The following is a 57,671-nucleotide window of genomic DNA, read 5'->3' on the forward strand; positions in this document are numbered from 1 at the left end:
CCATCGAGCACGTCGATGCTGTGCGCGACGCCGGCCACGGCATGCAACTTGGCCGGTTCCGGTTCGTCCTTCAGCCGGGCGTTGTGCTTCTGCGCGGTTTCGGCCCAGGTCGTGTGCAGGTCCAGGCTTTGGCCCAGCTGGGCTTGGGCTTCGCGCGCGTCCAGCTGCTGGCCGCTGGCGCCATTGCGGACGTCGGTGGACAGCAGCAAACCCTGGCCGGCGCGCAGGGCGGCGCCGTGGGCGGTTTTCAGCTCGGCGCCGAAGCCGGCCGCTTGCAGGCGCTGGTTGTCGGCCTGGTGTCGCAGGTGGCCCAGGTTCAGTTCGTCCGCGCCGTCGTGGGCCGTGGCATGGCGTTGCACGGCGATGCGCGCTTCGGCCGGGGTGTCGTCGAAGACGAGCTGGCTGTAGGCACCCGTGCCGCTCCGGCTCGCCTGCAGGGCCTGCGACTTCAGGCCGGACAGGCTGGCCGGGTGGGCATGGGCGCCGGCCTCGCCCGGGAACCAGGCCGGCGCATTGCCCGTGGCGGGGCCGGCGCCACCGGCCACCTGGTTGTGCTGGGCGTCGGGAGCGCCGGCGCCGTTGTACAGGCTGCCGATGACGACGGGGCGGTCGATGTCGCCGTCGAGGAAATCGACCAGCACTTCGCTGCCCACGCGGGGGATGGCGACGGCACCCCAGTTGCTGCCGGCCACGGGCGCCATCGGCGTGGCCAGGCGCACCCAGGTGCCGGCCTGGTCGTCGCCGGGGGCACCGCTGCCGGCCGCGGCCGGATGGTCCAGGCGGCTGTGGCTGTGCTCGCCCCGTTGCCAGTGGAACTGCACCTTGATGCGGTGATCGCGGTCGGTGTGGACGACGGCGCCCGGCGGGCCGACGACGATGGCCGTCTGCTGGCCCCGCACGGTGGGTTTCGGATGCAGCAGCACGCCGTGGTCGTCTGTCGTGCTGCTGCGGTAGGGCACCTTGGCGCGGATGGCGTCGATGCGGTTGCGGTAGACGGGCCGCTCGCCCTTGCCGGGGCCGACGGCGTGCAGGCTGCTGCCCTGTTCCTTGTCGATCCGCTCGGCCAGCGCGCTGGCGCCCAGGGCCCGTTCGATGCTGCTGCGCACGTCCGCCGCCAGGTTGTTGTGCGCCAGGTGCAGCACGCGGGTGACGACGAAGCTGCTGTCGCTGCCGGCCAGCACGGCATGATCCTGCAAGGTGAAGGTGGTGCCGGGACTGAGCGTGCGCACCGTGCCGGCGCCCGTGAACACCTCGCGGCCCGCTTCCAGCGCCTCGAGCTGGCGGTCCGCGATGCGCTGGCCGTGCGCGCGCGAGGTGTAGGCATAAGTACCGGGAGCATCCCTGTGCAGCATGGACGTATCGGCCACGGTGCTGGCCGCGCCGACGGGGCGGCTGCCCTTGCTGCGGTAGTCCCAACTGCCCAGTTCGATACCGCCGGCTGTCCAGCGCAGCGCGCTGCGCCAGCGGTCCATGCTGTCCTCCCGCATCACCGCACCCGGCTGGGTGAAGCGCACGGTTGACTGCTGGTTCGGCTGGAAGCTGCCATTATGGTCGGCAATCACGAGCGTATGGCCGTCGGCCGCGTGTTCGAAGTAATAGAACAGGCCTTCCGCATGCATCAGCCGTTCGGCGAAGGCCCAGTTCGATTCCTGGTACTGGCAGGTCAGCGAACGCTTCGGGTAGAGCGCGGGGTCGGCGATGTCGTAGCGCCACTGCGGCTTCAGGGTGCCAGGGTCCTGCCAGTCCCCGAACAGCGCATCGAGGATGTCGAACACGCCCTGGTCCTGGAACACGCGGCTGTCGCGGCCGGCGGCAAGGAAGGCTGTCCAGGGGCCGACCGTCAGTTCATAACGGGCCAGGCCGCCGTCGGCGCCCAGCATACGCGCCGCCGTCACATGACCGTGAAACGGACGCGGGGTGGTGCTCACGTTCGTCATCAGTTGCAGCAGCACGGGCTGGCCCAGCAGCGACTTCAATGCAATGCCCGGGTTGTTCGACAAGGCCGTGACGGTCAATTCGTAAGGCTGGCTGAGGCCTTCCTCGCCACGCAGGCATTCCGGTACAAGGATGTCCGGGCCGAGCGGGGTGGTCAGTTGAAGGATGCGGGTATCCTGCTTCAGCAGGTCGGTCAGCACGAACATGGACGGAACCCCGGGAGGTGTTAGCAATTTGCTATGTCGGACCCGACATTACACCCCAGAAGTGCTTTTAAGACAAGTACGATCCAGCTGACCCGGCGCAGAAATCCCGTCAGCCTGCCGCAGCGGCAGCGCGTTGCCCCAGCAGCAGCGCATCGAACTGTTCGGCCGGCATGGGCCTTGCAAAAAGATAGCCTTGGCCATAGTCGCAGCCGGCCGCCGCCAGCAGGTCGCGCTGCTCGGCCGTTTCGACGCCCTCGGCAATAACGTCCAGCCCCAGCTTGTGTGCCATGACGATAATGGCTTCGGACAAGGCCATGTCGCTCGAGTCCGGCGCCAGGTTGCGGGTGAAGCTGCGGTCGATCTTCAGGTAGTCGATATCGAACTTGTTCAGGTACGACAGCGACGAATAGCCCGTGCCGAAGTCGTCCAGCGCCACCTGGATGCCGGCATCGCGCAACTGCAGCAGCTTGTCCGTCACCATCGTGCTGGCGTCGAGCAGCAGGCCTTCCGTGATTTCGACGACGATGGCCTGGCCCGGCACGCCGAGCTGGCGCAAGGCGCGCAGCCAGACGTCGTAGCTGCCGCCTTCGCGCTGGAACTCCACCGGCGACTGGTTCAGGCTGACCTGGAATTGCGCATGCACATCGCGGCGCCACCGCTGCACCCAGCGCAGCGATTCGTTGAAGACCCACTGGCCGATATCGACGATCAGGCCGCTCGATTCGGCCAGCGGAATGAATTCGAGGGGGCTGACGAGACCCCGCTGCGGGTGCTCCCACCGCAGCAGAGCTTCAGCCTTGTGGATCGCGCCCGTGCCCAGGTGCACGATAGGCTGGAAGTACAGCTTCAGCTGCTCGCCCTTGATGGCGCTGCGCAAGTCATTGGTCAGGCGCATCCGGTGCAGCGCGGCCACCTGCAAGGCGGGCGTGAAATAGCTGAAGCGGTTGCGCCCGGCGCCCTTGGCGGCGTACATGGCCTGGTCCGCATGCTTCAGCAGGTCCTCGACACTGCCGGCGTCGTCCGGATACAGGGTGATGCCGATGCTGGCGGAAATGAAGGCCTGCTCGCCCTCCAGGGGGAACGGCGCCAGCAGGCTGTCGAGGATATTCTGGGCAATGGTTTCCACCCGCTCCGCATCGTGCAATTGCGGCAGGATGACGGTGAACTCGTCGCCGCCCAGGCGCGCCACCGTGTCCGACTCGCGCACGCAGGCGCCGATGCGCCGTGCCGCGTCGACCAGCAGCACGTCGCCCTGGTGGTGGCCCAAGGTGTCGTTGACTTCCTTGAAGTGGTCCAGGTCGATGAACAGGATGGCGATGCGGCTGCCGTCGCGCCGGCACTTGACGATGCCCTGCTGCAGCCGGTCGAGGAACATGCGCCGGTTCGGCAACTGGGTCAGCGGATCGAAGTTGGCCTGCTGCCAGATCAGCGCTTCCGTTTCCTTCTGGTCCGTCACGTCTTCGATCATGCACAGCTTCACGCGCGGGCCCGGCTTGTCCGCGTCCAGCGGCACGACCGAGGCCTCGACCCAGACGATGGAGCCGTCGCCCCGTATCAGCCGGTTGGTATTGCGAAAGCCCGGGATCTCGCGCTCCTGCAGCCGCTGCATCTGGACGGCGCAGGCGGCCAGGTCGTCCGGGTGGACGATATCGCGCCACGAGCATTGCGCCAGCTGCGCCGCGGTTCGGCCCGTGATGTCCAGCCAGCGGGGATTGGCGTCGGAAAACGTGCCGGATTTGGGGTCGATCAGGGCAATGCCCATCGGCACCGCCTCGAACATCGTGCGGAAGCGTTCCTCGCCCGTGCGGATGGCTTCGGCGGCGCGCCCCCGTTCGCGTGCCAGCAGCGCCACGTGCACGCCGGCACCCAGCAGCAGCAGCGTCGCGGCCACGCCCAGGATGCGGTACAGCCAGACCAGGTTGGGCCCGCTGTCCGTGTTGTACAGGAACCCGTTGAACGAGGCGCCGCGCGGCACCTGGCCCAGCGCCGTATAGACGTCGGCGATATGCTGCCACCGGTCCGGGTTCATGTAGCCTACTTCCACCAGCACGGGTTGCACCAGCGGCACCATCTGGCGCGCTTCGTACAGCAGGTGCTGGCGGTCATGCTTGCGGGTGTATTTGGCCAGGATCAGGTCGACCATTTCCTCCTGGTGGCTCATCGCATACTGCCAGCCGCGCATGCTGGCGGCGCGGAAGGCCTTGACCCGGTCCGGATTGGCGCTGAGCTCCTGTTCGCTGGTAAACAGGTTGTCGCCGTAGAAGTCGATGCCGGCGGCGCGCGGCGAGTAGATATCGTAGGGGAAGCGGGCGCGGTCCAGGTAGTCCGGCTCGTTGGTGGTGTAGATCGACATGGCGTCGACCCGGCCGCTGATCAGGTCGTTCGGATTGTAACTGTGCTCGACCCGTTCGAGCCGCTCGGGCGCGATGCCTTCCTTCTTCAGGTAGGCCACCAGCTCGTCGGCCATGTTCAGACGGTCGGCGCGCGGCCCCAGCATGATGCGCTTGCCGATCAGGGCGCGCAAATCCGGCGCGGCGCCCTGCTGGCGCATCGCCAGCGCATAGGGCGAATGCTGGAATACGACGGCCAGCACCACCAGGGGCCGGCCTGCGAGACGCGACAGCAACAGGGTGCTGCTGCCCGTGCCGAACTGGGCCTCGCCGGACAGCACGGCCCGCTCAGGTGCATCGCCGTCGCTGCCTTCGCGGATCGTCACGTCCAGCCCCGCCTCGCGGTAGAAGCCCTTTTCCACGGCGGCGTAGTAGCCGGCAAACTGGAACTGGTGCGTGTGCTTCAGTTGCAGCACGACGGGGTCGCTTTGCGGGGTTGCCACCGCGCTGCCGCACAGCAGGAATACCCCTGCCGCCGCCAGCAGCAGCCTGCGGCCCTGCAGGAATGCGACCAGGATGGCTTGCACGTCGTTTATGGGAGAGGGGGGTGGGCGAAGGCGGGCATGATCCGATTGTACTGCCTTCCAAGGCCGGGCAGCGGTGCTTGTGGCTTGCGAGCATCATGCACGCCACCGGCAGCGCCGGCGGTGTGCAGAGGGTGTATCAAGAACCCGCTATTTGCGGCCGGCCCTGGCCGGCTTGCCGGCGCTCTTGGCCGGGGCCGCTTTCGGCTTGACCTTGATGGTATCGAGGATCGATGGGCGCACCTTCGTCTCGATGGTCTCGCGCGCCGTCAGGGAACCGGTCAGCGCGTTGGGACGGGCACCGCGCGGTGCGGCCACGGGACGGCCGGCCGTGGCGCCGGCCGCGGCGCGGGGCCGTGCACCCGGTGCCAGGGTCGGCATGGCACGCTTGCCTTCGGGCGCCGCCTTCATATGTTCCTCGCCCGCGCTCCAGGCCGGGATCAGGTGCTTCTCGCCATTGCCGATCAGGTCGCCCCGGCCCATGCGCTGCAAGGTTTCGCGCAGGATCGGCCAGTTTTCCGGATCGTAGTAACGCAGGAAGGCCTTGTGGGCCTTGCGGATCTTGCCGCTGCGGGGCGTTTCAACCGCTTCGGAGTCGGCCGTCACCTTCTTCAGGGGGTTCTTGCGCGAGTGGTACATCGTCGTCGCCATCGCCATCGGCGTGGGCATGAAGGTCTGCACCTGGTCCAGGCGGAAGTTGTTCTTCTTCAGCCACAGGGCCAGGTTCAGCATGTCCTCGTCCGTCGTACCGGGATGGGCTGCGATGAAATACGGAATCAGGTACTGCTTCTTGCCTGCTTCCAGCGAGAACTTCTCGAACATGGCCTTGAACTCGTCGTAGGCGCCGATGCCGGGCTTCATCATCTTGTTCAGCACGTTCGCTTCCGTGTGCTCCGGCGCGATCTTCAAGAGGCCACCCACGTGGTGCGTGACGAGCTCCTTCACGTACTCGGGCGAACGCACGGCCAGGTCGTAGCGCAGGCCGGAGCTGATCAGGATCTTCTTCACGCCGGGAATGGCGCGTGCCTTGCGGTACAGCGAGATCAGCTTGCTGTGGTCCGTGCCCAGGTTGACGCAGATGGACGGATAGACGCAGGACAGGCGGCGGCACGATTCCTCGATGCCCTTGTCCTTGCAGGCCAGCCGGTACATGTTCGCCGTCGGGCCGCCCAGGTCGGAAATGGTGCCCGTGAAGCCCTTGGTCTTGTCGCGGATATGCTCGATCTCGCGCAGGATCGACGGCTCCGAGCGGCTCTGGATGATGCGGCCTTCGTGCTCCGTGATCGAGCAGAAGGTGCAGCCGCCGAAGCAGCCGCGCATGATGTTGACGGAGAAGCGGATCATTTCCCACGCGGGAATGCGCGCGTTGCCGTAGCTGGGGTGCGGCGCGCGGGCATAGTTCATGTCGTAGACGCCGTCCATCTCGTCCATCGCCAGCGGCAGCGGCGGCGGGTTGATCCACACGTCGCGCTCACCGTGCTGCTGCACCATGGCGCGCGCATTGCCGGGATTCGATTCCAGGTGGAACACGCGCGAGGCGTGGGCATACATCACCGGATCGGCGCTGACGGTTTCGTACGACGGCAGGCGCACCACGGTCTTGCTGTGCTTTTCGCGCGCCATGGCCTGGCGTTCCTCGCGCGTCATGATGCGGATCGGCTTGATCACTTCCGGCGCGCTCTTGGCGTTGTCCGTGGCGCAGGCCGACTTGTCTTCCTGGGCCATCGCATACGGGTCCGGGTGGGCGTCGATCTTGCCCGGCACGTCGACGCGGGTGGAGTTGTGCACGCCCCAGTCGTCCGACGGCAGCCAGCCCTGCGGCACCATGAAGGCCGTGCCGCGCAGGTCGCGGATGGCCTTGATGTCCTCGCCCGCGTTCATGCGGTGGGTCAGGTCGACCAGCGCCCGCTCGGCGTTGCCGAAGATCAGCAGGTCGGCCTTCGAATCGGTCAGCACGGACTTGCGCACCTTGTCCGACCAGTAATCATAGTGGGCGATGCGGCGCAGCGAGGCCTCGATACTACCGATGACGATCGGCGTGCCGGGGAAGGCTTCACGGGCGCGCTGGGCATACACCGTGACGGCGCGGTCGGGCCGCTTGTTCGGCTCGCCATTGGCCGTGTAGGCATCATCCGAGCGGATCTTGCGGTCCGACGTGTAGCGGTTCACCATCGAGTCCATATTGCCCGCCGTGACGCCGAAATACAGGCGCGGCTTGCCCAGCGCGCGGAACGGCTCGGCCGATTGCCAGTCCGGCTGGCTGATGATGCCCACGCGGTAGCCCTGCGCTTCCAGCAGCCGGCCCACCAGGGCCATGCCGAAGCTGGGGTGGTCGATATAGGCGTCGCCGGTGATCAGGATGACGTCGCACTCGTCCCAGCCCAGCTTGTCCATTTCGGCACGGGTCATGGGCAGGAAGGGCGCAACGGCAGCGCGGGCAGACCGCTTGGGGACGGTCGCAAAGAGGTTTGCTGGGGAGTTCATCGGCAGGATTGTACCAAAATTGGCCCTGCTCCGCGCACCCCGGCTCGCAATTTCTCCCGAAAACCTTTTATTTTTCAATAACTTGTATTGCAACTGGCAACTTGCAAGAAATAAGGTCCTGTCCAGATTGCATTACAGCCGGAACGGACTATAACGAAACATGCAAGCCAATTTCTGACGCCAGGGGAGGTCATATGCGACGTCGTCTGTACTACCTGCTGCCGGACATTCCTTCCGCGCGAACCATGCTCGACGAGCTGCTGCTGGCGCGCATCGAGGAACGGCATATTCACTTCATGGCCCGCGAGGGCAGCTTGCCGGACGATATGCCCGGCTGCAGTTTTGCAATGAAAACGGACCTGGTGCACGGCGCCCAGGTGGGCATCGTGATGGGGGCCACCATCGGCTTCCTGGTCGGCTTCGTGCTGGCCCTGTCCCAGCCTTACGGGCTGGACGTGCCGACGGGGATGATCCTCCTGATGGCACTGGGCGGCGCCCTGTTCGGCGCCTGGGCATCCGGCATGAACGGCTGCGCGATTCCGAACAAGAAGCTGGAGCAGTACACGGACCGCATCGAGCAGGGCCAGGTGCTGATGATGGTGGACGTGCCCGTGCGCCGCATCGTCGAGATCGAAGACATGATCGCCCGGCGCCATCCGAACTTCAATTTCGCCGGCGTGGAACCGCCGATGCTGGCGTTCCCCTGACAACAGGCCTTGCCGGCGGGGCGGTCGCGCCGCCGGCACTACCCGTTCAGATCCCCATATTTCCCAGAATCCGCGTCAATTCCCGCAACGTCGGCTCCAGGGCCGGGTGCTTGGCCGCGAACTGGGCCGAGATTTCCTGCGTGCGCTCGGCCAGGCCGTAAGTCGTGCTGCCGGATTCGTCGACGCTGCCGTCCGCCGCACGCTGCTCCAGCAGCTGGTGGATGTCCCCGTCCAGCTGGCGCAGCAGGTCCTGCAGCTCCTCGTCGACCGGGCCGGCATTCGACAGCGCGCCATGCAGGTTGCGCAGCGAGTCCTTCAGTTGATTCTCCATGGCCTTCTCCTGGCGTAGTTCAATACACAACTTATACACCGAAATTCCCCGTTCCGGCCACACCTGCCGGGCAGGGCAGCCCAGTCATGCGTGGGGACGGGGGGCCCTATAAGCAGGGGATATATCTTTCCACACGGAATCTCAACAATATCGCCCAGATATCATTATGGTGAATCGCGTCCATCCGAACACGAAATTGGATTTATATCTGGCACGGCCGTATTCTGACTCCATCGACTACTGCTTCCCACAAAGGAAAACGCCATGAACACCACGACCTACGCTCCCGTCTCCCCCTCGCCACTGCGCGCCTGGCTGAAGGCTGTCGGCGCCGAGTTCCGCAATGCCATGGAACTGCTGGGCCGCCCTTACGTGAACGGCCAGCTGCCTTCGTACTAAGCTTTCTTTCCCCGGCGATTCGCCGCCGCGAGGATGCGGCGAAACGTCGGACACTCCAGGTGACTGGGTGCCGGACAGCCGGCGGCATGCCGCAAGCCGTCGCGCAAGGCCGACAGCCGCCGGATGGTCCGGTCCAGCTCATCGGCCCGTCCCACCAGCATGGCGCGGTCCAGCGCCAGCTTGCCATCCCCGGCGAACATCGCGCCGATCTCGTCCAGCGTAAAACCGGCCGCCCGCCCCAGCGCGATCAGCGCCAGCCGTTCCAGCACGGCGCCGTCGAACAGGCGCCGCAGCCCGCGCCGCCCGCTGGATGCAATCAACCCCTTCGCTTCATAAAACCGCAAGGTGGACGGCGCCACGCCCGCCTGCCGCGCCACCTCGCCGATATCGAGTATCGCCATGCTTGACCTCAAGTCCACTTGAAGTGCCAAGATAGCACTTCGACACGCATGGAGGAAAGCACGATGACCACCGATACTTCGCAACCGGCCCTGTGGGGCGGCACGGCCGGCAATGCCTGGGCCGAGCTGCAGGACCTGCTCGATCGCATATTCCACCCGTTCGAGGCCCTGCTGGCGGCCGGCCTGGCGCCACGCCAGCGGGTGCTCGACATCGGCTGCGGCACGGGTAGCACCACGCTGGCGGCGGCGCGGCGGGTAGGCCTGGGTGGCCACTGCACCGGCATCGACATTTCGGCGCCGATGCTGGCCGTGGCGGCGCGCCGCGCGCAGGAAGAAAGCCTGGCAATCGACTTCGTGCAGGCCGACGCGCAGCGCCACGCCTTCGCGCCGGCCGCCTTCGACGCCCTGATCTCCCGTTTCGGCGTGATGTTCTTCGACGACCCCGTGGCGGCCTTCGCCAGATTGCACCAGGCCGCGCGCCACGGCGCACCGCTGCACGTTTTCGCCTGGCGGGCCGCGGCCGACAATCCGTTCATGACGGCCGCCGAGCGGGCCGCCGCGCCGCTCATCGCCTTGCCGGCTTCGGTACCCGGCCAGCCGGGCCAGTTCGCCTTTGCCGACGCTGCCCGCGTGCGCGCCATCCTCGACGCGAGCGGCTGGAGCGACGTCGCCGTCGTCCCGGCCGACGTGCCCTGCGCCTTCCCGGCGGCGGCACTGGAGCGCTACATCACGCGCATGGGCATCGTCGGTCGCGTGCTGCCCACGCTGGACGCCGCCACCCGCCAAGCCGTGCTGGCGGCAATGCGGCCGGCGTTCGAGCCCTTCATCGACGGCGACCAGGTGCGCTTCACGGCCGCTTGCTGGCAGATCACGGCAAGGGCCGCGCACACGGTGCGGTGATGTCATCAGAGGGTCACAGACGCCTTTTAAGATGCGGCGTCTTTCACTCCTGCCAACGGCCCTGTAATGACCCAAACGAATTCGCGTCGCAAGTTCCTGCGTAACTTTTCCCTCGGTACCGTCGCCGTCTCCGCCATGCCCCTCACGGCCTGCGGTGGCGACGGTCCCAACACGACCGTCCAGGTCAGCTTCGCGCACGGCGTCGCCAGCGGCGATCCGCTGTCGGACCGCGTGATCCTGTGGACCCGTGTCACGAGCAGCAGCAGCGACGACGTGGAAGTGGGCTGGTCGATCGCCGAAGACAGCGCCTTCACCCGCACCGTCGCCTCCGGCACCGTCGTCACGGGCGCGGCAAAAGACTACACCGTCAAGGTCGATGCCACCGGCCTGGCGCCGAACCGCAACTACTACTACCGCTTCCGCGCCCACGAGGTGTCGTCGCCGACGGGCCGCACGAAAACGCTGCCCACCGGCAGCGTCGCGCAGGCCCGCCTGGCCGTGTTCAGCTGCTCGAACTACCCGACCGGCTACTTCAACGTCTATGCGGACTGCGCCAAGTTCGACGATATCGACGCGGCCCTGCACCTGGGCGACTACATCTACGAATACGCCGCCAACGGCTACGCGTCGAGCGACGCCGCTGCCCTCGGCCGCGTGTCGCAGCCGGCCAACGAGATCATCACGCTGAGCGACTACCGCCGCCGCTACCAGCAGTACCGCACCGACCCGGACCTGCAGGCCGTGCATGCGCGCCTGCCCTTCATCGCCGTGTGGGACGACCATGAACTGACCAACGACACGTGGCGCGAGGGCGCGCAGAACCACGACCCGGCCACGGAAGGACTGTTCCTGGCGCGCCGCCAGATGGCGATCCAGGCCTACCACGAATGGATGCCAATCCGCGTGCCCGACGCCGCCAAGCCGGACCGCATCTACCGCTCCTTCGACTTCGGCAACCTGCTGTCGCTGCACATGCTGGACACGCGCGTGATCGGGCGGGACAAGCAGCTGGCCTACGCCAGCTACGCGACCGCTGGCGGCTTCAACACCGCGGCCTTCGCCGCCGACGTCTCCAGCCCGACGCGCCAGCTGATGGGCGCCGAGCAGGTGACGTGGCTGCAGGGTCAGTTGAGCAAATCGACGGCGACGTGGCAGCTGCTCGGCCAGCAGGTGCTGATGGCGCGCATGCAGCTGCCGGCACCGATGGTGCTGACAGGCGGCTACCCGGCCTACCTGGCGCTGGCCATCAAGGCGCGCAACAACCCGGGCCAGCTGACCGACGCAGAGCGGGCCCAGCTGGCCGGCCCCACGGTGCCATACAACCTCGATGCATGGGACGGCTACCCGGTCGCGCGCGAGACGGTACTGACGATGGCGAAAACGCTGAACAAGAACCTGGTGGTGCTGGCCGGCGACACGCACAATGCATGGGCCAGCGACCTGCAGGACGCGGCCGGCAACGCCGTCGGCGTGGAAATCGGCGTGCCGTCGGTCTCCTCGCCCGGCTTCGAGGAATACTTCCCGAAAGAAGACCCGCTGCTCGTCGCCGGCGGCATGGAGCAGCTGATCGGCCCCCTGCAATACGCCGAAACGGCCACGCGCGGCTTCGTCGTGCTGACCGTGACGCCGACCGAGACGCGCGCCGAATACCGCTACGTCAACACGGTGAAATCGAAGACCTACTCGGCTGCCGTCGGCAAGGTCCTGCGCACCCTGCCCGGCGCGGGCAACCGCAAGCTGCTGATGGCGTAAGCCACGGCACGTGCCTGTCCCGCAGCGGCACCGCGGGCAGGCGCCTTGGTGTCGCCGACCTTTGTGCAAAATCGGCCTCTCCCATAAGGATGAGTTATACAATCCTGCTTTTTAGGGAGATGTCAATTATGCAACATACTGCCGCTACCACGCTGCTGCTGCTGCTCCTCTGCGCCACCAACGGCGTGGCCGGAGCCGAGGAAAGCGCACCGGGAAGCCTGAAGATCACGCTGGACAGCGACGCCCGCACCGTCATTCGCGGTATTCCCGAGGAAGCGGCGACGGAACGCTTCGAAGTGCTCACCGCCGGCGCGGAGACGGTCAGCTATGTCGGCCTGGCTGACGGGCCGGTGGGCGGCGTCGTGTTCAAGGGCGGCAAGCTGCACGGCACGCTGACGCGGGCCCAGGCCGAGACCTTCTATTCCTGCCGCGGCTACGCCACGGCGCGGCATCACTACTGGGCCCAGGACGCCAACCGGTGGGCCGCATCGCTGCTCACGGCGGCCCAGCCGGCTCAGGACGTGGCGCTGCAATTTACCGGCAAGTCGACCCTGAAAAGCATCAAGGCGGTGCTGGACAACCCGGCCTTCGGCCAGGTCAAGGCACTGGTGGAGATGGGCACAAACCCGCTGAAGGTGGTCAAGGTGCTGTCGAAGGCGCGCAGCGAGCACCGCCAGCGCGAGTTCGACGAGGACATGCTGCAAGAACTGGGCAAGCTGGTACCGGGCGACACGGAGCAGCGCCTGGCCGACGTGCTGCGCCCGCAGGACCTGACCTTCCTGGAACGGGGCATCGTCATGGCCTATCCCAAGTACTCGGTCGAATTCATGGTCAGCGACGGCAAGATCCAGGCGCTGCAGCAGCCTTCGTTCCTGCAACTGGCACGCGTGAAGCCGGCCATGTTCTATGCGCCCGACACGCCCTGGTCCCGCTGCATGCCCGAGACCTGGGCCGAAGCGGTGCCCGCGCCGGCCCAGGGCTGAAGGCAGGCGTTACCGCCGTGCGCGGCGGCGCAGGTGCCGCACGCCGAACAGGGCGCCGCCCGCCAGCAGCATCGCCGCCGTCGTGGGTTCCGGCACGGCGGGCATCAGGCCGTCGTTTACGCCAAACGTCGTCCAGGCACCATCGCCGATGCGGAACTGGGCACTCTGCGGGCCATCGCAGCAGTCTTCCAGACCCGCCACGCGCAGTACGTGCGTGCCGGGCTGCAGGTCGGCGGTACCCTGCAATACACCGCCGCCATCCCAGTACTCACCCCACCACAGGTCCTGCTGGCTGTAGTCCAGCACCACATCGTCCAGCATTACCACGCCGCCCCGGCCGAAATCGACGCCGGCCCGGAACGACCACGGGCCGGCCGCCGCCGCGGTCACTTCGAATTCGACGGTGAACCGGTAGGCCAGGTTGGTGGAGCTGCCGAACAGGGACTGGTTATCGGCGTAGTACACGGGCAGGTCGGCGGTGCCGTAGCCGGCCACCAACGGCGCCGCCAGCGCCGCATCGACCGCCGCGACATAAGCGGCGGCATTGTCCTGCTGGCCGGCCGTCGAATGATTCGTCTGCATGGTGACGCGGCTGGCGTGCGCCGTGCCGGCGCACAGCAAAACGAACAGCGCGGGCAGCGTATGCCGGATGTAAGTTGACGTCATCGTGAAGCCCTCCTGGTTGTGGACCCTGGTTGTAGACCTTTATCCAACATAGCAGGCCGCCGCCATAGCGCAAGGACTGGGCCGCCTGCCTGCGGCGCCGCTGCCACGCTTGCAAAAAAAAACCGCGCACGTGGCGCGGTTTCTTTCATCGGCGAAGCTTACTGATTCAGGCCGCGCCGTTCCAGCAGCGGTTCGACCTTGGCATCGCGGCCACGGAATTCGCGGAACATCTGCATGGCGTCCACTGTGCCGCCGCGCGAGAGCAGCTTCTGGCGGAACCAGTCGCCGTTCTTGCGCGTCAGGCCGCCATTTTCCTTGAACCATTCGACCGTGTCGGCATCGAGCTTTTCCGCCCACAGGTAGCCGTAATAGCCGGCGGAGTAACCGCCGGAGAACACGTGCGAGAAGTAGGTGGTGCGGTAGCGCGGCGGCACCGGCGCGAAGTCGACGCCGGCTTCCTTCAGCGCGGCCGCCTCGAAGCCCAGTACGTCGGTGGGAATCTGGCTGGCGCCCAGCTGGTGCCATTTCTGGTCCAGGATCGACGCGGCCAGGTACTCGGTGGTGCGGTAGCCTTCGTTGAACTTGGCCGATGCGATCACCTTGTCCAGCAGTTCCTTCGGCATCGGCGCGCCGGTCTGGTAATGCTTGGCGTAGTTGTTCAGCACTTCCGGCCAGGCCAGCCACATCTCGTTGACCTGCGACGGGAACTCCACGAAATCACGCGGCACGCGGGTGCCGGAGAAGCGCGGGTACTTCACGTCCGAGAACATGCCGTGCAGCGCGTGGCCGAATTCGTGGAAGGTCGTGCGCACTTCATCGTACGTCAAAAGGGTCGGCTCGCCGGCAGCCGGTTTCGGAATGTTCAAGTGGTTCGCCACCACCGGGTGGGTGCCCAGCAGCTTGTTCTGGCCGACGTAGGCATTCATCCACGCGCCGCCGCGCTTGTTGCTGCGCGCGTAGAAGTCGCCCAGGAAGATGGCCAGCTGCTTGCCGTCCGCGTCGAACACGTCCCACACGCGCACGTCCGGGTTATATACCGGCAGGTCCTTGCGTTCCTTGAACGTCAGGCCGTAGACCTTGTTGGCGGCGAAGAAGACGCCGTTTTCCAGCACGCTGTTCAACTCGAAGTAGGGGCGCAGCTCGCCCTGGTCGAAGGCGTAACGGTCCTTGCGAACCTTGTCGGCGTAGTAGGTCCAGTCATGCGCGGCCAGCTGGAAGCCGCCCTTATCCGCGTCGATCACCTTCTGGATATCGGCCGCCTCGCGGCGGGCGTTGTTGACGGCCGGCTTGGCGAATTCGCCCAGCAGCTTGTTGACGGCACCCGTGTCGTGCGCCGTCTGGTCTTCCAGCATGTAGGCGGCGTGGCTGGTGTAGCCCAGCAGCGCGGCGCGTTCGGCGCGCAGCTTGGCCAGTTGCAGCACCAGCTCGCGGTTGTCGAATTCACCGCCACGGCTGCCGCGTGCCATCGAGGCCTGCAGCAGGCGCTCGCGGGTGGCGCGGTTGGTCAGCACGGCGAGCGGCGCCTGGGTGGTGGTGTTGACGACGGCGATGGCGAACTTGCCGTCCAGGCCCCTGGCCTTGGCTTCCTCGGCCGCCTTGGCAATGGCCGTCTCGCTCATGCCGGCCAGTTCCTCGCGCGTGTCGACCACCAGCGCCGAGGCGTTGGCTTCCTTCAGCACGTTCTGGGCAAAGGCGGTCTGCAATTCGGCCAGCTTGGCGTTGTAGGTCTTCAGCTTGGCCTTGTCGGCGACGGACAGCTTGGCGCCGGCGCGCACGAAGTCGGTGTGATACCGCTCCAGCAGGTACTTGTCCTCGGCGTTCAGGCCCAGGTTATCGCGCTTGTCGTACAGGGCCTTGATGCGCTCGTACAGCTTGGCATTCATGCGGATCGCATCGCCGTGGGCCGACAGCTTCGGTGCCAGCTCGCGGTCGAGCTTTTGCATGGCATCGTTGGTATTGGCGCCGGTCAGGTTGAAGAACACGGTCGACACGCGGTTCAGCAGGCGGCCGGAACGCTCCATCGCCACGATGGTGTTGTCAAAAGTGGGCGCCTTCTTGCTGTTGGCGATGGCGTCGATCTCGGCGGCCTGCTCGCGCATGCCGGCGTCGAACGCGGGGCCGTAGGCGGCGTCGGTGATCTTGTCGAACACGGGGTACTGGAACGGCAAGGTGCTGGCCTTGGCGAACGGATTCGAGGCCGGCAGCGCGGCAGCGGCCAGCGCGACGTTGGCGACACCGGCAAAGGCCAGGCTGGCGGCGAGGATGAGCAGTTGTGGGCGTTTCATGAATATCCTTATTGGGCGTTCAGGCCGCGGCGTTCCAGCAGCGGTTCGATGGCGGCATCGCGGCCGCGGAAGTTACGGAACAGTTCCATCGCATCGGCGGTGCCGCCGCGCGAGAGCAGGGTCTTGCGGAACCAGTCGCCGTTCTTGCGCAGCAGGCCGCCGTTTTCGTTGAACCAGACCACGCTTTCGGCATCGAGCTTTTCCGACCACAGGTAGGCGTAGTAAGCCGCCGAATAGCCGCCGGAGAAGCTGTGCGAGAAGTAGGTGGTGCGGTAGCGTGGCGGCACCAGCGCGTAGTCGACGCCGGCGTCCTTCAGGGCCTGGGCCTCGAAGGCCAGCACGTCGCCGGGCACCTGGGCGGGCGTGAGCTGGTGCCATTTCTGGTCCAGCAGCGAGGCCGCCAGGTATTCGGTGGTGGTGAAGCCCTGGTTGAACTTGCGCGCGGCGGCCACCTTGTCCAGCAGCGCCTTCGGCATTGCCGCACCGGTCTGGTAGTGCCTGGCGTAGTTGGCCAGCACTTCGGGCCACACGGCCCACATCTCGTTGACCTGCGACGGATACTCGACGAAGTCCTGCGGCACGCTGGTGCCGGAGAAGCGCGGGTACTTCACGTTCGAGAACATGCCGTGCAGCGCGTGGCCGAATTCGTGGAAGGCCGTCTTGACTTCATCGAAGGTCAGCAAAGTCGGCTCGCCGGCAGGCGGCTTCGGAATGTTCAGGTGGTTGGCGATGACGCTCTGGGTGCCCAGCAGCGAGGACTGCGACACGTATTCGTTCATCCACGCGCCGCCCTGCTTGCTCTTGCGGGCGTACATGTCGGCCAGGAAGATCGACAGCTGCTTGCCGTCCGCGTCGAAGACGTCGAACACACGCACGTCCGGGTTGTACACGGGCAGGTCGCGGCGCTCCTTGAACGTGATGCCATACAGCTTGGTGGCGGCGAAGAAGACGCCGTTGACCAGGACGTTATCGAGTTCGAAGTAGGGCTTCAACTGCTTCTCGTCGAAGGCGAAACGCTCGGCGCGCACCTTGTCGGTATAGAAGTCCCAGTCGGCCGCGGCCACCTTGCCGCCGGCGATCTTCTCCAGGTCGGCGCCTTCGCGGCGCGCATTGGCCACGGCCGGCGGGGCCAGCTCGCCCAGCAGCTTGTTGACGTTGGCGGTGGTGCGGGCGGTCTGGTCTTCCAGCGAATAGGCCGCGTAGTTCGGGTAGCCCAGCATCGTGGCCTGCTGCGCGCGCAGGCGGGCAATCTTGCGCACCAGTTCGCGGTTGTCGAATTCGCCGCCACGGCTGCCCCGCTCCATCGACGCCTTCAGCAGGCGCGCCCGCACACCGGCATCCTGCAGCTCGGCCAGCGGCGGCTGGCCGGTGGTATTGGTCAGCGCGATGACGAACTTGCCGTCCAGGCCCCGCTCCCTGGCCGCATTGGCCGCCGTGTCGATGGCCGTGTCGGACAGGCCGGCCAGCTCGGCGCGGCTATCCAGCACCAGTGCCGACGCGTTCAGTTCCTTCAGCACGTTCTGGTTGAAGGCCGTTTCCGACGTGGCGATTTCGCCGTTCAAGGCCTTCAGTTTCTGCTTGTCGCGCGCGGACAATTTGGCACCGGCCCGCACGAAGTCCTTGTAGTAGCGCTCCAGCAGATACTTCGATTCGCCGTCCAGGCCCAGCTTGTCGCGCTGGGCATGCAGGGTGTCGATGCGCTTGAACAGCTTCGGGTTCATCATGATCGTGTCGCTGTGCGCGGCCAGCTTGGGCGACATCTCGCGCTCGATCTTGTCCAGGGTGTCGTTGGTATTGGCCGCCTGCAGGTTCGAGAACGTGGCCGATACGCGCTGCAGCGTGCGGCCGCTGCGTTCGAGCGCGACGACGGTGTTGTCGAAGGTGGGCGCCTGGACGTTGTCGGCGATGGCGGCGACTTCCTTCAGGTGCTCGGCCATGCCGGCCTGGTAGGCCGGCAGGAAGTGCTCGTCGCGGATCTGGTCGAAGCGCGGATACTGCAGCGGCAAGGTGCTCGCCGTCAGCAGCGGATTGGCGGCAGTGACGGCGTGTGGCGCGGCGGGAGCGGCAGCGGTAGCGGTAGCGGCATGGGCTGCCGGAGACAGTGCCAGCGCCAGGCTGGCGGCAAGGACAAGCATTCGTGGTTGGGGCATAGCGTCTTTCGGTTAATCGCCAAAGGTACCCGGCAGACGGCCGCGCCACCCGGATAGGGTTGCGTGCCCGGCCGGGTCCACAAAAGTCATGCCGCCACTACGGACGGCGTGACGCGAGATGATAGCAGCAAGGCATGATCCACGTCACCGGCGCGCCGGCCTCAGGCCGGGGCGCCGGCGTGCACGGCCGCGCCCAGCGCCACCACGTGCTCCGGATCGTGCGTGCAGACGGGCAGGCGCCCGAACATGCGCGCCACCATGCGCCGCACCATCGGCATGCGCGTCGCGCCGCCGGCCAGCACGATGGTGTCCAGCTGGTCGCTGAGCAGCCGCGCATCGCGCAAGGCCCGCTCCACCGGCTCGCGCAGGCGCGCCAGCAACGGCGCACAGGCTTCCTGGAACTGGGCCTGGTCGAGCGTCACCGTGTAGCAGGTGCCCTTGACCTGCACCCTCATCGTGGCCTGCGCACCATCGGACAATGCCCAGCGGGCCCCTTCGGCTTGCGCGGCCAGCTGCGCCATGACGGCGGCATCGGTGCGGTAGCGTTGCGGCAGCCGCGTGGCGTGAAAGAAGTGCTGCACCAGGCAGTCGTCGAAGGCGGCGCCGCCGAGGTCGCCGGCGCCGGCCGAGGCGCGCACCTGCATGCGCCCTGCGGCCACGTCCAGCACCGTCACGTCGAAGCGCCCGCCGCCCAGGTCGAACACGAGGCAGGTGCCGGCGGCCCGTTCGTGCACGCCGCATGCCAGCGCGGCAGCGAGGGGCTGGTCCAGCAGTTGGATCGTGCCCAGTTGCGCCTGCTCGCCGGCCACGCGCAACGCGGCACGCTGGCCGGGCGTGAAATGCAGCGGCACCGCCAGCACCGCGCCGGTGACGGGGCGGCCCAGGACTTCCTGCGCTTGCAGCTTCAACGCCCGCAGCCGCGATGCGTCGCCATGGCGCACCAGGGTGGCGTGATCCACGGCCAGCGGCAACAGCCGCGCGGCGCCGCCGGCGCTGGTGGCAATGCGGCTGTTGGTGGTGCCCAGGTCGATTCCGATAATCATTCTCGCTCCAAGGTGAGGGGTAATGATATATCAAAGGCAAGAGCACTTTCCAATATTCTAATTTGCATGCAGAGCGGGAATCTGCAGTCATCGCCATCGCATCGGTGTGCTACGTGCTACCATCGCCCCCTTATCGTTATCGGCTCCCGCATGGTCACCCTTCTTCGCAAGACCTATGACGCCATCGTTGTCGGCAGCGGCCCCGGCGGCGCCAGCACGGCCCGCGCACTGGCCCGGCGCGGCGCGCGGGTACTGATCCTCGAGCAAGGCAGCGCTGCCCCCGTGACGGGCACCTTGGCGCAGATGGCCTCGATGGCCGCCGTGCCGGGGCGCGGCGCCTTCCTGCAACGCGATGCCTCGCTGCTGGTGCGCGGCATCACGGCCGGCGGCAGCTCCACCATCAACTTCGCCACGGCGGCGCCGCCGCCGGCGGCACTGTTCGCCCGCCACGGCATCGACCTGGCGCCTTACGATGCGCTGCTGCGCGCGGAACTGCCGATGGCGCCGCTGCCGGACGAGCTGGTCGGCCCGATGGCCGCGCGCATCGCCGACGCGGCGCGCGAGCTGGGACTACCGTGGCAGAAGCTGGCCAAGATGATCCGCCCGCAGGCCTGCCGCAGCGGCTGCTGGCGCTGCGTGTACGGCTGCCCGTATGGCGCCAAGTGGACGGCGCGCGACCTGGTCGACGAAGCAGGCCGCCATGGCGCCCACCTGGTGGCGCAGGCCGACGTGCGAAGAGTCGTTGTCGAGAACGGCCGAGCCGTGGGCGTGAAAGTGAAGATCGACGGCGCCATGCACACGGCCACGGCGCCGCTGGTGGTGCTGGCCGCCGGCGGCATCGGCAGCCCGCGCCTGCTGCACCGCTCCGGACTGGCGCCGGAGCGCGTGCCGTATTTCAGCGACCCCGTGATCGCCGTGATGGGCAGCGTGGACGATATCGACGGCGGGGCCGAAGTGCCGATGGCGGCCGGCATGACGTGGAGCGACGAAGGCATCGCCTTCGCCGACCTGACCTTGCCGCGACCGATGTACCAGGCCTTCGCGCTGCAGGTGGGCCGCATCGACCGCCTCGGCGCCCATGCGCGCACCTTGTCGATCATGGTCAAGATCCGTGACGATATCGGCGGCGCCGTCGGCCCGCGCTGGGTCGGCAAGCCGCTGACGGCGGGCGACCGCGCCAGGCTGCGCCAGGGCGTGGACACGGCGCGGCGCATCCTGGCGCAGGCCGGTGCCCGCCACGTGTTCCAGAGCTGGCATTTCGCTGCCCACCCGGGCGGCACGGTGCGCATCGGCGCCGGTGTCGACGCCGACCTGGCCACCGCCACGCCCGGGCTGTACGCATGCGACGCCTCCGTGATCCCCGAGCCGTGGGGCCTGCCGCCCACGTTCACCTTGCTGTGCCTGGGCGAACGGCTGGGGCAGGGCCTGGCGGCCAAACGTTGAAGCCAATTCGGTGCCAGACACCTGATCCAACACACCTGATCCATCGGCCCGTTTCAGGCCCGGCGCATTCGGTGCCGAGGCAATTATGCCGCCAGCTTTCGATTAAGGTGCCAGACACCGAATGCGCCGCGATTCAGGGGTCTGACACGGCATGTACGGATTCAGGTGTTTGATCCAGGTGTCTGACACCGAATGCAAAAAAACCGGTGAATGTCACCGGTTTTTGGCGTGCGGCACGTCCTGGGGCAGCTGGCTCAGGTCTGGTGCTGCTTCAGCTGCGCCAGCAGGTCGTGCGGGGCGACCTGGGTGTAGTCCTTGTTCAGCTCCTGCGTGATGGCGCCGCTGACCTGCTTGTCCAGCAGCTTGCGCAGCAGGCCCAGGAATTCGGGGCCGGCCGCCAGGATCAGCTTGTCGTAGCGGTTCGCCGTGTGCGCCTGCAGCAGGTAGTCGGCCACGTGGCGGGCGAACAGTTCAGCCTGGTGTTCGATGGGCGTCTGGTTCGGCTGGTAGCCGCTCGGCTGGGTGGCCGCGCCGACACTCTTGATGCTCTTCGAAGCGGCCAGCTGGCCCAGCTGGTCCGTGTCGATATCGGAGACCCGGCCGCGCTGGCTCGGATTGGCGAGCTCTTCCACTTCCAGCAGTGCGCTGTTCGGGTCTTTTTGGGCGAAAATCCGGGCCCGGCCGTTGTTGGCCGTAACGATCCACGTCGATTGCATATTCTCCTCCTGCGGTGACATTGCCAGACCACAGCATGCCTGAAGCGCCATGCCGGGGGTCACTCGTTTCGATGAGGAAATTTCGTCGATCGGTGGCGATCAGTAATGCGGCGGCCGCTCGTTGATCGGTGCCTGCGTCGAATCGGTGGTGCGGATGCGTTCGGCCAGGTTGGCCAGCATGTGTTCCAGCTTGTCGATCTGCTTTTGCTGCTCGTAAATGCGCTCATTGAGCGACTCGACCAGGTCCTCCTGGTGGGCCAGCTTGATTTCGATATCGATGAAACGCTCTTCGCTGCGCTCGTCGCTGACGTCGTCGATGCGCTCTTCACTGTATTCTCTGCTCACGTTACTTCCTTGACTTTGGGGGTCGCCAGCAATTCCTTCATCCGCGCCAGGCGTTCGCGCGGACTGATCACTTCCGTTTCCTTCGGCACGGCGTCGCCCACGTCCAGCTGCATCTCGGCAATGAAGCGCGACACGTCGCAGTGCACGTGCTCGCCGGCGCGCTTGCGCTTCTTGCACCACGTCAGCTGCAGGGTACGCTGGGCGCGCGTGATGCCCACGTACATCAGGCGGCGCTCTTCCTCGATGCGCTGTGCCAGCGTTTCGACAGGCGCATCGGGGTCGCCCTTGTGGGGCAGGATACCCTCCTCCACGCCGACGAGGAACACGTGTGGATATTCCAGCCCTTTCGACGCGTGCAGGGTGGACATGCGGATGGCGTCCGGGTCTTCGTCCTTGCCTTCGAGCATGGACATCAGCGCCACCATCTGCGTCAGTTCCAGCACGTTCTTTTCCTCGCCGTCGCGGTCCTTGCCGCCGCGGCCCCGGTCCTTCAGCCACGACACGAAGTCCAGCACATTGCGCCACTTGCCCTCGGCCGCGCGCTCTTCCAAGGTGTCGTACAGGTAGTGCTCGTAGTGGATGGCTTCCATCATGTCGTCCAGCACCTGGGCCGCATTGTCGCCGCTGCCGGCCGCCCCGGGACGGCTGGCCCGTGCTTCCAGGTCGTTGATGAAATTGCAGAAGTCGCGCAGCGGCATCAGCTGGCGGTCCGTCAGCTTGGCCTCGATGCCGCCCTTGAATACGGCCTCGAACAGCGAGCACTGCCACTGGCCGGAAAATGCCCCCAGCACTTCCAGGGTCGACTGGCCGATGCCCCGGCGCGGCGTCGTCACGGCGCGGATGAAGGCCGGGTCGTCGTCCTGGTTCGCCAGCAGGCGCAGGTAGGCGATGATGTCCTTGATCTCGGCCTTGTCGAAGAAGCTCTGGCCGCCGGAAATCGTGTACGGAATGCGCTGGTTGCGCAGGGCCTGCTCAATGACGCGGGCCTGGTGGTTGCCCCGGTACAGGATGGCGTAATCGGACCACTTGTTCTTGCGCTCGAAATGGTCGGCCGAGATCATGATGGCCACCTGCTCGGCCTCCTGCTCGTCGTTGGCCATCGCGTGCACCTTGATCGGTTCGCCCAGGCCGTGCTCGGACCACAGCGCCTTTTCGAACAGCTTCGGGTTGTTCGAAATGACGGCATTGGCCGCCTGCAGGATGCGCGTGGTGGAGCGGTAGTTCTGCTCCAGCTTGATCAGCTTCAGGTCGGGGAAATCCACCTGCAGGTTCGACAGGTTTTCGATGGTGGCGCCGCGCCATGCGTAGATGGCCTGGTCGTCGTCGCCCACGGCCGTGAACATGGGCTTCTTGCCCAGGCCCGTGACCATCAGCTTGACCAGCTCGTACTGGCAGGTATTGGTGTCCTGGTATTCGTCGACCAGCAGGTAGCGCAGGCGGCGCTGCCACTTGTCGCGCACCGTGTCGTTGTTGCGGAACAGCTCGACCGGCAGGCGGATCAGATCGTCGAAGTCGACCGCCTGGTAGGCCGACAGGGTCGTCACGTAACTGGCGTAGATGCGGGCGGACTGGCCCTGGTCTTCATCCTTGGCCGTGCGCAGCGCCTCTTCCGGCGTGACGAGGCCGTTCTTCCACAGCGAGATGTCGTTCTGGATGCGGCGGATCAGCTGCTTGTCCGTCGTGATCGCCAGGTCCTGCACGAGGGAATAGCAGTCGTCGCTGTCCATGATGGAAAAGCGGTCCTTCAGGCCCAGGTGGTTGGCCTCCTGGCGCAGGATCTTCACGCCCAGCGAGTGGAAGGTGGACACCGTCAGCATCTTGGCCTGGCGCGGCTGCTTGAGCAGCTTGGCGACGCGTTCCTGCATCTCCAGCGCGGCCTTGTTGGTGAAGGTCAGCGCGGCGATGGTGCGCGGGTCGTAGCCCCGGTCCTCGATCAGGTGGGTGATCTTCTGCGTGATGACGCGCGTCTTGCCCGAGCCGGCACCGGCCAGCACGAGGGCCGGGCCGTCGAGATACAGCACGGCTTCGCTTTGCGGCCCGTTCAGGCCGAATTGTGGTGCATTGGACATGGTGGCAGGCGGGAAGAGGAAACTCAGCCGGCCATTGTACCGCCTCGGCCATTGATATTTACGGCACGGGAGGAATATAGTGAGGTCATCTCACCATCTTTTGCCGCCCAGGCAATGTGCATATGAAATTCGAGCATCTGATTGAAATCAACGATCCGCTGAACCCGCTGATCGACACCCTGACCCACGAACAGCTGTGGCGCGGCCTCGTGTTGCGCGCCGAATCGCCGAAGCTGTTCGTGCCGCACCTGGACGAGTGCACCATCGCCGACCGCACCAGCACGGGTTTCAAGCGCACCCAGCGCTACGGCCAGCTCGTCATCGAGGACACGGTTGTGCTGGAATACCCGGACCGCATCCGCTACGAAGTGGCGCCCCAGGGCGAGATCGCCAGGTCGAGTCTGACGATGACGATCGAATCGCACGGCACCGACCGCCTGTGGGTGCGCTTCGAATACGAGGACGCCCACGACGCGCTGGAAGACGAAGCCAACAAGCTCTACGACGAGTTCCGCCGCTCCGCTTACCAGGAGTCCGATATCGACACGATCCGCGTGCTGCGCAGCCTGGCCGAGGAGGGGCGGCTGGATGCGATGCTCAATTGAGCACGTGCTTCGCTGACCCGGGCGCGACAAAGCGCGCAGCCATGTCCCCGGCGGAACTGTTTGCGGCGCGCCTGGTCTGGCACGAAATCCTGCAACTGCCCGATGCGCCCCTGGCCGACTGGCGCGGGTGGGCTGGGGAAATCATTCTTGAAATACCGTTTCCGGCACCGCACTGGCTGGGTGAATTGACGGTCGCCCCGAGCGCGCGGCAGGCATGGGACGCGGTCGCCGATGGGCTGGCGCTGGAGGCAGGCGACTTCCCGCAGGTTGCCGTTCATGCTCCCGCGCTGCGTTTTGGCCTGGTGTATCGCAGCTATGCACATCGAGACGACTTCGTGCTTGCCAACATCGAAGAGGACGCCGATGTGCAGCTGGTCGAACTGTTCCAGCACAGGCCGGGCGCCAAACCCGCGGCGATGCCTGAAGAACAGCCGACAGTTCGGAGTTTCCGGCCAGTGGCTGCCCATGCCATCCGGACCGCGCGCGCGATGCTGCGCAAGACTCGCCACGTGCGTCCGCTTCTGCGCCACCGCGTGGAAGACATCGCGCAGGCGTCTCACCAGGGAACTGCGACGCACACCCCCACGGCCCAATGGCTGCCGGCCCGCAGCGGCACTACGCAGGCCACGCTGCGGATCGACGGCGGCTGGATGCGCATCGACAGCGGGGGAATACGGCTGACACCGCGTTTCGTGTCCGCGTCCCTGTCGCTGGCTTGGGACGACGTCAGGTTCGTTGCGCCGCTACCGGCTGGCTCGCCGGGCCCGAGCGGCTGGGAACCGCAGCGGGGGCGGCCCGTCACGCTGGAAGACCTGCGCGACACACCCCAGCTTCGCGCGGTCGATCTCGTTCTCCGTGATCGCAGCATCGTGGTCCGGTCGGCCCGGTCCTTCTGGCTCCGCTTCTGGCTGCCGACATTATTCGTTTGCAAGCCGCTGATCGGCAGCGACGCGACACCGCACCCCGGCAACGGCTGGCTCAGCCTGACGCTGGACCGGCCTTGGGCAAGGCAAAACGGCCACGAACAACTGAAAGCACTGGAATTGTTCGACCGGTTTGCCCGCTTCGATGTGCTGGTGCGCGAGTGATACCGGGCAGCAACCGTGCTGTCACCCCGCCGCCTCCCGCCCCCACACCTGCTCCATCCTGAACACCGCATCGACCTGCCCGGCATCGAGCACCTCGCGGATGGCGGACAGGTCGCCGCGGGTGTCGCGCTGCAGGAAAACGTCCAGCCTGGCGCCGCGGGGGCCGATGATGGACTGGACGTGGGGCGTCGTCGAATTGACGCCCTTGCGCGCGACGACGGCGATTTCGCCGTTCAGCAGGCGCACATAGGTGCCGACCGGGTAGATGCCCAGCTCGCGGATCAGCACGGCGCCCAGCTGGGCGTCCAGCGCGTGGCGGGCTTCCAGCAGGATGTCGCGCAGGGCCGCGTTCGGCAGCACCGGCTTGCACCACGCGCGCCGGGAGATGCGGGCGCAGTAGCGGTCGGCCAGCGCGACCAGCTTGGCGGGCGCCGCGATGGCATCGGCGGCCAGACCGTCGGGGTAGCCGGAGCCGTCTTCGTTTTCATGGTGCGACTGCACGCTGGCCAGCCAGACGGCATCGTGCACGCCGGCCTGGCGCAGCAGCGCGACGCCCCGCTGCGGATGGGTACGCACCAGCGCCCGCTCGGCGTCGCTCAACGCACCCTGCTGCTCGGGCAGCGCGGGCATGCCCACATTCATCGTCAACGCGGCCCGCAGCATCGATTCCTGTTCGTCGGCCGGACGCTTCACGGCGCGGGCCACGATCAGCGCCACCACGGCCGTGTCGATAGGGTGGCGGACCGCGTACGGGGCACCCTGGTTGTGCAGGATGGCGGCCACGGCCACTTCCGGATTGACGTCGACGGCCTGGCTGACCAGTGCGGCCACGCCGGCCAGCCCGTCCGCGCCCATACCGCCGGTCAGCCCCTGCAACAGCGGCGCCAGTTGCGCCGCTGCCGTGTTCAGCAGCCGTACCACGGAGGGCGGTTCGACGCGGGCCGCCAATTCCGCCGCATGGTCCGGGTCGTCGATGAAGCCGCGTGCCACCAGCGAATCGAGCTGGCTGCTCGACGTCGGCACATAGCCCCGGCGCACCAGCAGGGCGCCGTTCTCGCCGCAGACGTCCCAGGGAAGCAGCTCGCCGATGCGGACGTCGCCGTAAGTAAGTTGCCGGATGCTCATGCTTCTCTCTCGCTGTGGATAGGCAGGCGCACGCGCGCCTTCTTGCTATCCGTAAAAGTCTATAGCAAAAAAGAAACTTGCAGGTTGTTTTTTAGTCCAGCCTACACGCCCGGCGTGCAGTCCGGACAGGGCTGCGGCGCCTCCGGCGGCGGATTGCGCAGCTGTTCGGCCAGGTCGCGCAACGCCGTGCGGACGCCCTCTTCCACGACCGGGTGGTAGAACGGCATGTCCAGCATCGTCGTCACCGTCAGCTGGGCCTGTGCGGCCCAGGCCAGCAGGTGCCCGATGTGCTCGGCGCGGGGACCGATCATTTCGGCCCCCAGAAAGCGGCCGCTGCCGTATTCGCCGTAGACGCGCAGCATGCCCCGGTTCTGCAGCATGACCCGGCTGCGGCCTTGGTTGGCGAACGACACCATGCCGACGGCGAAACGCCCGCCGTGGCTCTGGCACAGGCTGTCGTAGCCGGCACCCAGGGTGGCGATCTGCGGTTCCGTGAACGCGATCGTCAGCGGCGTGCGGCGCAGGCCCGGCGTGACCTGCGGCCACGTCCCGGCATTGTGGCCGGCGATCTTGCCCTGGTCGGCCGCTTCCGGCAGCAGGGGCAATTCGTCGTTGACGTCGCCGGCGATGAAGATGGGGCTGGTGCCGCACTGCATCGTGTGCTTGTCGTACAGGGGAATGCCGCGCCGGTCCAGCTCGATGCCCGCCAGGTCCAGCCGCAGGGCATGGATGTTCGGCGTGCGGCCGATGGCCGCCAGCACGTAATCGTAGCGCTCGGTGCGTTCGTCGCCGGCGCTGTCGCGAGTCGTCAGCGCCAGCATCTGGCCGTCCGCCTTGACGGACACCACCTGGGTGCGGAAACGCAGGTCCAGCTCCTCCTTCAGCACGTCGCCGGCGTTGGCCAGCACGTCCGGGTCGGCCAGCTGGGCCAGGCTGGTGCCGCGCGCGTACAGCGCCACGCGCACGCCCAACCGGTGCAGGGCCTGGCCCAGTTCCAGGCCGATGACGCCGGTGCCGATGACGGCCACGGAGCCCGGCAGATCGGTCCAGTCGAACACGGCATCGCTGTGGATGACGCGGGGACCGGCCGCCGCCCAGTCTTCCGGCACGACGGGCTTGGAGCCGGTGGCGATGACGATGCGCTGCGCGTGTACGGTGGTGTGATCGTCCACCTGCAGGGTATCCGGCCCCGTGAAGCGGGCATAGCCGCGAATCTTGTCCGCCGCCGGCAGCTCGTCGACGTTTTCCACGACAAAGCCGACGAAGCGGTCGCGCTCGCGCCGCACCCGGTCCATCACGGCGGCGCCGTCGATGCGCACGGTGCCGGGATGCACGCCAAACCCGGGCGCCACCTGCAGCGCATGGGCCGCTTCCGCCGCCGAGATCAAGAGCTTGCTGGGCATGCAGCCCACGCGGGCACACGTGGTGCCGTACGGCCCGCCCTCGATCAGCACGGCATGGGCGCCAGCCGCGCGTGCGGCCCGGTAAGCCGACAGGCCGGCACTGCCGGCACCGATGACGGCCACGTCACAACGAATCACATTCATTTTGCCTCCAGACATTTTGATGGCGAGTCTACACCTTCGGCCGCGTCACGAACGCAATATTAGGCTTGCTTATAATTTTCATTAAATATAAGCTCCCCTTATGGACCAACTCGATTATCGTGCCCTCGCGGTACTGGACGCCGTCGCCACCCATGGCAGCTTCGACAAGGCCGCGGCCGCGCTCGGCATCAGCCAGCCTGCCGTGTCGCAGCGCATTAAAAGCCTGGAGGATGCCGCCGGGCGCTTGTTGATCGTGCGCAGCGCGCCGGCCGTGCCGACCGGGCTGGGCCAGCGACTGATCAGCCACTACCGCAACGTCAAGCTGATGGAAGCGACCCTGGACATCGACCTGGGCAAGACGGTCAGCATGCCGGAATTGTCCGTCGCGGTGGACGATGCCAGCCTGGCCACGTGGTTTCCCCTGTGCCTGCCCCCGTTGCTGTCGCCGCCCCGCTGCCAGCTCGATATCCAGCAGGCGGACCAATCCCAGGCCGTGCACCGGCTGCGCGAAGGCAGCGTGTTCGGCGCCGTGCTGGCCGATGACGGCAGCGAGATCAAGGGCCCGAACGCGACCGCGCTGGGCGCCATGCGCTACGTCTGCGTCGCCACGCCGGCCTTTGCCGCGCACTGGTTCGGCGACGGCTTCACGGCCGAAGCGGTGCAACTGGCGCCCGCCGTCGTCCATGACCGCGAACTGACGGCCCGCTTCCTGCTGGAGCACACGGCCACGACGGGCCCCTTCCCGCATCACACGCTGCCCCTGTCGACGGCGCTGAACGACTGCCTGCTGGGCGGCCACGCCTACGGCCTGCTGCCCTACCTGCAGGCGGCCCAGGCGCTGGCGCAAGGCATGCTGGTCGACCTGATGCCGGCCGCGTATGTGGATGTACCGCTGCTGTGGCGCGCGTGGGAGCTCGATACGCCGTTCACGCGGGCGCTGACGGAGCAGGTGGTGGCGGTGGCGGGGAAATACCTGGTGCAGGACTAGGCGCAGGATTGATTCACTGAAATAGTTCCCATCGACAATTGGAAGAACTATAAATAAAATGTCGTTTTATCAAAAATAAAACGACATGAAATCACTTCAGACCCTCCATTTGGTGGCGGCATTGCTGTTCCCACTGCTCCTCAGTGCCTGCGGCGGCGGCGGCAGCGACGCGCCGGCGCCGACCGTGCCGGTGACGCCACCGGTGGTAGTTGCGCCCCCGCCCCCACTCAAATACCCGATCCCGGCCGGTATGTGGTCGGCCCCGGCCGGCGCGACGCCTGCCAGCGGCAATTACGTGTACCTGCAAAGCGACAACGGCGACTATATCGGCGGCGGCCGCAGCTACAGCTACAGCAATGCCAACGCCATCATCACCCCGTCGGCCAACGGCTTGACCCTGCAGACGCGGGTTGAAGGCGATGAAGCGTGGACGGGCGACTTCCTGCTGCCGAGCGCTGCCGGCAAGCTGCAGGCGGGTTATTTCGCCGACCTGACCCGCACGCCGTTCGCCGACAGCGCCGTCGGTGGTGTCAACTGGACCGGCGAAGGCCGGGGCTGCAATACCCTGAAGGGCTGGGTGATCATCGACAAGATCGAGCTGAGCGACGGCGCCGTGACGGCGCTCGACCTGCGCTTCGAGCAGCATTGCGAAGGCGGCAGCAGCGCGCTGCGTGGCCAGGTGCACTGGACCCGGGCCGGCGCCACGGTGAATACGCCGGTGCCCGCCCCCATTCCCTCCGACCTGTGGCAACCGGCCGCCGGCACGGTCCCGGCCAGCGGCAGCTATGTGTACCTGCAAGGCAGCCAGGGCGACTACATCGGCGCCGGCCGTACTTACCTGTACACGCCCGTCAACGCCGCCCTGACCGTGACGGCCAGCGACGCCTATCTCGGCATCCGTGTCGCGGGCGACGAATCGTGGGATGGCAACTTCAAGGCCAGGCTTGGCATGACACAACTGGCGGTGGGGTATTACGACAAGCTGCAGCGCTATCCGTTCAACAACCCCGTATTCGGCGGCTTCAGCTGGTCGGGCGAGGGCCGCGGCTGCAACGGCCTGGACGGCTGGGTCGCCATCGACAAGGTGGCGTACAGCGGGGCCACGCTGACGGCGATCGACCTGCGCTTCGAACAGCATTGCGAGGGGTCCGGCGCGCCGCTGCGGGGCCAGGTGCGCTGGCGTGCCGGCGACAACGTCAACGCGCCCGGCCCCGTCAGCCCGGTCCCGACAGGCCTGTGGACACCCGGCGCCAGCTTCGTGGCCCCGGCCGGCAACTACGTGTACCTGGTCAGCGACAACGGCGACTATATCGGCGGCGGTCGCACCCAGCTGCTGACGGCGGCCGACACTACCATCGACGTCACCGACAACCTGACGGCGGCGCTGGCCATCCGGACGGGCGGCTGGACGGGCGATTTCGTCGGCATGAATTCGCTGTCGCAACTGCAGCCAGGCTACTACGGCAACCTGCAGCGCTACCCCTTCCACAACGCCCGCCGCGGCGGCATGAACTGGTCCGGCAACGGCCGGGGCTGCAATACCCTGGAGGGCTGGTTCGTCGTCGACCACGTCAGCTACACGTTGGGCAAGATGACCGCCGTCGACCTGCGCTTCGAGCAGCATTGCGAGGGCCACGTGGCGGCCCAGCGCGGCGTGATCCACTGGCGTCGATAAGCTGTCCCGGCGGGCATGCGCGCCCGCCGGCCCGGTGCCGCATCAGATATCGACCGGGTCCACTTCCAGCGACCACTTCACGCGCGACTTCATCTCGCGCAGCCGCAACATCCACTCCTTCAGGAAAGCCTGCAGCGCCGGGCGCGAGGGCGACTCCACCAGCAGCTGGGCGCGGTCGACGTTATACACCCGCGTCATGCTCATCGGGATGGGGTCGTTGATGGTGATGCCTTCGTGGGGCACGCAGTCGCGCGCGGCCGTCAGGAATTCCAGGGCCTTGGCCAGTTCCGGTGCTTCGGCGCGCAACATGGCCTGGTACAGATAGGGCGGCAGACCGGCCTGTTCCCGTTCGGCCAGCAAGGCCGTGGCAAAGCGGTCGTAGTCGTGGTTGACGACGGCGCCGTACAGGGGGTGCTCCGGGTAGCGCGTCTGGATCAGCACTTCGCTGGCGCTGCCGCCGTCGGCCTGGGCCGTGCGGCCGGCGCGGCCCGCCACCTGCATCAACTGCGCGAACAGCCGCTCGCTGGCGCGGTAGTCCTGCGAGAACAGGGCCGTGTCCGGATTCAGGATGCCCACCAGGGTCAGCTTTTTGAAGTCGTGGCCCTTGGCTACCATCTGCGTGCCGATCAGGATATCCACGTCGCCCCGGTGCACGGTGTCGAAAGCTTCCTGGGCGCTGCCCTTGCGGCGGGTGGAATCGGCGTCGATGCGCAGGATGCGCGCTTCGGGGAACAGCAGCTGCAGGCCCTCCTCCACGCGCTGGGTGCCGCGCCCCAGTGGCTGCAGGTCGATATTGCCGCAAGTGGGGCAATGGCGGGGGATGCGCATCTCCAGGCTGCAGTGGTGGCAGCGCAGCTTGCGTTCGCCCTTGTGCAGCACCATGAAGGCGGTGCAGCGCTGGCAGTCGCTGATCCAGCCGCACGATTCGCAGCAGATCACGGGCGAGTAGCCGCGCCGGTTCAGGAACAGCAGCGACTGCTCGCCCCGCGCCAGCCGCAGCTTCAGCGCGTCGATCAGGGGCTGCGTCAGCCCGTCCTGGGGCTTGTGGTGTTCCATGTTCAGCAGCTTCACGGCCGGCAGGGTGGCCTGGCTGACGGCCCGTTCCTTCAATTCCAGCTTGCGGTAGCGGCCCGCCTGCGCGTGGTGCCAGCTTTCCAGCGACGGCGTGGCCGAGCCCAGCACGACGGGAATCTTCAATTGCCATGCCCGCCACACGGCCAGGTCGCGCGCCGAATAGCGCAGGCCTTCCTGCTGCTTGTACGAGGGGTCGTGTTCCTCGTCGATGACGATCAGCTTCAACTGCGGCAGCGAGGCCAGGATCGCCAGGCGCGTACCCAGCACGATGCGGGCCTGTCCCTGGTGGGCCGCCAGCCAGTGCAACATGCGCTCGCCCTCGGCCAGGCTGCTGTGCAGGGTGGCCAGCATCACTCCGGGAAAGCGTGCGCGGATATTGCCCTCCAGCTGAGGCGTCAGGTTGATTTCCGGGACGAGGATGAGGATCTGCCCTTGCGGTTCGCGCGCCAGCACTTGGGCACACGCTTGCAGGTAGACCTCGGTCTTGCCGCTGCCCGTCACACCGTACAGGAGGATCGGCGCGAAGCCCCGGGCGCCGCCGATGGCGTCGGCCGCTTCCTGCTGGGCCGGGTTCAGGGCCGGCATGTTCACCGGCGTGCCGTCGTGCGCATCGGCCAGCTTGGCCAGTTTCTTGATGGCCCGGTCCAGCGCCACGGTGGTGCCCACCCGCAGGTTTTTCGGCACACCAGGCAGGGCCACTTCGCCCAGCGGACGCTGGTAATACTCGGCGGCAAAACCGGCCAGGGCCAGCCATTCAGCCGACAGGGGCGCCAGTTGCGCCCGCACGCCCAGCGCATCCTTCAGCTTTTCCGGCGGCACCTCCGTCTCATGCACCACCGCCACGATCAGCCCCACCACTTCGCGCGGCCCGAACGGCACCAGCGCCAATTGGCCCACCTGCGGTTCGTTTGCGCTGTCGCACACCCAGCGGTAATCGAAAACGGCGTTCAGGGGCGTATCGAGCGCGATGCGGAGAATGCAGTGGGTCATTGGATCAACGGTGAACTATCCACAAATTCTGGGGATAACTTTGTGGACATTGCGCCGACAAGCCTGCCCGGGAAGGGGTCAAAGCCGGGTCAGCAAGGCAAAATCGCCGAAATTTCACAATTTTTTTACTTTAAAATCAATCACTTGAAAAACCCTCCCGAGAGCGATCATTTTCAGCGAGTTTTTAAACTTGCTGTGCATAAGTACCTCTGCTCAAAACGAATTTCGCGTGACCTCAGGCGTTTTTCGCAAGGGGATGAGACTTTCCACACAGCATTTCAAATCGGCAAACCGGCCATTGTACAGATGAAAGTCGCAACAGTGTTTGCGTAGGCGCAATACTTTAAATCGGAGTAGATCTTGCAGTGCAGCAGAAAACCGGCGGAATAGGATAACTCGCGGTTTACAAAGTGCTTTTCTATTTTTTCCACAGATTTTGTGGATAACTTTGTGGAGAATGATCCGACAAACTCGGCAATGCACTGCAAAGTGGTTTACTTAATGCAAAGCATCCCCTCAACCACGATGCTTTTAATCCATAAGAATCAATCACTTGGCAAACCCATCCGAACGCCTCGTCCGGGACTGCACAATGTTTTGGCAGCGCAAAAAATTGTGCATAAGTTGGGTTTGCCTCGGCCTCACGCGCCCTGGCGCAGGGCCCGGCTGACGGTGTGGACCGTTTCCACCATCACGGCGACCGACTCCGGCGGCGTGAACTGGGAAATGCCATGACCCAGGTTGAACACATGCCCCGTGTCGTGCTTGCCGTAGGCGTTCAGCACGCGCTCGACCTCGGCACGGATCTGCTCGGGCTGGGCAAACAGGATGGCCGGATCGAGATTGCCTTGCAGCGCCACCTTGTGCCCGACGGCGGCGCGAATGCGGGCCAGGTCGGCCGTCCAGTCCAGGCCGATGGCATCGGCACCGATGGCGGCGATCTCTTCCGCCCAATGGGCGCCACCCTTGGTGAAGACGATGGCGGGAATGCGCACACCATCCTTCTCGCGCTTGAGCTGCGAGACCACCTGCTGCATGTACTGCAGCGAGAACTGCTGGTAGGCGCCGTCGGCCAGCGCGCCGCCCCAGGAATCGAACACCATGACGGCCTGGGCGCCGGCATCGATCTGGGCGTTCAGGTACTCGGCCACGGCGCGCGCGTTCGTCGCCAGGATGTGGTGCATCAGGTCCGGACGGCTGTACAGCATCTTCTTGATGGTGTGGAACTCGCGCGAGCCCTGGCCCTCGACCATGTAGCACGCCAGGGTCCACGGGCTGCCGGAAAAACCGATCAGCGGCACGCGCCCGTTCAGTTCCGTGCGAATCTGCGTGACGGCCTTGAACACATAGTCCAGCGAACCCGGCTCGGGCAGGCGCAGCGCCCGCACTTCCTCTTCCGTGCGCAAGGGGCGCTCGAACTTCGGGCCCTCGCCCTCGACGAAATACAGGCCCAGGCCCATCGCGTCCGGCACGGTCAGGATGTCCGAGAACAGGATGGCCGCGTCCAGCGGGTAGCGGTCGATCGGCTGCAAGGTCACTTCCGTGGCCAGGTCCGGGTTGGTGGCCAGGCCCATGAACGACCCCGCTTTTTGCCGCGTGGCGCGGTATTCCGGCAGGTAGCGGCCGGCCTGGCGCATCAGCCACACGGGCGTGTACTCGGTCGGCTGGCGCAGCAGCGCACGCAGGAAGGTATCGTTCTGAAGCGGGGCGAATTGTGGCATGGGCGGCAATCAAAAACGGGACGAAAGACGGTATTATCGCATCCCCGCCGTCAATTTATCGCACCCATGACCACTGTCACCGCCCCCTTCGGAACCTGGCCTTCGCCCATTACCGCCGCGCTGGTCGCCGCCGGCGCGACGCCCCTGTCGTCGCTGGCCGTCGCCGGTCATGACATCCTGTGGCTGGCCGGCCGGGCCAGCGAAGCGGGCCGCAACACGCTGCTGCGCCGGCGCGGCGCGCGGGTGGACGAGCTCACACCGGCACCGCTGAACGTGCGCACGCGCGTGCACGAATACGGCGGCGGCGCCTATGCGGCCGCCGGCGACACCGTCTGGTTTTCCCATTTCCTTGATAACCGCCTGTATTGCCAGGCCGGCGACGGGGAAGCGGTGCCGTTCACCCAGCCCGGCCGCCAGCGTTTCGCCGACTTCGTCGTCGACGCGGGCCGCGAGCGCCTGGTCGCCGTGCGCGAGCTGCATGGCGAGGATGAACACGCGCAGCCGGTCAACACACTGTGCGCGGTGGGCTTCGACGGCGTCGAGACGGTGCTGGCTGCCGGCCACGATTTCTATTCGTCGCCGCGCTTGTCGCCCGATGGGCGTCGCCTGGCCTGGCTGACGTGGGACCACCCGCGCATGCCGTGGCAGGGCACCGAGTTGTGGCTGGCCGACGTCAACGCCGACGGCACCCTGGACACGCCCGTGCTGGTGGCCGGCGGCGTCGACGAATCGATCTGCCAGCCCGAATGGGCGCCGGATGGCCGGCTGGTGTTCGTGTCGGACCGCAGCGGCTGGTGGAACCTGTACCGCGCCGATGCCGGCACCGTCACGCCACTGTGCCCGATCGAAGCCGAATTCGGCGCGCCCCACTGGACCTTCGGCAACAGCATGTATGGTTTTGACGGGGCCGGAGACATCGTCTGCACCTATATCGACAAGGGCGTGAGCCGGCTGGCACGCCTGGCCGTCAGCACGGGCAGCCTGACCGCGATTGCCAATCCCTACGACGAAATCCGCGAACTGCGCGTGGGCGAAGGCTTTGTCGTGCTGCTGGGCGGCAGCCCCACCATCGCCGCTGAAATCGCCCGCATCGACCTGTCGAACAACGAAGTGGAAGTGCTGGCCCGCTCGATCGAGACCTTGCCGGACGTGGGCTACCTGTCCGTCCCGGAAAGCATCAGCTACCCGAGCGCGAATGGGCGCACCGCGCACGCCTTCTTCTACCCGCCGCAAAACCGCGACGTGCAGGCGCCAGGCGGCGAGAAGCCGCCCGTCATCGTCATCGGCCACGGCGGCCCGACCGGCATGGCAGCCAGCACCTTGAAACTGGCGACGCAGTTCTGGACCAGCCGCGGCTTCGGGGTGCTGGACGTGAACTACGGCGGCAGCACGGGCTTCGGCCGCGCCTACCGTGACGCCCTGAAAGGCCAGTGGGGCGTGGTGGACGTGGAGGACTGCGTGGCCGGCGCCCGCTACCTGGTGCAAAGCGGCCGCGCCGACGGCGAACGGCTGATCATCCGCGGCGGCAGCGCCGGCGGCCTGACGACCTTGTGCGCATTGACCTCCCACGACGTCTTCAAGCTCGGCGCCAGCTACTACGGCGTGTCCGACCTGCAGGGCCTGGACGAGGACTCGCACAAGTTCGAATCGCACTACAACGAATACCTGATCGCGCCGCAGCCGCAGGCGCAGGCCCTGTACCGCGAACGCTCGCCGATCCACCACACGGACCGTTTGTCCCGGCCGATGATCTTCTTCCAGGGCCTGGACGACAAGGTGGTGCCGCCGCAGCAGTCCGAATCGATGGTGCAGGCATTGCAGAAGCGCGGCATTCCGGTGGCCTACGTGCCGCTGGAAGGCGAGGGTCACGGCTTCCGCAAGGCCGACAGCATCGTGCGCACCCTGGAGGCGGAGCTGTATTTCTACCTGCGCATGTTCGGCATCCACCAGACTGGTGCCGCCGCCGTGACGATCCATAATCTGCAGGACTAAATGAGCGACCCGCTGCACGCCGAATTCGATACCCTCGCCCTTGCTGAAAAAGCCCTCCTCGCGCTGCTGGCCCTGATCGGCGATCCGGCCGGCCGCACTGCCCTGCTGGACATGCTGGTCAAGGCCGGCGTGCCGCGCGAGGACGGCACGCCGCTGACGGTGCTGACCCTGGACGACCACCTGGTCAAGCTGGAACGCCTGGCCCTGGTGACCCTGGTGGTGGGGCGCGGCTACGTCTGCAATGCGAAAGTGCGCTGGCCGGCGATTCGCGCCGCCATCGGCGCCCACCTGCTCGATGACCTGTGCCGCGCCTACGAGGCGCAGAACCCCATGCGCCAGAGCTGGGACGGACGGTACGAGCCGCGCAGCTACCGCCACGGCGTGGCGCGCCTGCGCATGGCGCTGCTGCGCGGCCTGCCGCCGCCGGACGTGATGCCGCTGCTGACGGCCTGCATGTCCTGCTACGAGGCGGCGCAATTGCACCCGATCGTCGACATCTTCAGCCGGCCCTTCGAGCCGGGCATGCTGCTGCTGGTGCACCCGGTGCTGCAGGACGACGTGCTGATGCTGCTCCTGCAACACACCCAGCGCGAGCCGGCGTTGGCACCGCCCGTGCGCGGCTTCGCGGAACGCCATTTCGAACGCCGCGTCACGGCCGACGGCAACGTCAGCCCGGCGCTGCGCCTGGCGCTGGCCGAACAGGCCATCCTGTGCGGCCAGTTGCGCGATGCGACGCGCTACCTGGAAGAGAGCGACGGCGCCATGGGCCTGTTCTTCGCCAGCGCGATCCAGGTGCTGCGCGGCGACCTGCGCGGCGCCATTCCCGGCTTCGAGATGGCGCTGAAAGCGTCGCGGCGCGAAACGGGCAAGCGCAAGCAGGTGTTCGCCGGCGTGGGTGGCTACCTTTACATGCTCGCCCTGCTGCGCAGCGGCGACGCCAAGCACCTGAAGGCGGCCGAGAGCTACCTGGACCTGGCCGTGCACGCGCAGCACAATCCCGATTCGCCCGTCTACATCCAGTTGTCGATGCTGCGCCAGATCCGCGCCGGCACGATGCAGACCGACGTCGTGCTGTCGCGCGGCTGGGAGGATTCGGCCAAGGCGCCGATGCTGGCCTGCCTGTTCCAGGCCTTGCTGTACTGGTGGCTGGCCCTGCCCCAGCTGAAGCAGCGCACGGCCGAACTGAAGGACCTGGTGCAGCAGGCCGAGGCGGCCGGCTTCGGCCTGATCGCCTGCCAGGCCGAGGGCCTGCTGGGCCACCTGGGCGACGAAGCGGCCGGTGCCCGCGCCGCCGCCCTGCGCGCCAAACTGGACCTGCCGGACATGGCCACGTGGTTCGAGCGCCAGGAAGCGTGGCAGCGCCAGCTGGCCGCCCTGATCAATTTGAACCAGGATGCGCCGCCACCGGCGGGCGAAACGCGCCTGGCCTGGATGCTGGTCTACATGCCCGGCGTGGGCATCACGGAAATCGAACCGCGCGAACAGAAGCGCGGTGCCAAGGGCCAGTGGACGGCCGGGCGTCCCATCGCGCTGAAACGCCTGCGCGAGGATGCGGCCCAGCTGGAATACGCGACGCCGCAGGACCTGCGCACGGTGAACCATGTCGTTCCCTCGCGTCAGCAGTATTCGTCCGGCCTGCGCTACGACTTCGATATCGAAGCCACCCTGCTGGCGCTGGTGGGCCACCCTCTGCTGTTCTGGTACAACGCGCCGGATACGCGGGTGGAATTGCAGGCGGCCGCGCCCGAGCTGCTGATCCAGCGCCGCCAGGGCGACCTGTGGCTGGCGCTGCAGCCGGCCATCACGGACGTGAATGCGTCGGCCATCGTCATCAAGGATGCGCCGAACCGGCTGCGCGTGGTCAGCATCACGGACGAACACCGTCGCATCGCGTCCATCGTCGGCGATGGCCTGGCCGTGCCCCTGCACGCGCAGGAGCAGGTGCTGGCCGCCATCGGCAGCGTGTCGTCCATCGTCACGGTGCAGTCCGACATCGGCGGCGGCGCGGCCAATGCCGAACAGGCCGACGCCGACGCGCGCCTGCACCTGCACCTGTTCCCCTACCAACAGGGCTTGAAGATCCAGGTCCAGGTGCGCCCGCTGCCGCAGGCTGGGGCCTACTACGAACCCGGGGCCGGGGCGGAAAGCGTGATCGGCGACGTCGGCGGCAAGACCGTGCAGGCGCGGCGCAACCTGGCCGGCGAGCGCGAAGCCGAGCGCCAGCTGATGCTCAAGTGCCCCGTGTTCCAGCAGGCCGAACCCGAACACGGCGAATGGCTGATCGGCCAGCCGGCCCTGTGCCTGCAACTGCTGGCCGAGCTGCAGGAGATCGACCCGGCCACCATCGTCGTGGCCTGGCCCGAAGGCGAGGCCTTCAAGGTCAGCAAACCGGTCCACACCAAGCAGCTGCGCCTGCAGATCAAGAGCAAGAAGGACTGGTTCGCCGCCAGCGGCCAGTTGCAGATCGACGAAGAAAAGGTGATGGACCTGCGCACCCTGCTGGACCTGATCCGCGCCGGCAAGAGCCGCTTCGTGGAACTGGGCGACCGGCAGTACCTGGCCCTGTCGGAGGAACTGCACCGCCGCCTGCAGGACCTGCAGGACTTCGGCGAGGACGACGACGCCGGCGTCAAGGTACACCAGTTGGCCGCCTTCATGCTGGAGGAGCTGGCCGGCGCCGTGGGCGGGCTGGAAGCGGACCAGATGTGGCGCGCGCACGTCGAGCGCATCGCCGCGCAGGCCGAGTACCGGCCGCAGTTGCCGTCCACCTTGCAAGCCGACCTGCGCGACTACCAGCGCGAAGGCTTCGAATGGCTGGCGCGCCTGGCCCACTGGGGCGTGGGCGCCTGCCTGGCCGACGACATGGGCCTGGGTAAAACCGTGCAGGCACTGGCGCTGCTGCTGCTGCGCGCCACGGGCGGCCCCACCCTGGTGGTGGCCCCCACGTCCGTGTGCCTGAACTGGGCCAGCGAGGCGGCCCGCTTCGCGCCCACCCTGAACGTGCGCATGTTCGGCGCGGGCGACCGGGCCGACACCATCGACAGCGCCGGCCAATACGATCTCGTCATCGTCAGCTATGGCCTGCTGCAGCTGGAGTCGGAACGCTTCACGAAACAGCGCTGGCACACCATCGTGCTGGACGAAGCGCAGGCCATCAAGAACGCCGCCACAAAGCGCTCGCAGGCCGTGATGGCGCTGCAGGGCGACTTCCGCATGGTGGCCACCGGCACGCCGCTGGAGAACCACCTGGGCGAGCTGTGGAACCTGTTCCGCTTCATCAATCCGGGCCTGCTGGGGTCCCTGGACCAGTTCAACCTGCGCTTTGCCGGCCCGATCGAGCGGCAGCAGGACCACCGCGCCGAAGTGGGCGCGCGCAACCGGCTGCGCCGCCTGATCGGTCCCTTCATCCTGCGCCGCACCAAGACGCAGGTGCTGACGGAGCTGCCGGCCCGTACCGAGATCGTGCAGGAAGTGGAGCTGTCGCCGGAAGAAATGGCGCTGTACGAATCGCTGCGCCGCGAGGCGCTGGACAAGCTGGCGTCGATCGATGCGCCGGCCGACAAGAAGTCGATGCAGATCCTGGCCGAGATCATGAAGCTGCGCCGCGCCTGCTGCAACCCGAACCTGGTGGCGCCCGGCCTGAAGCTGGCCAGCAGCAAGCTGGCAGCCTTTGCCGAGCTGCTCGAAGGCCTGCTGGAAAACCGCCACAAGGTGCTCGTGTTCAGCCAGTTCGTCGACCACCTGGCCCTGATCCGCGAGCACCTGGACTCTCGCGGCATCGGCTACCAGTACCTGGACGGCGCCACGCCGATGGCCACGCGCAAGCAGCGGGTCGACGCCTTCCAGGCCGGCGAGGGCGACGTCTTCCTCATCAGCCTGAAGGCGGGCGGCGTCGGCATCAACCTGACGGCGGCCGACTACGTCATCCACATGGATCCATGGTGGAATCCGGCGGTGGAAGACCAGGCCTCGGACCGCGCCCACCGCATGGGCCAGCAGCGTCCCGTGACGATCTACCGCCTGGTGGCGCGCCACACGATCGAGGAAGGCATCGTCGACCTGCACGGACGCAAGCGCGAACTGGCCGACAGCCTGCTCGACGGCAGCGACACGGCCGCCCGCATGACGGCCGAGGACATGCTGCGCATGCTGCAGGAAGGCCTGCGCGCCTGAAGCCCGCAGAAACCGGGGACAGTCCCCTGTTTTCAAGCAATGTCGGAAGCGCGCGCTGCCCGTCGCGCCCGCGGGCTATGATGGCCTCCACTGAAAAGGAGCTCATCATGGCCGATACTTTATTGCGTGTGTTCGACAGTTTCGAGGTGGCCGAACAGGCCCGGGCAGCGCTGCTGGCTGCCGGCTTCGACCGGGACGACGTGTCGCTGGAATCGACCGGCGACGAAGCGGGCCCCGTGCAGGGCAATTTCGCGCTGGACCTGACGGACAAGGACACCCTGCCGCGCGGCAGCGTGAACCGCCAGTCCGACAATTCCGAAATGCGCACGGTGGTCCATCGCAACAACTGCATCCTGCAGGTGGAAGTGGCGAACGACCGCGACGGCGCGCGCGCCGCCGGCATCCTGGATCACTACGCCACCCACGATCACAGCCGTTCTTCCGACAGCCGCCAGAAGAAAGTGTGACGTCCGAAGGCTCACGCCCCCGCGGGAATGGCGCCCGGCGCCATTCCCCGTCGCTCGACTACCCCAGCCATTCCATGTAATCATTATGCATGGAACAAGATAACGCCCCCCTCGCCGCCACCCATGGCATGCCGCTGTGCCACAAGGCCTGGACTGCCTATGTGGACTGCCTGCTGCTGACCGTCGTCATGATCTTCGTGCTGCGGTTCGCCTTCAACTATTCCGAACTGGCCGCCGCCGGCGTGCTGGCTGCATCGACCCTCCTGATCGGCTACCGCATCCTGCTGATCCGCAGCGTGCTGCTGTATTACGACGACGTCGGCGTCTGGGTCTACTCGGGCGTGCTGCCTTGGAAACGCGGCGTGCGCGGCGTCAAGTGGCGCGACATGGACGAAGCCACCTACGTCACCTCGTTCTGGAGCTGGCTGCTGCGCTCCTACACGGTGCGCATCGGCCACCGCTTCACCAAGGCCAGCGAGATCCGGCTGACGCATATGGCGCGCGGCAAGCAGGCTGTCGCCACCATCAACGAGCTGCACCAGCACCTGATCCGCAGCGGACAGATGGCGTGAGCACACCGGCAAGACGGCCCGCGGGCGTTTGTAGCGGCGTGTAACACAGGCCGCTGGGAGCCGTTAAATAATGATAATCTCGCACGCTGCACATACGGGCGGGCCCTCGCGCCGCCCAATATTTTCAAGGCTACACTGATGATCAAGACTAAACTCGCCCTGGCGGCGCTGATGCTGAGCATGGCGTTCACCCCCGTCGAGGCAGCAAAAAAACCGCAGAAATCGGGCAAGCCGGCCAAGACGGCGCCGGCCAAGAACAAATCGAAGGCGGCCCGCAATGCCGCCAAGGCGGCCCCCGTCGCCGCCGTGGCGGCCGCCGCGCCGGCCGAGCGGCGCCAGGACCGCGCCTTCGACACCCAGGCCGGCAAATTCCTCACGGCGCTGTGGAAGATGGACCCGGAATCGGCCATCGCCGTCGGCAAATACGATACCGCCGCCATCATGACGGTGCCGGACCTGGCCACGCGCCAGCTGCAACTGGCCTTTATCGACGACTGGCTGGCCCGCTTCGACAAGATCGACGCGCGCCAGCTGTCGCCGCGCCAGCGCACCGACATGGGCCTGTTGGTCAACAAGCTGAAATCGGACCGCTGGTACCTGACCACGTTCCGCGAATTCGAGTGGAATCCGGCCCTCTACAATATCGCCAGTCCGATCGACTATATCCTGCACACGGAATACGCAGCCAAGTCGCAGCGCCTGCGCACGCTGCTGAAACGCATTGCCAACGTGCCGGCCTATTACGACGCGGCCCGCGCCAATATCAGCAACCCCACGCGCGAACACACGCAGCTGGCCGTCAGCCAGGCGCCCGGCATCGTCGCGCTGCTGGCGGAGCTGGACAAGGAGGCCCAGGCATCCACCCTGGCCGCCAACGAGAAGGGCCTGTTCGCGCAGCGCATCGCCGCCGCGAAGACGGCCGTGGAAGGCTACGCGGCCTGGCTGTCGGAACTGGACAAGACCTTGGCCACGACGGGTGCGCGCTCCTTCCGCATCGGCAAGGACCTGTACGAAACCAAGTTCGCCTTCGATATCCAGTCGGCCAGCACGGCCGAACAGACCTACCAGAAGGCGTTGGCCGCGCGCGAGCAGTTGCTGGCCAATATGGACCGCATCAGCGACGAGCTGTGGCCCAAGTACCTGGCCGGCACGGCCAAGCCGGCGGACCGTTATGCCAAGATCGGCATGATGATCGACAAGCTGTCGGCCAACCACGTGGCGCCGGAGCGTTTCGTCGACGAGGTCAAGGCACAGATCCCGCAGTTGCAGGACTGGGTCAAGCAGCATGACCTGCTCAGCCTCGATTCGGACAAGCCGCTGGTGGTGCGCGAAACCCCAGCCTACCAGCGCGGCGTGGCCGGCGCCAGCATCGAGGCGCCGGGACCGTACCGCCCGCAGGACCGCACCTACTACAACATCACGCCGCTCGATGGCGCCACGCCGGCCCAGGCCGAGAGCAGCCTGCGCGAATACAACCACTGGATCCTGCAGATCCTGAACATGCACGAAGCCATTCCAGGCCACTACGCCCAGCTGGTATATGCGAACAAGTCGCCGTCGCTGGTGAAATCGATCTTCGGCAACGGCGCCATGATCGAAGGCTGGGCCGTCTACAGCGAGCGGATGATGCTGGAATCGGGCTATGGCGAAAACGCCCCCGAGATGTGGCTGATGTATTCGAAGTGGAACCTGCGCAGCGTGACCAACACCATCCTCGACTACAGCGTGCATGTGCTGGGCATGACGCAGGAGCAGTCGCTCGACCTGCTGACGCGCCAGGCCTTCCAGACGCAGCAGGAAGCCAACGAGAAATGGCGGCGCGTGCAGCTGTCGTCCGTGCAGCTGACCAGCTACTTCAGCGGCTACAGCGAGATCATGGAACTGCGCGAGGAGCGCCGCCAGGCGCTGGGCAGCAAGTTCTCGCTGAAAGGCTTCCACGAGGAGTTCCTCGGCTACGGCAGCGCGCCCGTCAAGGTGATCCGGGAACTGATGCAGTAAGACTTGCCGTTGGGAACCAGACGCCGGCTTGCGCCGGCGTTTTTTTTGTGCGGAAACTTGTAGAAAATTGTATCTGAGACAATTGGTGAGAATTCAGGGAAACGTCGCGTATTAAGATAATGGCTTCGTCTTCACAAGCCAGCGGCGGCAACTACAACCATGAAAACCATTCTTCCATTCCCGAAAACGTCGAAAATTGCCGGCCAGGCGCTGGCTCTGGGCGCCTTGCTGACCTTGGGCGGTTGCGCCGGCACGGCACCGCAACTGGGTGGCGCACCCACCGTGGCAACCGGCTCGGCCGGCGGCGCCACCGCCAACAATGCCAACACGGCGCTGGAAAAATGCGACCGCTCGCTGGGTACCCTGAGCGTGGTCGAAGACCAGGCGTCGTCGTGGTATATCCAGCTGTCGCAATACAAGCTGGGTTCGACCGTGCCCGTGCTGCGCAAGATGATCCAGCAGTCGAATTGCTTCGTCGTCGTCGAGCGGGGCGCCGCCATGAACAATGTGATGGCCGAGCGCGAACTGGCCGCTTCCGGCGAAATGCGCGCCGGCAGCAAGTTCCAGAAAGGCCAGATGGTTGCGGCGGACTACACGATGAGCCCCACCATCAACTTCAGCCAGAAGGGCACCCAGGGCATCGGCGGCGCGCTGGGCGGTTTCGGCCTGATCGGCAGCGTGGCCGGCATGGTCGCCGGCGGCATCAAGGCCAATGAAGCGTCGACCACCTTGCTGATGGTCGACAACCGCTCCGGCGTGCAGCTGGCGGCCGCCGAAGGCAGCGCCAAGAACTTCGACTTCAGCATGTTCGGCGGCCTGTTCGGCGGCGGCGGCTTCGGTACCGGCGGCGCCTACTCGAATACCCCGGAAGGCAAGATCCTGATCGCCGCCTTCATGGATTCGTACAACCAGCTGGTCCAGGCCGTACGCAACTACAAGGCGCAGGAAGTGGCGGGCGGCCTGGGTACCGGCGGCGCGCTGGGCGTCCAGGGCGGCATCACGCCACCGGCCGCATCGGCACTGGCACCAGCCCCGGCACCGGCCAAGAAGACGACAAAGAAGAAATAATCCGACCTACCGGACCAGCAAACGCCAGCCTTGACGCTGGCGTTTTTTTTGGGGCCATCGATCCGTCAGCGCGGCCGGTGCATGCGAAACAGCTGCGCCGGCGTGACCTCGAAATAGTCGGCGGGGCCGCCGCCACGCAGGATATGGCCGGCCGCCGCCGTGTCGTACACCCCGTCCTTCAGCGACGCCTGGGCGATATGCACGCCCACCACCTCGCCCAGCACCAGCCAGGTCCGCACCTTGGTGCCATCGGCGCCTTGCAGCTGCACGATCTGCGTCACCTTGCACTCGAACGACACCGGGCTTTCCGCCACGCGCGGCGCGGAGACCAGCCGCGAAGCCACCGGCGTCAGGCCGGCCAGCGCGAACTCGTCCACTTCCGGCGGCACGGCCGCACAGCTTTGGTTCATCGCCTCGGCCAGGGTGCGCGTGGCCAGGTTCCACACGAATTCGCCGGTCTGCTCGACGTTGCGCACCGTGTCCTTGTGGCCGATGCTGGCGAAGCCGACGATGGGCGGCGTGTAGTTGAAGGCGTTGAAGAAGCTGTACGGCGCCAGGTTCAGGATGCCGGCGCTGTCGCGCGACGAGATCCACCCGATCGGGCGCGGCCCGACGATGGCGTTGAAGGGATCGTGCGGCAGGCCGTGGCCGGCGCGCGGTTCGTAGAAGTGGATGGAATCGGTCATGCCGCCACGATAGCAGGGAGTGGGCCTGCGCGCCTCTTCCCATCGTCGCCGACGACGCTGCGGCCATGGCCGGGCTCACAACCAGCATTCCTGCGCACGCTCAAATGGCGGCAACGAACCGACGCCCCCGCGCGGCATCGAAGATAATGGTGCCCAGCCTCCTTTTTCCGAATACCATGCACGTCACTCCCCAGATGATCCGCCACGCCTTCGACAGCGGTACGTTTTCACGCGGCCAGGGCTATGTGCGTGAGGGCATGGTGCGCTCGGTGCAGGTAGTGGAGAACCGCATCCATGGCGAAGTGTGGGGCAGCGGCCACAATTTCTACGAGCAAGTCATCCATATCACGGCCAGCCACGGCGGCGGCATCGACGTCGCGGGCGACTGCACCTGCCCCGTGGAGTACAACTGCAAGCACGTGGTGGCCGTGCTGTTGAACGGCGGGGGCCCGGATATCGCGCTGCACGCTGCCGCACCGGTTCCCAAGCTGTCCGGCCCCGCCCAGCACTGGCTGCACCAGCTGGCCATGCTGAACGACACGGCGGACCGCGCCGCGGCCGCCGCCAGGCCGGGGCACCGGATCGCCTTCGTGCTGTGCCCGAACACGCGCACGCGCGAGGTCAGCCTGCATCTGTGCAAGGCGGCCATGCGCGCCGATGGGGGCATCGCGTCGGCCACCGTGCTGACCGATACCAAGAGCCTGGTCAGCAAGCCGCCGGCGTATGTAAAGGCCGAGGATGAAATACCGATCGGCCTGTATGCAGCCCTGCGCGCCGTCGCCCCGTTCGACGTCGAGACGCGGCCGGGCGGACGCATCGCCGGGCAGTTGCTCGACATGCTGGCGGCGCAGGACCGCCTGTGGTGGGCGCCGACGCGGGCCGACCTGAAAGCGGGCCGCACCCAGGCCATCCGCAGGGGGCAGCCACGGCATGCCGCCATCGGCTGGCGCCCCATCTGCGAGGAAGGCGGCGCGGTCAGCATCCGCTGGCTGTTCGACGACGGCGAACCGGTCGACCATGTCCTGCCCACGGAACCGGTGGGCTACCTGCACGAAGGCGCATGGGGCGAGCTGGTGCTGCCGCCGAATATGCGCGCCATACCGATCGAGCGCCTGATGCTGCTGCTGGCCCAGGCCCCCGTGCTGAACCCCGCGGAACGCGAGGCGATGACGCAGCAGATGATCGAACATGGGCTGGACCGCATCCTGCCGCCACCGGCGGCGCGTCCGTTGCAGGAACGGCGCGATATCGCCCCCACGCCCCACCTGACCCTGGCGTGCGAGGACCGGTTCAAGCTGACGGGCCGACACCAGTGGCAGGACTATGCGCTCCTGTTCTTCACCTACGATGGCATCCATGCCGGCGCCGAACCCGGGCCGCCGCTGCGCCGCATCACGGCCGACAGCGTGGAGGTGATCCACCGCGATGAACATGCCGAGCAAAAGGCGGCCGCGCTGCTGGCGGCGATGGGCTTTGCCCCGCTGCCCGGGTCCGATGCGGCGCTCGGCCTGCCCTCCGAAGAGCACTGGCTGGCCTTTTCCCAGAACGGCATCGCCATCCTGCGCAAGGCCGGCTGGCGCGTGGAGATGGGCGACACCTTCCGCTACGACCTGCGCACCGTCGACGACTGGTATGCCGACGTGGCCGACGAAGGCGACAAGGGCAATGCCTGGTTCGAGCTGGAACTGGGCATCATCGTCGAGGGCCGCCGCCAGCCCCTGCTGCCGCTGCTGGTCCAGCTGATCCGCAAGGCGCCGGAGCGCTTCGACCCGGCCGCACTGGCCCGCCACGACGATGCAAGCCGCCTGCTGGTGCAGCTGCCCGACGGCGCCTTCGTGGCGCTGCCGTGGGGCCGCGTCAAGCCGATCCTCACGATCCTGGGCGAGCTGTTCTTCGACGACCGGGTGGGCGACAGCGTACGCCTGCCCGTCATCGACGCGGCCCGCCTGGCCGAGCTGGAAGAGCACGCGCAGCTGCGCTGGATGGGCGGGCAGCGGCTGCGCGCGCTGGGGCGGCGCCTGGGCCAGTTCGGTGGGGTGCTGCAGGTGGCCCCGCCGGCCGGCCTGCAGGCCACCTTGCGCGACTACCAGGGTGAAGGCCTGGCCTGGATGCAGTTCCTGCGCGAGTATGAATTCGGCGGCATCCTGGCCGACGACATGGGCCTGGGCAAGACCGTGCAGACCCTGGCCCATATCCTGATCGAGAAGGAAGCGGGCCGGCTCGACGCCCCCGCCCTGGTGGTGGTGCCCACCAGCCTGATCGCCAACTGGCGCGCCGAGGCGGCCCGTTTCACGCCCGGCCTGCGCGTGCTGGCCCTGCACGGCAAGGACCGCCAGGTGCACTACGACAGCATCGGCCAGGCCGACGTCGTGCTGACCACCTACGCACTGCTGCCGCGCGATGAAGCGGCCCTGCGCGCGCTGCGCTTTCACCTGCTGATCCTGGACGAATCGCAGTACATCAAGAACAGCCGCGCCAAGGTGGCGCAGACGGCGCGCCTGCTGAACGCCCGCCACCGCCTGTGCCTGACGGGCACGCCGCTGCAGAACCACCTGGGCGAACTGTGGTCGCAGTTCCATTTCCTGATGCCGGGCCTGCTGGGCGAGGAAAAGGCCTTCAACGCCACCTTCCGCAAGCCCATCGAAGTCCAGCACGACATGGCCCGCAATGCCTTCCTGACGCGCCGCGTGAAGCCCTTCATGCTGCGCCGGACCAAGGACAAGGTGGCCAGCGAGCTGCCGCCGAAGACGGAAATCGTGCTGACGGTGGAACTGGGCGGCGCCCAGCGCGACCTGTACGAAACCGTGCGCGTGGCGATGGACAAGAAGGTGCGCGACGAGATCGAACGCAAGGGCGTGGCGCGCAGCCAGATCGTCATCCTGGAAGCGCTCTTGAAGATGCGCCAGGCCTGCTGCGACCCGCGCCTCGTGAAGACGGCCGGGCTGGCGAAAAGCGGCGTGGGCTCGGCCAAGCTGACGGCGCTGATGGAGCTGGTCGACACCCTGATGAGCGAGGAGCGCAAGGTGCTGGTGTTCTCGCAGTTCACCAGCATGCTCGAACTGATCGCAGCCGAACTGCGCCACCGCGCGATCGGCTACGTCACCCTGACGGGCGACACGCAGGACCGCGCCACGCCCGTGGCCCAATTCCAGCAGGGCGCCGTGCCCGTGTTCCTGATCAGCCTGAAGGCGGGCGGGGTCGGCCTGAACCTGACGGCGGCCGATGCCGTCATCCACTACGACCCGTGGTGGAACCCGGCGGCGGAAAACCAGGCCACGGACCGGGCCTGGCGCATCGGCCAGGACAAGCCCGTCTTCGTCTACAAGCTGATCGCCGAAGGCACGCTGGAGGAGAAAATCCAGGACATGCAGCGCCGCAAGGGCAACCTGGCCGACGCCATCATGGGCGAAGGCGGCAAGCTCGATGCGCGTCTCACGCCGGACGACCTGCAGGCCATTTTCGCGCCGCTGTAGGCACCGGCACCCGGTTCCTGCGCCAGTGTGACTTTCCGAGAGTTTTGCGGTCCCCCATTCGCGGTAGCATGCGCGCAACGTGCGCCGTGAAAGAGCGTGCGACCTGCCGACGTCCAACTTCTATCGGGAAACCATGCAAATCCAAGCTTTGAAAAGAACCGTCCTGTCCACCGCCATCGCCGCCGCGCTGCTGCTGGGCACGCACGCGCAGGCATTGACCCTGCCGAAGGGCGTCACCGTCGGCCCGTCGGCCGAGGGCATCACCGAATACCGCCTCGCCAACGGCATGAAGGTGCTGCTGTTCCCCGATGCATCCAAGCCCACCACCACCGTCAACATGACGTACCTGGTCGGCTCGCGCCACGAGAACTATGGCGAGAGCGGCATGGCCCACCTGCTGGAACACCTGCTGTTCAAGGGCGCGCCGGGTTATACCGACATCACCAAGCAGTTCGCCGCGCGCGGCATGCGCTTCAACGGCACCACCAGCAGCCACCGCACCAATTACTTCGAGAGCTTCAAGGCCGATGACGGCAACCTGAAATGGTCGCTCGACATGGAAGCGGCGCGCATGACGAAATCGTTCGTCTCGCGCAAGGACCTGGATTCGGAAATGACGGTGGTGCGCAACGAATTCGAAATGGGCGAAAGCGATCCGGGCGGCCTGCTGTTCAAGCAGCTGCAGAGCGTGGCCTTCGACTGGCATGGCGTGGGCCGCTCGCCGATCGGCAACCGCAGCGATATCGAGAACGTCAAGATCGAGAACCTGCAGAACTTCTATCGCACCTGGTACCAGCCGGACAATGCCGTGCTGCTGGTGGCCGGCCAGTTCGACGAGACGCGCACCTTGCACTGGATCGCCCAGGCCTTCGGCAAGATCCCCAAGCCCAAGCGCACCCTGCCCAGCTTCTGGACGGTGGAACCGGCCCAGGATGGCGAGCGCTCGTTCGCCGTGCGCCGCAAGGGCGACTACCAGCTGATCGGCCTGGCCTACAAGGGTCCCGGCAGCCTGCACGCGGACATGCCCGCGCTGACGGTGCTGGACGAGATTCTCGGCGATACGCCGAACGGGCGCCTGCACAAGGAACTGGTCGTCAAGGGCAAGGCCGTGCAGACCTTCGCCTTCGGCATGAACGGCGTCACGCCGGGCCTGCAGGTGCGGGGCGCCGTCGTCAAGAAGGGCGAGGCGCCCGAGCCGGTGCGCGATGCCATGATTGCCGTGGCCGAAGGCCTGGCCGAGCAGCCGCCCACGCAGGAGGAAGTCGAGCGCGTGCAGCGCAACAGCGCGAACCGGATGGAAAAAACCCTGAACGACGCCGAACAGGTGGGCGTGGTGCTGTCCGAGGCGATCGCGCTGGGCGACTGGCGCACCTTCTTCTACCAGCGCGACGCCATTGCCAAGGTGACGCCGCAGCAGGTGGCCGACGTGGCGCGGCGCTACTTCAAGCAGTCCAACCGCACGATAGGCACGTTCGTGCCGACCGATGAACCGGACCGCGTGCTGGTTTCGGCCGCACCCGGCGTGGATGCCGTGCTGGCCAACTACACGCCCAAGGCGGCCGTCAAGGCGGGCGAAGTCTTCGTTGCCACGCCGGACAACATCAACGCGCGCACGACGCTGGAAACCATCGGCGGCCTGAAAGTGGCGCTGCTGCCGAAGGCGACGCGGGGCCAGACCGTGGCCGTGCAGCTGAAGCTGCACTGGGGCGACGAGAAATCCTGGTTCGGCAAGCGCATGGTCAGCACGTTGACCGAGCGCATGCTGCTGCGCGGCACCAGCAAGTACACGCGCGAGCAGCTGGCCGACGAAATGCAGAAGCTGAAAATCACGGGCAATATGTACGCGTTCCAGACCACCCGCGAACACCTGCCGGCCGCCATGCGGCTGATGGCGCACGTGCTCAAGGAAGCGAACTTCCCGGCAGCCGATTTCGAACAGCTGCACAAGCTGACGGCCGTCGAGATCGAGGCGGAACGGGGCGACCCGTCGTCGGTGGCGGCGCGCGGTGTCGGCGTGCACCTGAGCCACTACAAGAAGGGCGACGTGCGCGCGGAAATGACGATCGACGAAGAACTCGAAGCGCTGCGGGCCGTGAAGCGGGAAGACGTGGTGGCCTTCCACCGCGACTTCTACGGTGCCTCCCGCGGCGAACTGGCCGTGGTGGGCGACTTCGAAGCGGCCGACGTGCGCAAGCTCACGCAGGAACTGTATGGCAACTGGACCAGCAAGACGCCCTACCAGCGCGTGCCGCTGGCGTATGCCGACGTCAAGCCGGCGGTGCAGAAGGTCGACATGCCCGACAAGGAAAACGCCTCGTACGCGGCCGGCATGAACCTGGACGTGCGCACCGATGACCCGGACTACGCGGCGCTGCAGGTGGCGTCGTATATCTTCGGCAACGGCGGCCTGAAGTCGCGCCTGATGGACCGGCTGCGCCAGAAGGACGGGCTGTCCTATGGCGGCATGGCGTACATCTGGGCCGTGGACCAGGACCGCTACGGCCGTTTCGCCATCAACGCCATCGGCGCGCCGCAGAACATGGCCAAGGTGGAAGCGGCCGTGCGCGACGAGCTGCAGAAAGCCGTGGCGCAGGGCTTCACGGCCGAGGAAGTGGCGGATGCGCGCAAGGGCCTGCTGGAACGGGCGGTGCAGGAGCGTTCGCAGGACACCGCCGTGGCGCGCAAATGGACGGAACGGCGCTACCTGGACCGCGACTTCGCGTGGGACCAGGCCTTGGAAGCGAAGTTGGCGGGCGTGACGGCCGAGCAGGCCAGCGCCGCGTTCAGGAAGGCCGTCGATCCGGCCAAGCTGGTGGTCGTCATCGCGGCCGACCGCGCCAAGGCCACGGCCGCCGGCGCACCGTAAGGGAAGGACGTGGCGCTGCGGCGCCACCAATGAAAAACGCCAACCCGGGGGTTGGCGTTTTTTTATCGCAGGCCACGCAGCAACGGCGGGCTACACCTGTTCCTCGGGCGAGCGCGTCATTCGCACGAACAGCGGCGAGACCAACAGGCCCACTTCGAACAGCAGCCACATGGGGATGGCCAGCGAGAACTGGCTGACCACGTCCGGCGGCGTGACGATGGCGGCGATGACGAAGGCGCCGACGATGACGTAGGGGCGCCATTCCTTCAGCTTGGCCAGCGAGACGATGCCCATGCGGACCAGGATGACGACGACGACGGGCACTTCGAAGGCGGCGCCGAAGGCCAGGCACATTGACATGACGAAGTCGAGGTAGTTCTCGATATCGGGCGTGACGGCGATCGACGTGGGCGAGAATTCGCTGATGAAGGCGAACACGCGGCCGAAGACGAGGAAATAGCAGAAGGCGACGCCGCCGACGAACAGCAGCGACGAGGAAATGACGAGCGGCGCGACCAGGCGCTTTTCGTGGGTGTACAGGCCAGGGGCGACGAAGGCCCACATCTGGTACAGCACCCACGGCAGCGACAGCACGAAGCCCAGCAGCAAGGTGACCTTCATCGGCACCAGGAAGGGGGCGATGACGCCGGTGGCGATCATCTTCGAGCCCACCGGCAGCGCGGCGATCATGGGTTGGGCGATCAAATCGTAGATCTGGGCCGGGCCGGGCCAGAACATCAGGGCCGCGGTGGCGATGAGGATGCCGATGGAAGCCTTGACCAGCCGGTCACGCAGTTCGATCAGGTGGCTGATGAAAGTTTCTTCGACCGGGTTTTCAGTGCTCATTAGTAGAACGAAGCTGGGGGTTTGCCGTTACGCGGGCGGAAGCGCGCGACACGGGCGGCGCCGGAAACGACATGCGAACGGCCGCCATTGCGCTGCTTGTACCACAGCGGCACGGCGGACGTGCGCACCAGGCGCTTGCGGCGAAATTCCTTGGCCTTGCGCGACAGGTCTTCCGTGCTGGCCGACGAATACGCGTCGCCGGCGTGGTGCGTATGGGAAGAATGATCGTCGACACGGAAGGCTTCCTCGACGTCGGCCATGTTCTGGGCGATCGAGTTTTCCACGTCGGCCTTGATCGACTGGGCCTGCTCCTGCACGTTCTTCTGCAGGTTGCGCAGTTCCTCGAGCTCGATTTCGCGGCTCACTTCGGATTTCACGTCGTGCAGGTAGCGCTGGGCGCGGCCGTACAGCGTGCCCGCCATGCGGGCAACCTTCGGCAGCTTTTCAGGGCCGATGACGATCAGCGCCACGACGCCGATGATGGCAAGTTTGGAGAGACCGAGATCGATCATAAGTTATACAAGATTGGCCCACGATGCCGGCCGGGCCGGCAGCGCTGTCACAGCTTGTGCTTTTCCTTGGCGTCCACCTCGATGGTGCCCTTGTCCGTCACTTGCGATGGCGGCGGGGTCGGCGTGGCGCCGCCGGCCTTCTGCTCGTCTTCGTTCTTGACGCCGTCCTTGAAACCCTTGACGGCCTTGCCCAGGTCGGAACCGATATTGCCCAGTTTTTTCGTGCCGAAGACCAGCATGATGACGACGAGGACGATCAGCCAGTGCCAGATGCTCATGGAACCCATAATTTTCTCCTTGCAGGGCACGCAGCCCGAATCCGTGTAATCGAGACAGTATAAGCGATCGCGCGATGTCATGTGCCTGTCATTAACGTCCAGAAAAGGCTGGTTCCGGACGACCATTTCGCGCAGATGACCGCACGATGGCGGGCGTTAGTGCATGCCGCGCCATGGCCGCGGGCCGCCGTACATATGCATGTGCATGTGATAGACCACCTGGCCGCCATCCGGGCCGCTGTTGATGAGGGTCTTGTAGCCGCGCGTGGGCGCGCCGGCGGCGTCATACACCACCGAGATGCCGTGCTCCTCGGCCAGCCGGGGCGCCAGCGCCAGCATCTTGCCCAGGATGGCGACATGGCTGCCGTCGCAGTCGGACAAGGTGGCGATGTGCTGCTTCGGAATGATCAGCAGGTGCACCGGGGCGGCGGGGTTGATGTCCTTGAAGGCCAGCAGTTCCTCGTCCTCGTACACGACGGCGGCGGGGATTTGCTTGGCAGCGATCTTACAAAACAGGCAGTTGTCCACGTTCGATCCTTGTCGCAATTGATTCATGGCGCGTCCGGGCGCGCGGCTTTTTCGTCGATGCCGGAGATGCCTTCGCGGCGGGCCAGCTCGTCCAGCACCTGCTGCGGCGTCAGGTCGAACTGCGCCAGCAGCACCAGCGAGTGGAACCACAGGTCGGCGCATTCGTACAGCACCTTGCCGGCGTCGCCGGCGGCGCGGGCGTCCTTGGCGGCCATCACCAGCTCGGTGGCTTCCTCGCCGATCTTCTTCAGGATGGCGTCGTCCCCTTTCGAGAACAGTTTCGACACATACGAGGTTGCGGGGTCGCCGCCGTTGGCCAGCTTGCGCGACTCGATGGTGGCGCCGACGCGGTCGAGTATCGTCATTTCTTCTTTTCCGTATAAATGGTGCCGGGGTCCTTCAGGACGGGCTCCGCGTCCTGCCAGTCGCCGTTCGGCGCATCGCCGTCGAATTTATGGAAGAAGCAGGAGTGGCGGCCCGTGTGGCAGGCGATGCCGCCGGCCTGCTCGACCTTCAGCAGCACGACGTCTTCGTCGCAGTCGAGGCGGATTTCCAGCACCTTCTGCACGTGGCCGGACTCCTCGCCCTTGTGCCACAGCTTCTTGCGCGAACGGCTCCAGTACACGGCCTCGCCCAGTTCCACGGTTTTATACAGCGCGTCGCGGTTCATCCAGGCGAACATCAGCACGTCGTTGCTGCCCGCTTCCTGGGCGATCACGGGCACGAGGCCATGCTCGTCCCACTTCACACGGTTCAGCCATTTTGCCTTGGCTACGCTAGGCGTCGTCGTCGGGATACTCATAGGATTGTCCTGCTCAAGCCAGCCGCATCGGGATGCCCTGCTGCGCCATGAAGCGCTTGGCTTCCTGCACCGTGTGCTGGCCGTAGTGGAAGATGCTGGCCGCCAGCACCGCGTCCGCGCGGCCCTTGATGATACCGTCGGCCAGGTCCTGCAGGCCGCCCACGCCGCCCGAGGCGATCACGGGCACGCTGACGGCATCGGACACGGCGCGCGTCAGTTCCAGGTCGAAGCCGGACTTGGTGCCGTCGCGGTCCATGCTGGTCAGCAGCAGCTCGCCGGCGCCCATCGCTTCCATCTTGCGGGCCCACTCGACGGCGTCCAGGCCGGTAGCCTTGCGCCCGCCGTGCGTGAACACTTCCCATTTGCCGGGCGCGACCTGCTTGGCATCGATGGCGACGATGATGCACTGCGAGCCGTGCTTCTGCGACGCGTCGTGCACCAGTTGCGGGTTGCTGACGGCCGACGTGTTCAGGCTGATCTTGTCGGCACCGGCGTTGAGCAGGCGGCGCACATCGCCCACCTCGCGCACGCCGCCGCCCACCGTCAGCGGAATGAAGACCTGGGACGCCACGGCCTCGATGATGTCGAGGATCAGGCCGCGGTTGTCGCTCGATGCCGTGATGTCGAGGAAGGTCAGCTCGTCGGCGCCCTGCTCGTCGTAGCGGCGGGCGATTTCCACCGGGTCGCCGGCGTCGCGCAGCTCGGTGAAGTTGACGCCCTTGACGACGCGCCCGTTGGTCACGTCCAGGCAGGGGATGATGCGTTTGGCCAGCATATCAGTCTTCGCTCAGTTCGCCGGACAGCTCGTCGGCGCGCAGCTGCGCTTCGTTCAGGTTGATCGTGCCTTCGTAGATCGAGCGGCCGCAGATGACGCCTTCGATGCCTTCGTCCTGCACGGCGCACAGCGCTTCCACGTCGGCCAGGTTGTGCAGGCCGCCGGAGGCGATGATGGGAATACGCACGGCCTGGGCCAGGCGCACGGTCGCTTCGATGTTGACGCCGCCCATCATGCCGTCGCGGCCGATGTCGGTGTAGACGATCGATTCGACGCCGTACTGTTCGAATTTTTGCGCCAGGTCGATCACTTCGTGGCCGGACATCTTGCTCCAGCCGTCGGTGGCGACCTTGCCGTCCTTGGCGTCCAGGCCGACGATGATGCTGCCCGGGAAGGCGCCGCAAGCGTCGTGCAGGAAGCCGGGATTCTTCACGGCGGCCGTGCCGACGATGATGTAGGTAATGCCGTCGTCCAGGTAGCGCTCGATGGTGTCGAGGTCGCGGATGCCGCCGCCCAGCTGGACGGGAATCTCGTCGATATCGTGCTCGGCCGCGAATTCCTGCACCGTCTTCAGGATCGCCTTGACGGCGCCTTCGTTCTTCGGCTTGCCGGCAAAGGCGCCGTTCAGGTCGACCAGGTGCAGCCGGCGGGCGCCCTGCTCCAGCCAATGACGGGCCATCGCGCCCGGATCGTCGGAAAATACAGTGGCGAGTTCCATATCGCCCTGTTTGAGGCGAACGCAGTGACCGTCCTTGAGGTCGATGGCAGGAATGAGCAGCATGGCTTTATCAGTTAGGTTGGATGAGTGGGTGTGAAACCGCTTAGGGATTCCAGTGCACGAAATTCTTGTACAGCTGCAGGCCCGCCGCCGCGCTTTTCTCGGGGTGGAACTGGGTGGCAACGATATTGTCCCGGGCGACGGCGCAGCAGAACGATGCACCATACACGGTTTCGCCGATGCTGTGTGCGCTCTGTTCGGGCTGCACGTGGTAGCTGTGCACGAAGTAGAAATAGGCGTCGTCGGCGATGCCTTGCCAGATCGGGTGGGGCGACGTCTGGCGCACCTGGTTCCAGCCCATCTGCGGCACCTTGAAGCGCGAGCCGTCTTCCTGCAACTGGCCGTCCAGGCGGAAGCGCACGATCTTGCCCGGAAGCAGGTTCAAGCCTTCGCCGCCCTCCTCGCTTTCGCCGAACAGCATCTGCTCGCCGATGCACACGCCCAGCAGGGGCTTGCTGGCGGCGGCGCGGCGCAGCGCCTCCTCGATGCCTGCTTCGCGCAGGCTCTTCATGCAGTCGCGCATGGCGCCCTGGCCCGGCAGCACGAGGCGGTCGGCGTTCTCGATGGCGGCGGCTTCGCCGGAAATGACGATGTCCGCCTCCGGCGCGACCGCCCGCAGGGCCTGCGCGACGGAGCGCAGATTGCCCATGCCGTAGTCAACTACAACGATTTTTTTCATTAGCTGGCCCGGTGAGTGGAATTACAGGCTTCCCTTGGTCGACGGGATCGTGCCTGCCGCGCGTTCGTCGCGCTCGACGGCCATGCGCAGGGCGCGGCCGAAGGCCTTGAACACGGTTTCGCACTGGTGGTGGGCATTGGTGCCGCGCAGGTTATCGATGTGCAGGGTGATGCCGGCGTGGTTGACGAAGCCGCGGAAGAATTCCAGGGTCAGGTCGACGTCGAAGGTGCCGATCATCGCGCGCGTGAACGGGATGTGGTACTCGATGCCGGGCCGGCCCGAGAAATCGATGACGACGCGCGACAGCGCTTCATCCAGCGGCACATAGGCGTGGCCGTAGCGGCGGATGCCCTTGCGGTCGCCGATGGCCTTGGCCACGGCCATGCCCAGGGTGATGCCGACATCTTCCACCGTGTGGTGGTTGTCGATATGGGTGTCGCCCGTGGCCTGGATGTCCAGGTCGATCAGGCCGTGGCGGGCGATCTGGTCCAGCATATGGTCCAGGAAGGGCACGCCCGTGTTGAGGGACTGCGCGCCGGTGCCGTCCAGGTTCAGGGCGACGCGGATCTGCGTTTCGTTGGTGTTGCGCGTAACTTCGGCGCTGCGTTCTGCAAGGGTGGTCATGGGAAGGCTCAG

The 57,671-nt window shown here is 66.4% G+C and carries 46 protein-coding genes (1 of these 46 only partly in view); 19 read left to right on the forward strand and 27 right to left on the reverse strand.

Going from position 1 to position 57,671, the window contains the following annotated elements:
* From GM672_RS00260 to GM672_RS00270, 3 genes are all read right to left on the reverse strand, one after another.
* Positions 1-2,141, reverse strand: the 5' portion of a protein-coding gene (locus GM672_RS00260; RefSeq protein WP_155468518.1) for a type VI secretion system Vgr family protein. Its footprint begins 1,075 nt before the window's first position; 2,141 of the gene's 3,216 nt are visible here — the first part of the coding sequence; the start codon lies at positions 2,139-2,141; its stop codon lies beyond the left edge, outside the window.
* 109 nt (positions 2,142-2,250) lie between these two features.
* Positions 2,251-5,058, reverse strand: a complete 2,808-nt coding sequence (locus GM672_RS00265; RefSeq protein ID WP_170299875.1) for an EAL domain-containing protein — start codon at positions 5,056-5,058, stop codon at positions 2,251-2,253.
* 147 nt (positions 5,059-5,205) lie between these two features.
* Positions 5,206-7,539 carry a YgiQ family radical SAM protein gene (locus GM672_RS00270; protein ID WP_155468519.1) on the reverse strand — a complete coding sequence of 778 codons (2,334 nt, stop codon included), beginning with the start codon at positions 7,537-7,539 and terminating at the stop codon, positions 5,206-5,208.
* A gap of 194 nt (positions 7,540-7,733) precedes the next feature.
* Here GM672_RS00270 and GM672_RS00275 point away from each other — a divergent pair, with 194 nt between their 5' ends.
* On the forward strand, positions 7,734-8,246 hold the full coding sequence (locus GM672_RS00275; protein WP_155468520.1) for a DUF1269 domain-containing protein: 513 nt from the start codon (positions 7,734-7,736) through the stop codon (positions 8,244-8,246).
* 46 nt (positions 8,247-8,292) lie between these two features.
* Here GM672_RS00275 and GM672_RS00280 read toward each other — a convergent pair whose 3' ends face one another.
* Entirely contained in the window at positions 8,293-8,577 is a 285-nt protein-coding gene (locus GM672_RS00280) for a DUF4404 family protein (RefSeq protein WP_155468521.1), read from the reverse strand.
* Positions 8,578-8,841: 264 nt separating this feature from the next.
* Between GM672_RS00280 and GM672_RS29505 the strand changes: the two genes are divergently transcribed.
* Positions 8,842-8,976, forward strand: a complete 135-nt coding sequence (locus GM672_RS29505) for a hypothetical protein (protein WP_260098586.1) — start codon at positions 8,842-8,844, stop codon at positions 8,974-8,976.
* Here GM672_RS29505 and GM672_RS00285 read toward each other — a convergent pair.
* Positions 8,973-9,377, reverse strand: a complete 405-nt coding sequence (locus GM672_RS00285) for a helix-turn-helix domain-containing protein (protein ID WP_155468522.1) — start codon at positions 9,375-9,377, stop codon at positions 8,973-8,975. The two genes, GM672_RS29505 and GM672_RS00285, sit on opposite strands and share 4 nt — an antisense overlap.
* A gap of 63 nt (positions 9,378-9,440) precedes the next feature.
* Here GM672_RS00285 and GM672_RS00290 point away from each other — a divergent pair, with 63 nt between their 5' ends.
* From GM672_RS00290 to GM672_RS00300, 3 genes are all read left to right on the forward strand, one after another.
* The gene (locus tag GM672_RS00290) at positions 9,441-10,277 is read left to right on the forward strand and encodes a class I SAM-dependent methyltransferase (protein WP_229417484.1); all 837 of its coding nucleotides are present in this window, start codon (positions 9,441-9,443) and stop codon (positions 10,275-10,277) included.
* Positions 10,278-10,343: 66 nt separating this feature from the next.
* The gene (locus tag GM672_RS00295) at positions 10,344-12,029 is read left to right on the forward strand and encodes an alkaline phosphatase D family protein (protein ID WP_155468524.1); all 1,686 of its coding nucleotides are present in this window, start codon (positions 10,344-10,346) and stop codon (positions 12,027-12,029) included.
* A 128-nt stretch (positions 12,030-12,157) separates the two neighbouring features.
* Positions 12,158-13,012 carry a hypothetical protein gene (locus GM672_RS00300; RefSeq protein ID WP_155468525.1) on the forward strand — a complete coding sequence of 285 codons (855 nt, stop codon included), beginning with the start codon at positions 12,158-12,160 and terminating at the stop codon, positions 13,010-13,012.
* 9 nt (positions 13,013-13,021) lie between these two features.
* Here the strand turns inward: GM672_RS00300 and GM672_RS00305 are convergent, their stop codons facing one another.
* From GM672_RS00305 to GM672_RS00320, 4 genes are all read right to left on the reverse strand, one after another.
* Complete coding sequence (locus tag GM672_RS00305) at positions 13,022-13,678, reverse strand: CCXG family PEP-CTERM protein (protein ID WP_155468526.1); 657 nt, start codon at positions 13,676-13,678, stop codon at positions 13,022-13,024.
* Between the two features lie 158 nt (positions 13,679-13,836).
* Positions 13,837-15,963 carry a M3 family metallopeptidase gene (locus GM672_RS00310; RefSeq protein ID WP_155468527.1) on the reverse strand — a complete coding sequence of 709 codons (2,127 nt, stop codon included), beginning with the start codon at positions 15,961-15,963 and terminating at the stop codon, positions 13,837-13,839.
* A gap of 8 nt (positions 15,964-15,971) precedes the next feature.
* Complete coding sequence (locus GM672_RS00315; protein ID WP_229417485.1) at positions 15,972-18,113, reverse strand: M3 family metallopeptidase; 2,142 nt, start codon at positions 18,111-18,113, stop codon at positions 15,972-15,974.
* A 161-nt stretch (positions 18,114-18,274) separates the two neighbouring features.
* On the reverse strand, positions 18,275-19,156 hold the full coding sequence (locus tag GM672_RS00320) for an Hsp70 family protein (RefSeq protein ID WP_155468528.1): 882 nt from the start codon (positions 19,154-19,156) through the stop codon (positions 18,275-18,277).
* A gap of 150 nt (positions 19,157-19,306) precedes the next feature.
* Here GM672_RS00320 and GM672_RS00325 point away from each other — a divergent pair, with 150 nt between their 5' ends.
* Positions 19,307-20,599 carry an FAD-dependent oxidoreductase gene (locus tag GM672_RS00325; RefSeq protein WP_155468529.1) on the forward strand — a complete coding sequence of 431 codons (1,293 nt, stop codon included), beginning with the start codon at positions 19,307-19,309 and terminating at the stop codon, positions 20,597-20,599.
* 254 nt (positions 20,600-20,853) lie between these two features.
* Here the strand turns inward: GM672_RS00325 and GM672_RS00330 are convergent, their stop codons facing one another.
* From GM672_RS00330 to GM672_RS00340, 3 genes are all read right to left on the reverse strand, one after another.
* Entirely contained in the window at positions 20,854-21,315 is a 462-nt protein-coding gene (locus GM672_RS00330; protein ID WP_170299876.1) for a host attachment protein, read from the reverse strand.
* Between the two features lie 99 nt (positions 21,316-21,414).
* Positions 21,415-21,660: a SlyX family protein gene (locus GM672_RS00335; protein ID WP_229427694.1), complete on the reverse strand. Its 246-nt coding sequence runs from the start codon at positions 21,658-21,660 to the stop codon at positions 21,415-21,417.
* On the reverse strand, positions 21,657-23,729 hold the full coding sequence (locus GM672_RS00340; RefSeq protein WP_155468531.1) for a UvrD-helicase domain-containing protein: 2,073 nt from the start codon (positions 23,727-23,729) through the stop codon (positions 21,657-21,659). The genes GM672_RS00335 and GM672_RS00340 overlap by 4 nt, the downstream gene beginning before the upstream one ends.
* Before the next feature lie 122 nt (positions 23,730-23,851).
* Between GM672_RS00340 and GM672_RS00345 the strand changes: the two genes are divergently transcribed.
* On the forward strand, positions 23,852-24,334 hold the full coding sequence (locus GM672_RS00345; protein ID WP_155468532.1) for an SRPBCC family protein: 483 nt from the start codon (positions 23,852-23,854) through the stop codon (positions 24,332-24,334).
* Between the two features lie 41 nt (positions 24,335-24,375).
* The gene (locus GM672_RS00350; protein ID WP_155468533.1) at positions 24,376-25,422 is read left to right on the forward strand and encodes a hypothetical protein; all 1,047 of its coding nucleotides are present in this window, start codon (positions 24,376-24,378) and stop codon (positions 25,420-25,422) included.
* 21 nt (positions 25,423-25,443) lie between these two features.
* On the opposite strand, the gene GM672_RS00355 is transcribed toward GM672_RS00350, so the two are convergent.
* Positions 25,444-26,547 (reverse strand): HD-GYP domain-containing protein, encoded by a 1,104-nt coding sequence (locus GM672_RS00355; RefSeq protein WP_155468534.1) that lies wholly within the window; start codon positions 26,545-26,547, stop codon positions 25,444-25,446.
* 101 nt (positions 26,548-26,648) lie between these two features.
* Entirely contained in the window at positions 26,649-28,094 is a 1,446-nt protein-coding gene (locus GM672_RS00360; RefSeq protein ID WP_155468535.1) for a dihydrolipoyl dehydrogenase, read from the reverse strand.
* A 100-nt stretch (positions 28,095-28,194) separates the two neighbouring features.
* Here GM672_RS00360 and GM672_RS00365 point away from each other — a divergent pair, with 100 nt between their 5' ends.
* Positions 28,195-29,082: an ArgP/LysG family DNA-binding transcriptional regulator gene (locus GM672_RS00365; protein ID WP_155468536.1), complete on the forward strand. Its 888-nt coding sequence runs from the start codon at positions 28,195-28,197 to the stop codon at positions 29,080-29,082.
* 85 nt (positions 29,083-29,167) lie between these two features.
* The gene (locus tag GM672_RS00370) at positions 29,168-30,757 is read left to right on the forward strand and encodes a hypothetical protein (RefSeq protein ID WP_155468537.1); all 1,590 of its coding nucleotides are present in this window, start codon (positions 29,168-29,170) and stop codon (positions 30,755-30,757) included.
* Positions 30,758-30,799: 42 nt separating this feature from the next.
* Here the strand turns inward: GM672_RS00370 and GM672_RS00375 are convergent, their stop codons facing one another.
* A complete protein-coding gene (locus GM672_RS00375) occupies positions 30,800-32,821 on the reverse strand; it encodes a primosomal protein N' (protein WP_155468538.1) in 2,022 nt (673 codons plus the stop codon).
* Here GM672_RS00375 and GM672_RS00380 point away from each other — a divergent pair.
* Entirely contained in the window at positions 32,813-33,154 is a 342-nt protein-coding gene (locus GM672_RS00380) for a hypothetical protein (protein ID WP_155468539.1), read from the forward strand. The two genes, GM672_RS00375 and GM672_RS00380, sit on opposite strands and share 9 nt — an antisense overlap.
* A gap of 308 nt (positions 33,155-33,462) precedes the next feature.
* On the opposite strand, the gene hemE is transcribed toward GM672_RS00380, so the two are convergent.
* The gene (gene hemE / locus GM672_RS00385; RefSeq protein ID WP_155468540.1) at positions 33,463-34,542 is read right to left on the reverse strand and encodes a uroporphyrinogen decarboxylase; all 1,080 of its coding nucleotides are present in this window, start codon (positions 34,540-34,542) and stop codon (positions 33,463-33,465) included.
* A 66-nt stretch (positions 34,543-34,608) separates the two neighbouring features.
* On the opposite strand from hemE, the gene GM672_RS00390 reads away from it, so the two are divergent.
* From GM672_RS00390 to GM672_RS00415, 6 genes are all read left to right on the forward strand, one after another.
* Positions 34,609-36,534 carry a dipeptidyl-peptidase 5 gene (locus GM672_RS00390; RefSeq protein ID WP_155468541.1) on the forward strand — a complete coding sequence of 642 codons (1,926 nt, stop codon included), beginning with the start codon at positions 34,609-34,611 and terminating at the stop codon, positions 36,532-36,534.
* Complete coding sequence (locus GM672_RS00395; protein ID WP_155468542.1) at positions 36,535-40,707, forward strand: DEAD/DEAH box helicase; 4,173 nt, start codon at positions 36,535-36,537, stop codon at positions 40,705-40,707.
* A 107-nt stretch (positions 40,708-40,814) separates the two neighbouring features.
* A complete protein-coding gene (locus GM672_RS00400; protein WP_155468543.1) occupies positions 40,815-41,174 on the forward strand; it encodes a hypothetical protein in 360 nt (119 codons plus the stop codon).
* 89 nt (positions 41,175-41,263) lie between these two features.
* A complete protein-coding gene (locus GM672_RS00405) occupies positions 41,264-41,746 on the forward strand; it encodes a hypothetical protein (protein ID WP_155468544.1) in 483 nt (160 codons plus the stop codon).
* Between the two features lie 138 nt (positions 41,747-41,884).
* Entirely contained in the window at positions 41,885-43,744 is a 1,860-nt protein-coding gene (locus GM672_RS00410; protein WP_155468545.1) for a DUF885 domain-containing protein, read from the forward strand.
* Between the two features lie 159 nt (positions 43,745-43,903).
* Positions 43,904-44,812, forward strand: a complete 909-nt coding sequence (locus GM672_RS00415) for a CsgG/HfaB family protein (protein WP_155468546.1) — start codon at positions 43,904-43,906, stop codon at positions 44,810-44,812.
* Positions 44,813-44,877: 65 nt separating this feature from the next.
* On the opposite strand, the gene GM672_RS00420 is transcribed toward GM672_RS00415, so the two are convergent.
* A complete protein-coding gene (locus GM672_RS00420; RefSeq protein WP_155468547.1) occupies positions 44,878-45,498 on the reverse strand; it encodes a flavin reductase family protein in 621 nt (206 codons plus the stop codon).
* Between the two features lie 176 nt (positions 45,499-45,674).
* Between GM672_RS00420 and GM672_RS00425 the strand changes: the two genes are divergently transcribed.
* Together GM672_RS00425 and GM672_RS00430 are read left to right on the forward strand one after the other, a co-directional pair.
* Positions 45,675-48,971, forward strand: coding sequence for a DEAD/DEAH box helicase (locus tag GM672_RS00425; protein ID WP_229417486.1), 3,297 nt, complete (start codon positions 45,675-45,677; stop codon positions 48,969-48,971).
* Between the two features lie 133 nt (positions 48,972-49,104).
* Positions 49,105-51,837, forward strand: coding sequence for a M16 family metallopeptidase (locus GM672_RS00430; protein WP_155468548.1), 2,733 nt, complete (start codon positions 49,105-49,107; stop codon positions 51,835-51,837).
* A 90-nt stretch (positions 51,838-51,927) separates the two neighbouring features.
* On the opposite strand, the gene tatC is transcribed toward GM672_RS00430, so the two are convergent.
* From tatC to hisB, 10 genes are all read right to left on the reverse strand, one after another.
* Positions 51,928-52,683 (reverse strand): twin-arginine translocase subunit TatC, encoded by a 756-nt coding sequence (gene tatC / locus GM672_RS00435; RefSeq protein ID WP_155468549.1) that lies wholly within the window; start codon positions 52,681-52,683, stop codon positions 51,928-51,930.
* The gene (tatB, locus tag GM672_RS00440; RefSeq protein ID WP_155468550.1) at positions 52,683-53,195 is read right to left on the reverse strand and encodes a Sec-independent protein translocase protein TatB; all 513 of its coding nucleotides are present in this window, start codon (positions 53,193-53,195) and stop codon (positions 52,683-52,685) included. The genes tatC and tatB overlap by 1 nt, the downstream gene beginning before the upstream one ends.
* A 47-nt stretch (positions 53,196-53,242) precedes the next feature.
* Positions 53,243-53,482: a Sec-independent protein translocase subunit TatA gene (tatA, locus tag GM672_RS00445; protein WP_155468551.1), complete on the reverse strand. Its 240-nt coding sequence runs from the start codon at positions 53,480-53,482 to the stop codon at positions 53,243-53,245.
* Between the two features lie 147 nt (positions 53,483-53,629).
* Positions 53,630-54,001: a histidine triad nucleotide-binding protein gene (locus tag GM672_RS00450; protein WP_170299881.1), complete on the reverse strand. Its 372-nt coding sequence runs from the start codon at positions 53,999-54,001 to the stop codon at positions 53,630-53,632.
* Positions 54,002-54,024: 23 nt separating this feature from the next.
* Positions 54,025-54,366 (reverse strand): phosphoribosyl-ATP diphosphatase, encoded by a 342-nt coding sequence (locus GM672_RS00455; protein ID WP_155468553.1) that lies wholly within the window; start codon positions 54,364-54,366, stop codon positions 54,025-54,027.
* Positions 54,363-54,803 carry a phosphoribosyl-AMP cyclohydrolase gene (gene hisI, locus GM672_RS00460; RefSeq protein ID WP_155468554.1) on the reverse strand — a complete coding sequence of 147 codons (441 nt, stop codon included), beginning with the start codon at positions 54,801-54,803 and terminating at the stop codon, positions 54,363-54,365. Before hisI ends, GM672_RS00455 begins: the two co-directional genes overlap by 4 nt.
* A gap of 13 nt (positions 54,804-54,816) precedes the next feature.
* A complete protein-coding gene (hisF, locus tag GM672_RS00465) occupies positions 54,817-55,578 on the reverse strand; it encodes an imidazole glycerol phosphate synthase subunit HisF (RefSeq protein ID WP_155468555.1) in 762 nt (253 codons plus the stop codon).
* A 1-nt stretch (position 55,579) separates the two neighbouring features.
* Entirely contained in the window at positions 55,580-56,359 is a 780-nt protein-coding gene (gene hisA / locus GM672_RS00470) for a 1-(5-phosphoribosyl)-5-[(5-phosphoribosylamino)methylideneamino]imidazole-4-carboxamide isomerase (RefSeq protein ID WP_155468556.1), read from the reverse strand.
* A gap of 40 nt (positions 56,360-56,399) precedes the next feature.
* Entirely contained in the window at positions 56,400-57,035 is a 636-nt protein-coding gene (hisH, locus tag GM672_RS00475) for an imidazole glycerol phosphate synthase subunit HisH (RefSeq protein ID WP_155468557.1), read from the reverse strand.
* A 21-nt stretch (positions 57,036-57,056) separates the two neighbouring features.
* Positions 57,057-57,659, reverse strand: a complete 603-nt coding sequence (gene hisB / locus GM672_RS00480) for an imidazoleglycerol-phosphate dehydratase HisB (RefSeq protein WP_155468558.1) — start codon at positions 57,657-57,659, stop codon at positions 57,057-57,059.
* Positions 57,660-57,671 lie beyond the last annotated feature (12 nt).

Origin of the sequence: Pseudoduganella buxea (assembly GCF_009720835.1) — a bacterium.
GTDB lineage: Bacteria > Pseudomonadota > Gammaproteobacteria > Burkholderiales > Burkholderiaceae_D > Rugamonas > Rugamonas buxea.

What these genes read in the sequence shown, in the direction of transcription:
- GM672_RS00270 (WP_155468519.1), bottom strand. Translation starts at nt 7,539, where the DNA reads ATGAACTCCCCAGCAAACCTCTTTGCGACCGTCCCCAAGCGGTCTGCC.
- GM672_RS00275 (WP_155468520.1), top strand. Translation starts at nt 7,734, where the DNA reads ATGCGACGTCGTCTGTACTACCTGCTGCCGGACATTCCTTCCGCGCGA.
- GM672_RS00280 (WP_155468521.1), bottom strand. Translation starts at nt 8,577, where the DNA reads ATGGAGAATCAACTGAAGGACTCGCTGCGCAACCTGCATGGCGCGCTG.
- GM672_RS29505 (WP_260098586.1), top strand. Translation starts at nt 8,842, where the DNA reads ATGAACACCACGACCTACGCTCCCGTCTCCCCCTCGCCACTGCGCGCC.
- GM672_RS00285 (WP_155468522.1), bottom strand. Translation starts at nt 9,377, where the DNA reads ATGGCGATACTCGATATCGGCGAGGTGGCGCGGCAGGCGGGCGTGGCG.
- GM672_RS00290 (WP_229417484.1), top strand. Translation starts at nt 9,441, where the DNA reads ATGACCACCGATACTTCGCAACCGGCCCTGTGGGGCGGCACGGCCGGC.
- GM672_RS00295 (WP_155468524.1), top strand. Translation starts at nt 10,344, where the DNA reads ATGACCCAAACGAATTCGCGTCGCAAGTTCCTGCGTAACTTTTCCCTC.
- GM672_RS00300 (WP_155468525.1), top strand. Translation starts at nt 12,158, where the DNA reads ATGCAACATACTGCCGCTACCACGCTGCTGCTGCTGCTCCTCTGCGCC.
- GM672_RS00305 (WP_155468526.1), bottom strand. Translation starts at nt 13,678, where the DNA reads ATGACGTCAACTTACATCCGGCATACGCTGCCCGCGCTGTTCGTTTTG.
- GM672_RS00310 (WP_155468527.1), bottom strand. Translation starts at nt 15,963, where the DNA reads ATGAAACGCCCACAACTGCTCATCCTCGCCGCCAGCCTGGCCTTTGCC.
- GM672_RS00315 (WP_229417485.1), bottom strand. Translation starts at nt 18,113, where the DNA reads ATGCCCCAACCACGAATGCTTGTCCTTGCCGCCAGCCTGGCGCTGGCA.
- GM672_RS00320 (WP_155468528.1), bottom strand. Translation starts at nt 19,156, where the DNA reads ATGATTATCGGAATCGACCTGGGCACCACCAACAGCCGCATTGCCACC.
- GM672_RS00325 (WP_155468529.1), top strand. Translation starts at nt 19,307, where the DNA reads ATGGTCACCCTTCTTCGCAAGACCTATGACGCCATCGTTGTCGGCAGC.
- GM672_RS00330 (WP_170299876.1), bottom strand. Translation starts at nt 21,315, where the DNA reads ATGCAATCGACGTGGATCGTTACGGCCAACAACGGCCGGGCCCGGATT.
- GM672_RS00340 (WP_155468531.1), bottom strand. Translation starts at nt 23,729, where the DNA reads ATGTCCAATGCACCACAATTCGGCCTGAACGGGCCGCAAAGCGAAGCC.
- GM672_RS00345 (WP_155468532.1), top strand. Translation starts at nt 23,852, where the DNA reads ATGAAATTCGAGCATCTGATTGAAATCAACGATCCGCTGAACCCGCTG.
- GM672_RS00350 (WP_155468533.1), top strand. Translation starts at nt 24,376, where the DNA reads ATGTCCCCGGCGGAACTGTTTGCGGCGCGCCTGGTCTGGCACGAAATC.
- GM672_RS00355 (WP_155468534.1), bottom strand. Translation starts at nt 26,547, where the DNA reads ATGAGCATCCGGCAACTTACTTACGGCGACGTCCGCATCGGCGAGCTG.
- GM672_RS00360 (WP_155468535.1), bottom strand. Translation starts at nt 28,094, where the DNA reads ATGAATGTGATTCGTTGTGACGTGGCCGTCATCGGTGCCGGCAGTGCC.
- GM672_RS00365 (WP_155468536.1), top strand. Translation starts at nt 28,195, where the DNA reads ATGGACCAACTCGATTATCGTGCCCTCGCGGTACTGGACGCCGTCGCC.
- GM672_RS00370 (WP_155468537.1), top strand. Translation starts at nt 29,168, where the DNA reads ATGAAATCACTTCAGACCCTCCATTTGGTGGCGGCATTGCTGTTCCCA.
- GM672_RS00375 (WP_155468538.1), bottom strand. Translation starts at nt 32,821, where the DNA reads ATGACCCACTGCATTCTCCGCATCGCGCTCGATACGCCCCTGAACGCC.
- hemE (WP_155468540.1), bottom strand. Translation starts at nt 34,542, where the DNA reads ATGCCACAATTCGCCCCGCTTCAGAACGATACCTTCCTGCGTGCGCTG.
- GM672_RS00390 (WP_155468541.1), top strand. Translation starts at nt 34,609, where the DNA reads ATGACCACTGTCACCGCCCCCTTCGGAACCTGGCCTTCGCCCATTACC.
- GM672_RS00395 (WP_155468542.1), top strand. Translation starts at nt 36,535, where the DNA reads ATGAGCGACCCGCTGCACGCCGAATTCGATACCCTCGCCCTTGCTGAA.
- GM672_RS00400 (WP_155468543.1), top strand. Translation starts at nt 40,815, where the DNA reads ATGGCCGATACTTTATTGCGTGTGTTCGACAGTTTCGAGGTGGCCGAA.
- GM672_RS00405 (WP_155468544.1), top strand. Translation starts at nt 41,264, where the DNA reads ATGGAACAAGATAACGCCCCCCTCGCCGCCACCCATGGCATGCCGCTG.
- GM672_RS00410 (WP_155468545.1), top strand. Translation starts at nt 41,885, where the DNA reads ATGATCAAGACTAAACTCGCCCTGGCGGCGCTGATGCTGAGCATGGCG.
- GM672_RS00415 (WP_155468546.1), top strand. Translation starts at nt 43,904, where the DNA reads ATGAAAACCATTCTTCCATTCCCGAAAACGTCGAAAATTGCCGGCCAG.
- GM672_RS00420 (WP_155468547.1), bottom strand. Translation starts at nt 45,498, where the DNA reads ATGACCGATTCCATCCACTTCTACGAACCGCGCGCCGGCCACGGCCTG.
- GM672_RS00425 (WP_229417486.1), top strand. Translation starts at nt 45,675, where the DNA reads ATGCACGTCACTCCCCAGATGATCCGCCACGCCTTCGACAGCGGTACG.
- GM672_RS00430 (WP_155468548.1), top strand. Translation starts at nt 49,105, where the DNA reads ATGCAAATCCAAGCTTTGAAAAGAACCGTCCTGTCCACCGCCATCGCC.
- tatC (WP_155468549.1), bottom strand. Translation starts at nt 52,683, where the DNA reads ATGAGCACTGAAAACCCGGTCGAAGAAACTTTCATCAGCCACCTGATC.
- tatB (WP_155468550.1), bottom strand. Translation starts at nt 53,195, where the DNA reads ATGATCGATCTCGGTCTCTCCAAACTTGCCATCATCGGCGTCGTGGCG.
- tatA (WP_155468551.1), bottom strand. Translation starts at nt 53,482, where the DNA reads ATGGGTTCCATGAGCATCTGGCACTGGCTGATCGTCCTCGTCGTCATC.
- GM672_RS00455 (WP_155468553.1), bottom strand. Translation starts at nt 54,366, where the DNA reads ATGACGATACTCGACCGCGTCGGCGCCACCATCGAGTCGCGCAAGCTG.
- hisI (WP_155468554.1), bottom strand. Translation starts at nt 54,803, where the DNA reads ATGAGTATCCCGACGACGACGCCTAGCGTAGCCAAGGCAAAATGGCTG.
- hisF (WP_155468555.1), bottom strand. Translation starts at nt 55,578, where the DNA reads ATGCTGGCCAAACGCATCATCCCCTGCCTGGACGTGACCAACGGGCGC.
- hisA (WP_155468556.1), bottom strand. Translation starts at nt 56,359, where the DNA reads ATGCTGCTCATTCCTGCCATCGACCTCAAGGACGGTCACTGCGTTCGC.
- hisH (WP_155468557.1), bottom strand. Translation starts at nt 57,035, where the DNA reads ATGAAAAAAATCGTTGTAGTTGACTACGGCATGGGCAATCTGCGCTCC.
- hisB (WP_155468558.1), bottom strand. Translation starts at nt 57,659, where the DNA reads ATGACCACCCTTGCAGAACGCAGCGCCGAAGTTACGCGCAACACCAAC.